Here is a 57671-nt window from a genome sequence, read left to right as displayed (position 1 = left end):
CCGGTTGAGCGGGAGAGCTTGATGGACGCCACAAGTAAGTGATTTCCAGGAACTGGAAACCGCGATACAGTGCTGTCCCAGCCGAGGCCCTTCATCGCGATGATGCCGTGATGCAAAGCCGTCCCACAGCTCACAAGAAGGAGCCTGCTGTCGGGGTCCACCACCCCGGACATTCGCTCGGGATCAGCGAAAAGGTGCAGTCGATCACCGTCGTAGCGCCACTGCCATGGCTGCCGGTTCCAGACTGACGGGGCGCGCCGCGCTCGGTTCAGCGCCTCACGCACCACCGCAAAATCAGGTGTTTCTGACTTGCCTGCGGCAGCATTCAGCACCTTCTCCACTGGGCTGTAGCTCGGGGTGCTCGGTGGGGTGCTCATCGCCACTCCATTCGGTACGACTGGTCGCGGATATCTCCGCCCCACCAGAATCGCTCGCGAAGAAGTGCTCACGTCACGGCCAGAAGCCACGATTTCTGGACCCTTGGTCCCTGAACCTGAGGGACTTTGGTCAGTTGGTCTGCGCAATCGCGGGCGCGATCAACTGCTCGAGCTCGGCGATCACGCTATCGAGCGGTGTGAGTCCCCGCTCTGCGCGACACACGATCACCGCCCCCTCGATTGACGAAATAATCATGGTGGCCAGGCTCTGTGCGCGTACCCGGGCCACACCCTCCGCCACGAGCGCTTCGAGTAACGCTTCCTGCCAAACCTGGAAGGTGTCGGCGACAATCTGGGCGTGCTGTTGTTCGTCCTCACCGCCGCCGGCAATAACCGCGACGACTGGGCACCCGGCCTGATAATCGCTGGCTTGCAGAATCTGCGCCCAGAACGCGCGAATCCTGCGCAAACCCTCGATTGGTCCATCCGCGATCGCCGACTCGATCAGTGCGCTGATGGCCTTGCTCGACCCCTCGAGCGCTTCCGCAATGATCTGGTTCCGGCCTGCGGGAAAGTGGTAGTACACCGAGCCACGCGGCGCCTCACTTCGCGTGAGAATCGCATCAATCGTGACACCTGCAGACCCGCGTTCACGCATCAGTTCGATCGCGCTGAAGACCATTCTGTCGCGGGTCTTCACGCGTGATGCCTGCGCCGCAGCCATTCTCACCTCCGCACTCGTGGCACACCGGACTAGCCACCGAAATTCAAGTCTATGTCATCCTGCATGATCCGGCAGCACGGAAGAAGCCCACGAGCGGGTGACCTCACACCCCGTCGCGCTCCGCGTTTACACATCGGATAGGTTCGTCAGGGAGTTGAGAAAGGGGAATCGTTGCGTCAGCGGCTGATGTTAGACGTCGATACTGGAATCGACGACTCACTCGCGCTCCTGTACCTCCTGGCTAGTCCTGAGGCAGATATTCGTGCCATCGCATGCACGGGGGGCAACGTAGCAGCCCGACAAGTCGCTACGAACAATCTCGCCTGGCTTGAACTTTGCGGCGCACCGGAGATCGAGGTTGCGCTCGGCGCGGAGGCGCCCTTGGCGGCCCCGCTGCAGACTAGCGAGGAGACGCATGGGCCACACGGGGTCGGCTATGCCGAACTACCTAAGCCCACCCGCAGCCTCTCCAGCCGCAGCGCGGCCGATGTGTGGGTGGACCTGGCACGTCAGCACGCCGGCCAGCTCGTCGGCGTCGTGACCGGGCCGTTGACAAACCTGGCGCTTGCCCTCGAGCAGGAGCCCGACCTTCCGTCGATGCTCAAGCGTCTTGTTGTCATGGGGGGTGCGTTCAATCATCCGGGAAACACCACCCCCGTCGCAGAATGGAACATCTCTGTTGATCCCGAGGCGGCAAAACTAGTGTTCGATGCGTTCGAAGACGGAACTTCGGCCGAGCCGCCGATCATCTGCGGGCTCAACCTCACCGAACGTGTGATTATGCGCCCCGGCCACGTTGCTGAACTCGCGAAGGCGGCAGGACTGCCGCCTGAACGGATTGCCGCGGACGACCCCCTCGGGGAACGCTCCCGATGTCCCAACCCCGTGATACGTCACCTATCCGACGCTTTACGCTTCTACATGGAGTTTCACCGGGCCTATGAGCAAGGATTCATCGCACACATTCACGACCCTTTCGCCGCTGCGGTGGCGCTCAACCCCCAGTGGGTGCGCACGCGCGCAGCGACCGTCGACGTCGAACTAACCGGCACGCTGACCCGAGGGGCGACAGTGGCCGACTGGGTCGGGATGTGGGGCCGCGGGCCGAACGCGGACATTGCCGTCGCCACCGACCCTGAAGCGTTTATTCAGCACCTCATTGAGCGCGTAGGCGGGTACGCCGCCGCTTTCAATGAGCACGATGAGGCCTGAGTCGCGCGGCGGCAAACGTCACCGGAGCTTTGCCCGCGCGGAGGAGCTCGAACGCCGCTTCGCGCTGCCCGTCCTGATCGCAGCAATCGTGTCCGTTCCTGCGGTTTTTCTCACCCTATTCGAGGGCGCGGTAGCGACCACCGGCACTGTCCTGAACTGGCTATCAGCAGTAATAATTCTCGGCGAGTCGCTCATCCTGCTTTTCGTCAGCGGCGACGCGATCCGCTGGGCGAGACGACACTGGTGGACGCTCGCCATCGCACTAGTCACGGTTCCGGCAGTGTTACTCGCATTCGGTCCAGTCCAGGTGCTCCGCGCGCTGATGTGGGTCGGTGCCATCCGATTGTTCCGGGTGGGCAGGATCATCAAAGCCGGACGAATCCTCAGCGAGAGAACCGAACTCGGCCAGCGGCGTACGAGGGCTCTCATTGGCGTGCTGACGGTGCTCGCCGCCGTATTTGTCTTCGTCGCACTCGCTGACCCAGGAAGTGAGACACGGCAGATCGCAACATGGACCGTCAACCGGGTCGGAGTCGTCCCCACGATAATCGCCGGTGCGATCCTGTTTGCCGCCACGGTCATCACGCTGCGATACCGCTCATCTCGCCAGGACAGCGAGGAAACCAGTGATGAGCACGAGGATGGTGCGAGACCGGGCGACCACGACACCTGATAATCTCGACATCGCCGTCGGGGCAGCGGCGGCTGGCATATCCACTTTGAATCAGCACGATCAACGCAGGAGTGTGGAATGGCGGCCCCGGAGGCCTCTACGGGTGGGAACCTTCTAGTACGACATCGAATCTTCATCGGCCTTGGTGCTGCCCTCATTGTCGCGACGTATCTGTCACTCGTGTACTGGCGGCCCGAGGGCCTCGCAGACGCCACGGGTGTACCCGCGCTCGCAGCTCTCGCCGGGAATACGCTCGGCGCAGCGCTCCTCCTCGCCGGTGTCGTGCACCGGCTGCCACTCACGACGGTGGTGCTTATTCCGAGCGCAATCGCAGTGAACATCGTGGTTGGCCAGATCACGTCGCTGCTGGGTATTCCCCTCTATCTCGACTCGATAGGCACCGTTCTGGTTGCAGCGCTCGCCGGTCCTGCCGCTGGGGTTGCAACTGGCGTCCTGGGAAGTGTGGTTTGGGGGCTGACTCTTGCTCCCGTCGCCGCCGCCTTTGCGGTAGTAGCCGCGCTGATTGGGGCTCTCGCCGGATTGCTCGCGCGAGCGGGATTGTTCCGCCGTTTTTATCTCGTCCCATTCGGCGGAGGGCTGACCGGAATTTGCGCGGCACTCATCGCCGCTCCAATCGCGGCTTTCGTCTTCGGCGGCGTCACCGGCGGAGGGGCTACTGCCGTAGTCGCTGCCTTGCGCGCGGTCGAGCTTTCGCTACTCGAGTCGACCACCATTCAGGGATTGCTGTTCGATCCCCTCGACAAAGCGATCACGTTTACGATGGTTGCGCTGATACTCGCGGCCTTGCCGCTGCGAATCACGCAACAGTTCACGTTTGCCGCGCGCCACACGCTCAGTACGGCAAAATAGGCAGCGGTGCGACTGTATTCCCCCGGGCGATCATGGCTCCATCGCAGAAACCCCTTGGCCAAACTAGTGGCGATCATCTGCCTCGCCCTGCTTGTCTTCGCTGTTCCCGCATGGTGGTGGCTCGTTGTGCCACTCGGTGCCCTGCTTACGCTGTCGGTCACGGTGCACAACACGCGGCAGATCCTCAAATGGTGGGCTGGCCTGGTATTACCGTTCGCGGTACTTTCCTTCCTGCTGCAGGGTTTGTTTTTCCCCGAGGGTGAAACCCTGCTCGCAGGGTTCGGTCCGGCACGGCTGACCGTGGAAGGGCTCGAGTTCGCTGCGCTCTATGCGCTGCGCATCGCAACGATCCTTGCGGCTTTCGTGCTGTTCACCGCGACTACTGCGCCGTCGAGGCTGATGACGTCTTTGACGACCGCGGGACTGAACCCCAAGATCAGCTACATGGTCACGTCAGGGATCGCGCTGATTCCCGCGCTGAATGATCGGGCACAGTCCGTGCTCGCCGCGCAGCGTGCCCGCGGGCTCCGAACGACTGGCAACCTCGCTCACCGCACTCGTGTGCTCCTCACAGTGGTGAAACCGGTTGTGTTCGGCGTGCTCGCCGACCTCGAACAACGGGCGTTCACGCTCGAACAGCGCGGTTTCGGTTCGCAGGTGCGGCCGACCGCGTATTCGCCAGCACCGTTCTCGAATGCCGAACGTGCATTCTGTGTTCTCGCGCCAGTTGTCACGCTGACGTTCGTCCTCGTCGTGCTCACGGTGGGACACTCATGATCACGATCTCCGAGGCCAGCTACACGTATTTCGGCACGAATGATTCCGCATTGCGGCACGTGTCCCTTAATGTTCCGCGCAACAGCATTTGCGGCATCGTTGGCCCGAACGGAGCTGGCAAAACCACTCTCGCGAAGCTGATCGCTGGCTGGCGCGGCCCCGGCCAGTTCACCGGCTCCATTCAAGTCGGTGGACGGAACATCCGCGAAGCGGGCGCTCTGCAGCGTTCGCGGCTTGTCGCCTTCGTCGGCGACAACCCTCCTCTGCAGCTCACAGGGTTCACAGAAACAGTCGCCGAAGAAATAGCCTTCGGACTCGCGAACCGTGGTGTGCCACGCGAACGCATGATCGCGCGTGTTCGCGATATCGCCGACCGGCTCGGCTTGCGCGGACTGCTCGACCGCGCGCCGCAGTCACTGTCCAGTGGAGAACAACAGTGTGTCGCGATCGCGGCAACCCTGATTCAGCGCCCGCGCGTTCTTGTTCTCGATGAGCCCACCACCATGCTCGACCCGCAAGGCACTGAACGAGTATTCGAAACTCTCCGGGACATTGCGGCGTCCGGCGTGACCGTAGTGATGGTGGAGCACCGAACCGAGGTTCTGCGCGAGTATGCCGATACGATCCACTTGCTCTCAGAAGGCCAGCGGATGACGTCGGGACCTCCGCGTGAAGTCCTTGGTTCCCGACTCGCCGCCGCGAGCGGGGCGGGGATAACTCGGTTCACCGCAGCCGCGTGGGAAGCCGCGATCGCCCCCGATATGCCGCCGGTATCACTGGACGATGCAGTGGCTGCCTTCGAAGGCTTCCTGGCGCACGAACCTCACCCTCCAGTGATAGCACCAGCGGATCCGGCGGAGCCAGCGCCACCGCCAAGGAATGTCCCAGCCGTGGTCCTGCGCAACGTTCACGCCAGCTATCCGCGCGGCGTGCACGCACTTCGTGGCGTCACCTTGGAGATCCCGCCAGGAAACCAGGTCGCAATTGTTGGGCGCAATGGTGCCGGCAAATCATCGTTGGCTCGTGTCCTCAGCGGTGCGCTGCTTCCGGACATCGGCTCAGTCTCAATTGGCGGTCGCCTCACGCGGGAAACACAACCTGAGCTCCTCGCACGCTCTATCGGCTTTGTGTTCCAGAACCCGGACGATCAGCTGTTCGCCCGAACCGTGAAAGACGAGGTTGCTTTCGGTCCGCGGCAGCTTAAACGAACCGCTATCGACACACTGGTAAACGACGCGCTTGAGGCAACGGGACTCAGCGACAAACGCGACATTCACCCTCACGATCTGTCGCACGCGGACCGGAAGCTCCTCACCATCGCCAGTGTGCTGGCCATGAATACGCCGATCGTCGTGCTCGACGAACCGACAGTCGGCCTTGATGCGCGCGCCATCGGTCTCGTTGCCCGGATCATCGCGGAACTGCGCGACGCCGACCGGACCGTGATCACTATCACCCACGATCTCGATTTCGTGGCAGAGAATTGCGACCGGATCGTGTTGCTTGGCGGTGGGCGTGTGTCAGCAGACCGCACGACCCGCAACATGTGCGCCAGTGAAATACTCAGCGACCTCTACGGGCGGCTGCCCCAACTCGCACAGCTTGCCCGTGCCCTCCAGTGGGGCTGGTGCCCGCTCACCCCCGCGGAGGTCGGCAGCGCATTCGGCGCCCAGCCAGCCTGACGCCGCGGCCTCAGCTATCGAATGCGTCAAGTATCTGTTGCGCCCCAAGCGCGGCGGTCAGCGTGCCCTCGCGGACCTGCTTCTCGACATCACCGCGGACGGCTTTAACCCCGGGGCTGTCCACTAGGCGCTGGAGAATCTGGTCGTGGACCATGTTCCACGTCCAGTCGACCTGCTGCCGGCGACGATTCTCGTCGAACACTCCGGCGTCCGAAAGCGTGCCCCGGTGCTTGAGCACCGTTTCCCAGAAACCCTCTATCCCGATGCCCTCAAGCGCGCTCATTGTCAGCACGGGCGGCATCCACAGTGAATCGCGGGGATGAATGAGGCGCATAGCACCCGCGAGTTCGCGAGCCGCGCGTTGTGCGTCCTTTTCGAACGGGCCGTCGGCCTTGTTCACCGCGACGACATCGGCGAGTTCGAGTACGCCCTTTTTGATGCCTTGCAACTGGTCGCCCGTCCTGGCGAGTGTGAGAAAACAGAAGCAGTCGACCATGTTCGCGACCGCAACCTCGGACTGTCCAACGCCGACGGTCTCCACAAGGATCACGTCGTAACCCGCTGCCTCGACCAGGATCATCGTCTCTCGTGTTGCCTTCGCGACGCCACCGAGTGTGCCCGCAGTCGGGGACGGACGGATGTAGGCATCACGTTCGAGCGACAGTCGGGCCATCCGCGTCTTATCGCCGAGAATCGACCCACCGGTACGCGTCGATGAAGGGTCGACTGCCAGCACCGCGACCTTGTGCCCCTTCTCGAGCAAATACATGCCGAGCGCGTCGATGAACGTGGATTTGCCCACCCCGGGAACACCGGTTATGCCGACGCGGTAGGCACTGCCCGCGCCGGGCAGCAGTTTCAGCAGTATCTGCTGGGCGACGTCACGATGGTCTTTGCGTGTCGATTCGACGAGCGTGATGGCCCGTGCGAGATCCGCGCGGCGGTTCTCCTGGACCGCCGTCGCGATCGCTTCTGCATCCATCGTCAGGCGGTCTCACCTAGGTCGTGGCCGAGGCGGTCAGCAAGGGTACGCAGCAAGCCGGACGCGGCGTCAGCGATCACGGTTCCCGGCGGGAAGATCGCCGATGCGCCGGCTGCGTAAAGCTCATCGAAATCACCGGGCGGGATCACACCGCCAACGACGATCATGATGTCGGGGCGACCGGCCTCAGCGAGCGCGTCGCGCAGGGCAGGCACAAGGGTGAGGTGGCCGGCTGCCAGCGAGGAGACACCCACGACATGCACGTCGTTGTCGGCAGCTTGCTGTGCCACCTCATCGGGCGTCTGGAACAGGGGTCCCACGTCGACATCGAAACCGATATCGGCGAACGCCGTCGCGATGACTTTCTGGCCGCGATCGTGCCCGTCCTGGCCCATTTTCGCCACGAGTACGCGTGGGCGGCGACCTTCCTCCTCGGCGAAACGCTGCACGAGTTCGGTGGCTTTAGCGACGTTGCTCACGGATCCCGCCTCGTCCTTGTAAACACCGCTGAGAGTTCGGATCTCGGCTTGATGACGGCCGTACACCTTCTCGAGTGCATCGGAGATTTCCCCCACTGTCGCTTTCGCACGCGCGGCGTCGATCGCGAGCGCAAGGAGATTATGCTCCAGACCCGGCGCCGGATTGGCGGCGGCTTGAGTCAGCTTCTCAAGGGCTTCGCGGACTGCCGTCGCGTCGCGGTCTGCGCGCAAACGCTCGAGCTTCTCGAGTTGTTCACGCCGGACACGAGAGTTCTCCACCTTGAGAACTTCAATCGGGTGGTCGTCGTCCACCTGATATTTGTTGACGCCGATAACCGGCTGCCGACCCGAATCAATGCGCGCCTGGGTACGTGCCGCGGCTTCTTCAATTCGCAGCTTCGGTATGCCGTCGCTGATAGCTTGCGCCATGCCCCCGTGCTCACGTACCTCGTCGATGTGGGCCCGTGCCCGTTTCACCAGTTCGTGAGTCAGGGTCTCGACGTAGTACGAGCCGCCCCACGGATCGATCGGCCGAGTCGTTCCGGATTCCTGCTGCAACAGCAGCTGCGTGTTGCGCGCGATGCGGGCGGAGAAGTCGGTGGGCAGCGCCAGCGCCTCGTCGAGCGCGTTCGTGTGCAGAGACTGCGTATGTCCCTGGGTGGCTGCCATCGCCTCGACACACGTGCGAGCGACGTTGTTGAACACGTCCTGAGCGGTCAAAGACCAGCCTGACGTCTGCGAATGCGTTCGCAGCGAACACGACTTCGGGTTCTTCGGATCGAACGAACTGACTAGTTCGCTCCACAACAAACGTCCCGCGCGAAGCTTGGCGACCTCCATAAAGAAGTTCATGCCAATGCCCCAGAAGAACGACAGGCGGGGCGCGAACGCATCAATGTCGAGACCAGCTTCAAGGCCAGCCTTGATGTATTCGACTCCGTCGGCGAGAGTGTATGCGAGCTCGAGATCTGCTGTCGCACCAGCTTCCTGGATGTGATAGCCCGAAATGGATATGGAGTTGAACTTCGGCATCTTCGTGCTTGTAAAGGAGAAGATGTCCGAAATGACACGCATCGACGATTTCGGCGGATAAATGTAGGTGTTACGGACCATGAATTCTTTGAGGATGTCGTTCTGGATGGTCCCGGACAGTTTCTCTGCTGGCACCCCCTGTTCCTCAGCTGCCACGACATAAAGCGCGAGGATCGGCAGAACCGCACCATTCATGGTCATCGACACAGATACGGCGCCCAGGTCGATACCGTCGAACAACTGCCGCATGTCGAGAATCGAGTCGATCGCGACGCCTGCCATTCCGACGTCGCCCTGAACGCGCGGATGGTCGGAGTCATAACCCCGGTGCGTCGCGAGATCGAACGCTACAGAAAGGCCCTTCTGGCCTGCCGCAAGGTTGCGTCGGTAGAACGCGTTCGATTCCGCGGCGGTCGAAAAGCCCGCGTACTGGCGGATCGTCCACGGCTGATTGACGTACATCGTGGGGTATGGCCCCCGGATGAATGGCGCCGCGCCCGGAACGCTTTCAAGCGGGTACCCCTCAGCAACGGCCCTGTCGCGGTCCGATGACGTGAACAAGGGCCGAACGTCGATGCCCTCTGGGGTGTGCCACACGACGTCTTCAACCGCGTAATTGTTCGCTTGCGCGGCTGCGGCCTCATGGGCACGCGCTTCCTCCTCGGTGGGAGGAGCCTGGTGGTCAGCTCCTGCGGCCACGAAGGGGATATCAGCGAACCTCGGAATCTTGCGGTCCCGCTGCTGACCCGCTGTCTGCGTCCTGTCGGCTGATTCAGTGGTCACCGGACCCCCAGAGTGTCAAGCAGTTCCGCAAGTGCGGCGACCGCATCAATTCCCGCCCCCAGATATGCATCAGGGCTCACGTCCGTATTTTCGTCCGGATACGCGGACTGAGGTCCCGCGAGCATCACGCTCGTCATGCCCGCTTCCCGCAGCGCACGCACCGCGTCGGGCGCCTCCTGGGCATAGCGTTTGTCAGTGCCACAGATGACTGCCACCCGGGTTCCCGACTGCCGTGCGGCATCGGCAAGACCGGACGACTCGACAGCGCCAGGGTTGACTGCCTCGATACCGCCCGATCCGAGCAGGTTCGCGATAAATGTCGTCCGGATGTTGTGCTCTGCCAGCGGACCGAGCGGCGCCAGAAACACTGTGGGACGCGATCCGTTATCGGCAAGATGAAGATCAGAACGATTCCTCAGCTTCTCAAACGGCTCGGCGTACCGAAAGACACGACCGGCGGCGAGACGATCAGGCACTGTGCCGTCCGGGCCAACGGGCAACGGCTTCTCCGCCGAGTCAGGAAACTCGTTCACACCGGTGAGCTTGATCTTCCGGCGGGAAATCTCCGTCTCGCGGTGTGCGCGGACCTCCTCGATCTTTCCGCACAGCCAGCCCGACTCCACTGTGGCGGAGAAGCCGCCCGCCCCATCAATGCTCTGGAGCACAGCCCAGGCCGCGTGAGCAAGGTCGGAGGTGAGCTTCTCGACGTACCACGAGCCGCCCGCCGGGTCCAGCACCCTGCCGAGGTTCGATTCCTCGATGAGAAGCAACTGCGTATTACGCGCGATGCGCTGGGAAAAGCTGTCCGCCACACCGAGGGCACCAGCGGGCAGCGCCGCGTCGAACGGCAGCACCGTTACCGTGTCCGCACCACCAACACCTGCGCCGAAGGCCGCCACAGTGGTGCGCAGCATATTCACCCATGGGTCGCGTTGGGTCATCATCGCCGATGACGTCACCGCGTGCTGCGGAGCGGCGCCCGCGTCGCGAGCCCCAAGCACATCAGCGACCCGCGCCCACACCTGCCGGGCAGCGCGGAACTTAGCGGTGCTCTGGAATTGGTCATCAGTGGCGGCGAAACGGAACTCGATCTGCCCCAATGCGTGGTCAATGCTGAGGCCAGCTTCGAGCATCGCCTCCACATACTCAACGCCCGCGGCACACGCCGCACCGATTTCTTGCGCGTCGCTGCTGCCCGCGTCATGGAAGACAGTCGCATCGACCATCAGCGCACGGATCGTCTCCTCGCGATTCACCGCCGTCGCTGCCAGCCTGACCGCTCCCGGCAGGTCGACACTCCGCAACTTCGCGGTGTCACCGAGCGGGCTGTAATTGTTCGCGAAGAGCGTCGTAAGTGGCGCGGCGCCGAGTCCAATGGAAACGCGAGAACGGTCAGTGACGCCGTCACCCTCGCGTGCTCGTGCATCGAGCAGGGCAAGCACCGCGTTAGCTGCCGCCCCGGCCTGATCGCCCGCGTCCAATGTGAGTGGAGCGAGATCGAGCAGCACGCCCTTGAGTGCACGATCGATCGCTTCGACGGGCAGATTGTCGCCGCCCACTGCCAGCCACAACGCAGACGTGCCGCTCTCAAGCGCGGCAAGGATGCTCTCGTTGACGGCCTCCGGATCCCGTTCGTTTACCCCGAACCGCGCCATGACAGACCACCCACGGTTCACGTCGCGTAGGGGATCACCACCGCGGGTGAAGGGGAACTGGCCTGGCAGCGGCTGCTCGGGTACGTCATCCGCGCTCGTATAGAGGGGGCGGATCGTGACGCCGTCCTCGGTTCTGATAGCCAGGAGATCTTCCGGACGTTCACCCAGTTCGTCAGGACTCACTCGGCGCGATTTGGCCAGCACGCCCGCGACTGACCGGCGCCATGCCTCGATATCGGGGCCCACACCCGGCTCAGCTTCCACTGTTCGGTCGACCGTCATTCGAATGAGTTTAGTGTGCGACATGAACCGTCAGTGCCCCGCCTCCCAACAAAGCGGCGGCAGAGATGCACGTCACAATGCAAAATCCGCTCGTTGTATGTGACATTTGCCCGCTTTGTTTCTACGTCAGAAGAATGCACCGTAGTCTTTTCATTCGTGACTACCGACCCGCCCATCGCACCCCCCAACGCGTCTCGGGGAATCCGGCGCGCTGCGTCCGTAGTCGCGGAGTCACTCACCGCCGTCGCGTCGAAAACGGCCCGATCGGCACGTTCGCTCTCCCGCACACGCCTACTCGGCGCGCTCATGCTGATTGTTACCTGCGCAGCCGTCCTCGTCTGGGTACCGATACCGACAGTGACTGAGTTGCGTGAGTGGGCAGCCGAGTTCGGGCCAATCTTCCCGATCCTCTTCTTTGTGGCAAACGTGCTAGTCACCTTGTTCCCCATTCCCCGCACCATGTTCACCGTGACTGGTGGCCTGCTGTTCGGCGTCCTTCCGGGCATCATGATCGCGATCGGAGCGGGGACGCTCAGCGCCGTCATCGCGCTCCTGCTCGTGCGCGTACTCGGGCGAGACTTCGTCCACGCCCGAATCACCGCCCCAACCTTCCACGAAGTCAATGCGCGCCTGGCGCGGCGCGGGTGGCTCGCCGTCGCATCGCTACGACTGATCGCGCCAATTCCGTTCTCCGTCGTCAACTACTGCTGCGCCCTCTCGTCCGTCCGCGTCTTCCCCTTCGCGGTCGCGACGTTCTTCGGGATGATGCCCGGCACTGTGGGTGTAATCCTCCTCGCCGACGCAGTTACGGGCGAAACCGATCCGCGACTGGCCCTGCTTTCCGGCGCGCTGCTGGGCATCGGCGTCATCGGCCTCATCGCCGACAGCAAACTCGGCGCGCGTGAGGCACTGCACCTTCAGCCACACGACCCCGTCGCCGACGCGGCACACTAAGATCAAGTCGGGAGTATTGACGCAGTCATCGGGAGGCTATGCCGTGTTCGTCATGACAGTCGACCAGCGGCGCAGCCGCCGTGACATTGATCGAGTCGACGCTGTCCTGACTGAACTCAATCAGAAGGTGCTGGTCCGTCCGTTCGAACGCACAGCGGGAGATGAACTGCAGGGCGTTATCAACGGAGCAGAGGCTGTGGTCGAAGCAGCACTAGATCTCATTCGTGACGGCCATTGGAGCATCGGGATCGGGATCGGCACGGTACGCGAACCCCTGCCGCAAGCAACACGCGCCGGCCACGGGCCCGCTTTTGAAGCCGCGCGCGACGCAGTGACGAGGGCAAAGAACTCCCTCGCGGGCCTCGCGGTGGCGGGGCCTGTCGCCGAAACGGCAGCGCGAGCGGAGACCGCACTCTCCCTGCTCGGAATACTCGTGTCCCGGCGCTCCCAGCAGGGACATGAAGCGGTGGAACTGATGGCGCAAGGTATGACCCAAGCGGAAGCCGCCGCGCGGCTGGGAGTCAGCAAACAAGCAGTCTCTCAGCGCCTAGCTGCCGCCTCGTGGCACGTCGAGCGGCCCGCGCGCGACCTCGCTGTCCATCTCCTGGAGATTGCGGATACAGGAGGCCAGGAAGAGTGATAGCGCTCGCGATCGCGTTCCTCGTACTCGCTCTCATCATCGCGCTCATCCCGCCTGCCGCTCAGTTGCCGCAGCGCGCCGAACTGCCAGCGTGGGTACACGCAGGTTCAGCACTGCTCGCCCTGGGTGCCGCCGCGCTGGCGGGCGCGGCCGCCGCCCAACCCGTGCCAGCTGTGCAAGTCGCCGTACTGGTCATCGCCGTTGCGGTCGCCGCGGTGGGCGGTTCACCAGTGGTCCTCGGCGCATTCAGCCTCGCCCACCGAGAAGCCGCGCGTGAAAGACGGAGCCACCACCGCTCGCAGCAGCGGGAGACTCGCGATTCAGACAGCTCTGTACGGGAAGATCCAAAACCTACTACCGCGACCGAGGACGATTCCGATACCCCGGGGCCACTTCGTGGCGGGTTTACAATCGGCATTCTTGAACGCGTAGCCGTCGCAGTCTCCATACTCACCGCGTGGCCACAAGGAATTGCCATCGTCATGGCTGTCAAGGGCCTCGCTCGTTATCCGGAACTCCGGAATCCCGATGCCTCGGAGCAATTCATCATCGGCACTGCGACGAGTGTTCTGTGGGCTGCGGCTGCCAGCGGTACGGCATTCCTCATCGTCACCTGAGATCTCGTCAAACTCATCGGGCCGTGATCATCTCAGGAGTAACGTCGTAGCTGGACCGGCGAGGGTATCGCGCGGCTGCACAAAGCACTCAGAGAGTCGGCGGAAGCGAGAATCCATGAGCGCACCGAACAGTGTTGGCGGGCAAGAATCGCATCGACCTCTTCCGTCTCATGTGCATATCCTGATCGCTGGTGCTGGATTCTCCGGCCTCGGTGCAGCAATTCGGCTCGGTCAATCGGGCATGAACGACTACGTGGTCGTGGAGAAAGCCGCTGACGTTGGGGGGACGTGGGAGGCTAATTCGTACCCTGGCTGCGCGTGCGATGTGCCTTCCGTGCTGTATTCCTACTCGTTCGCGCGGAACCCCCACTGGAGCAGCACATTCTCCCCGCAGCCCGAGATCTACGCTTACTTGCAGCGCACGGCGCGCGAGTTCGGAGTTATGCCGAAGGTGCACCTCCGCACCGAACTGCTCGACGCCTACTGGGACGATGCAGCGAAACGCTGGCAGATCACCACTGACCGCGGTTCGCTCAGCGCCACAATCTTCATCAACGCCACCGGCCCGCTTTCTGATGTCGCGATCCCCGAGATTCCAGGGCAAGAAGCCTTCGTCGGCAACGCTTTTCATTCGGCACGGTGGGACCACGGGTACGACATCGCCGGTAAACGGGTAGCTATCATCGGCACCGGTGCCTCCGCGATCCAGTTCGTTCCAGAGATCCAGCCACTGGTCGAACACTTCGTGCTGTTCCAGCGCACCGCGCCGTGGATCTTGCCGCGTCGCGACCGAACCTACACCAAACTTGAGAAACGACTGTTTCGCCACGTTCCTTTTTTGCAGCGCCTGGCGCGCTATATCACCTACTGGTACAGGGAAAGCTACGTCATAGGCTTCACCCGGATAAGGTCCGCCCTTCGCATTGCCGAAACTGTCGGGCGTTACAACATTCGGCGCCAGATCAAAGACCGGGAGCTGCGCAAGAAGGTAGCCCCGACCTTCCAGCTCGGCTGCAAACGTGTCCTCATGTCGAACACGTATTACCGGGCGCTGGACCAGGGTAACGCCGACGTCAATACAACGGGAATTGCCCAGATCACCGAAAACTCGGTGATAGCCAAAGATGGCACAGAATATCCGGTTGATTGCATAATTTACGGAACCGGCTTCCATGTCAGCGACGCCGCTATCGCGAAGAACGTTAAAGGACGATCAGGTCGCACACTTGATGAGGTGTGGAAAGGCAGCCCTGAAGCATACCTGGGGATTACCGTTGCGGACTTTCCCAACTATTTCCACATGGTTGGCCCCAACACTGGCCTTGGCCACAGCTCCATCGTTTTCATTATCGAAGCGCAATTACGCTATATCATCGATGCCATCGCGCAACTTGGCAAAAGAAAACTCGCCGCGATTGAACCCATGCCGCAAGCCCAGCGGGAATGGGTCGATTTTGTCCAGGAAAAGTCACAAGGCACAGTGTGGCTGGCGGGCGGGTGCGATAGCTGGTACATCGACGAAATGGGCCGCAACTCGACACTGTGGCCTGGCTTCACTTTCACCTACCGGAAGCTGACGGCCAAAGCTGATCCGGAACACCATATTGCGGTGGCCGAAGTATAGATAAAAATAGTGAAGCTTTTACCTCCCTGACGGGGGCAAAAGCTTCACTACTGGCGTGGCCCGGAGCGGCCTACTGCTCCGGTGCTGAACTCGGTGGGATCATGCCCGGCACGCCACCAGACAGCTCCGACAAACCTATCTCGACTGGCTTCTGTGCTTCCGCTTCGGCGGCCTGTACAGCCGCGGTGATCGCCGGGTCGGTGCTGATGTCGAACCAGTCCTCGATGTCGTCGGGGTCGTCCTCGGGACGTGGGAGGTCGCTGTCCGCTTCACTCGGCTCGAACCGGAACACACCGTCCTGTCCTGGCGTGCCGAGCTGCTTCGCGAAGCCCTGCAGCGCAGCGTTGTAGTCGCTGGGAACGACCCATACCTTGTTCGCGTCACCCTTAGCCATCTCGGGCAGGGTCTGTAGGTACCGGTAGGCAAGCAGCTCTGGAGTTGGTCTGCCCTTCTTGATGGCGGCGAAAGTCTTCTCGATCGCCTTGGCCTCGCCCTGTGCCCGCAGGTACGCAGCCGCCCGGTCACCCCGGGCCCGCAGGATCGCGGATTGCCGTTCACCTTCTGCGTCGAGGATCGTCGCCTGCTTCGCACCTTCTGCCTGCAAAATCCGGCTCTGCTTTTCACCTTCGGCAGAACGGATTGCGGACTCCCTCTGCCCCTCGGCGGTCAGAATCATCGCCCGCTTCTCGCGATCCGCCTTCATCTGCTTCTCCATCGATTCCTGAACCGACGGCGGCGGGTCGATCGAGCGGAGTTCCACGCCACCGATCTTCAGGCCCCAGTTAGATGTTTTCTCGTCCAATGCGCCACTGAGCTGCTGGTTGATCGCATCGCGAGATGTCAGTGTCTGTTCAAGCGTCATGCCGCCCACAACGTTGCGCAGCGTGGTCACGGTCAGCTGCTCAACACCGCCGATGTAATTGTTGATGCCATACACCGCGGCTCGCGGCTCCGTCACACGGAAATAGACAACCGTATCGATCATCAGCCGCAAATTGTCCTTCGTGATCGCGGCCTGCGGCGGAAAAGACACCACTTGCTCACGCGTATCCACGCGGGACCGGACCCGATCAGCGAATGGGATGAGAAAGTTAAGTCCAGATACCGTTCGCGTGTATTTGCCGAAGCGCTCAATGACCGCCGCCTCCGCCTGCGGAATCAGCACGACCGACTTTGCGAGTATCACAACGGCGAGCAGTATGAGTACTGCAACAACAACGAGAACTTCCATCAGGGCTGCCTCCAGACGATGGCTGTCGAGCCATCAATGTGTGCCACGGTCACCGATGTACCCTCAGGGTACTTTTCCGTAATGTCGAGTGGGCGTGCCGTCCAGAGCTCCCCCATGAGCTTGATCTGACCCTGTTCGCCGGTAATCTCTCGTGTCACTACCGCGGTACGGCCTTCCAGTTCCGCGACGGTGCCCTCGATCGCCGGGTTGGTGTGAAGCTTCCTTAACAGGATCGGCCGCACACCGACAAGCAGCGCAACCGACATCACCAAGAAGAAGAGCGCGTCCACCCAGACCGGAAAATCGAAAATCCAGCTGAATCCTGCTGTCGCGAGCGCCGAACCGGCAAGCATCAGCAGAAAGAACTCACCGACTAGAAGCTCAGCGACAGCAAGAAGCACTGCGCCTACAAACCACAGAATCGCTGCCACGCCTCCATCTAAGTCGCGTTTACCGATTCCGGCAACCGCGCCCGTATGACGTCGGCAAATATTCGCGAACAATTACGTGCGCACGCGCCTATTCGGGTTCTGTAACGAAGTCCACAAGCCTCTCCACTGCCCCAATCAGATCGGATTCGAGATCACGAAAGCTCGATACTGAATTTCGCACATGCCGCCACCCGTCTTGCGGTGTTCCCCAGCCGAGAGCGTCACATACCCCGGTTTTCCAGTCCTGCCCCATCGGGACCTTGGGCCACGCCGCGATTCCCACCGCTTGAGGCCGGACCGCCTCCCAAATGTCCACATATGGATGACCTGTGACCATCACGTACGGTCCAAGACTCTGTGTGAGACGCGACTCCTTCGAACCGGCTACCAAGTGATCAACGAGCACACCCACTTTGCTGCCTGGCCCCAGATCGAAATGGGCAAGCTTCTCGCCGAGATTATCGAGACCGTCGAGAGGCTCAACGACGACGCCCTCCACCCGCAGATCGTGCCCCCACACACGCTCGACAAGTTCGGCGTCATGCACGCCCTCTACCCAGATCCGGCTCGCGCGGGCGGTTCGCGCACGCACATCAGCTACACGCACCGAACCGGACGCCGACTTTCGCGGTGCCGCAGCAGCGCGGACTGCGGGTTTCGTCAGCGTTACCCGTCGCCCTTCGAGAAGGAACCCGCCTTCGCGCAGGCGGAAAAGCCGCGTGCATCGTGACGCGTCTTCTAACCGCACGAAGTCGCCATCGTAGGTGCGCTCGAACCCGAGGATCGCCCCGCAGTAGCCCGACACGGCGTCTTCCACCACCATGCCGTGCTCCGCGGCTATTGCCGGATACGACTTTCGCTGCGACCGTGAATGGCCCGAAAGGATGTCCCCTGAATACCTGTCATCCACCACGGCGGAAACCTTATGAGCTAGACCGAGGTACCGATAGCAGCCACGCCGATCTATGCTGGTCTGTCATGTCGACTCCGAGCGCCACTCTCACAGTCTGGGGCAGTTCCTGGCTGGCCGGGCGCGCCGCGCCCGACGACGTGATCGACGCGCTGCGCCAGTGGGCGCCACTCCACGTCGTGGTTTCCGGCGATCGCGTGGCCAGCGGCGGCGTTGACCCGCACTGGTTCTCGGAATCGGATGGCACCGCCGCTCACCTCCTGCGCCTTCTCCGGTCCGGAGCCGCAGCGGCACAATCGTTCCGGCTGGTGCTTCCCGCACCGGGTGACTTTCGTGGTGTCCCGCTCGGATCGCCCTTCGCCACGGCAGCGGCAGGAGCGGGCGAAGGGGTCATCCTCGCAGGTGCTACCGACGTTATCGGTCTCGTTCCAGCACCTGAAGGCGCCGAAGCGCTGCGCTGGTCCGTGTACAGCCTCCCCTGTCCCGGAACCGAACCCGATTATCCTGCGCTTGGTGATGCGGAACTCATGCTCCGGGAGGCCACCAGGGAAGCCGCGACGGCGCTGGCGAAACTCGAATTCATCGACACGTCGGGTGGACAGGATGTGCGTCCGATGATCGTCGAAGCGCTCGCCGATCTCTCGGCTGTCCGCTACCCCGACAGCATCCCGCCGCGCGCCGCACGCGTCTTCGACGCGGCAAACGAGATTGATGCAATCCTGACGGTCGCCGACCAGCATGGGCCGATCGGCGCGATCTCCGCGGCGCAGGCCGAAAACCGGGAGTCGCTCCTACGCCCGTTGCGCACCGCAGTCCGTGAAGCCCGCCTCGCGGCGGTTCACGCTTGCGTCGCCGAAACCCGCCGACGGACCTGACAACAGCCTGGCAGGCAGGGTGAGCCGTTCACCGCCGTGCCCCTCGAAGGCTCCGTGCCGAGGCGGCGCGGTACAGCCAGGCCGATTGCCTCGCTTACGAGTTCCACCACCAGTTTCGCGAATCGCGGATCTGTGCCGGGTGTCGCAGCGCGCGCGAAACCCATGCCGAGTTCGGCGGCCTTCTCCTTCGCCTCAGTGTCGAGGTCCCACACGACCTCGAGGTGATCGGACACGAAACCCACCGGACAGACGATGACCGCCTTCTCCCCCGCTTCAGCAAGGGACTCAAGGTGGTCGCAGATATCGGGCTCAAGCCAAGGAATGTGCGCTGGACCAGAACGCGACTGCCACACCACGTCGTACTCGTCGACCCCCGATGCTTCAGCGCAGAGCCTCGCCGCCTCACGAACTTGACGGCTATACAGGTGGCCGCCCTCGCTCGGTACCCCGGCCGACTCATCCGCGGCGACAGGTATCGAGTGAGCCGTGAACACCAGCCTCGCGCCGTTCCGCAGCGATGGTGGCAACTCGTCCCGCGCCCTGCGTATCGCGTCGGCGAACGCATCAACCAGTAGCGGATGATCAAAATAGTGCCGCATTTTCACCAACTCTGGAGCGTTCCGCGCTTCATTTCCGTTCTCCGCGACGGACGCCCTGGCGCGCGCGATGTCTTCGTGGTACTGACGGCACCCCGAGTATCCACCCCACGCTGATGTAGGGAAGACCAAGGCACGATCGACGCCCGCGTCCGCCATCTCCTCGACAGTGTCCTCAGCCAGCGGATGCCAATTCCGATTGCCGAAATACACTGGCAGATCGAGGCCCGCGGCATCGAGTTCCTTCTTGACCGCTGCGATGATCTGCCTATTCAGCTCATTGATCGGAGAGACGCCACCGAAGTGCAGATAGTGCTGCTCCACCTCATCTAGGCGGGCGGAAGGTACATTTCGGCCACGTGTGACGTTCTCCAGAAAGGGCCGCACATCGCTCGGCTTCTCCGGGCCGCCGAAAGACAGCAGCAACAACGCGTCATATCCACCAGAGCTCATGACGTTCAGAATGCCTGCGTACTGGTACCGCCGTCGACATAGATCACGGTTCCGGTGGTTTTCGGCAGCCAGTCCGACAACACGGCGCATACCGTTTGCGCCACCGGCGTCGGGTCGTCAACATCCCAACCCAGTGGCGCGCGCTCTTCCCACTTCTCGTTCATGCGCTGCAACTCTTCACCCGCGCCTGTCGCGGCGCCCGCGATCGCTTTGGCCGCGAGGGTTCGGATGGGTCCCGCAGCCACGAGGTTGGACCGGATTCCAAGCGCGCCGGCTTCGCGGGCCACATATCGGTTAATTGACTCCAGCGCCGCCTTCGACACGCCCATCCAGTTGTAGAACGGCATGGCGGCGCGTGGATCGAAATCCATCCCCACGATCGATCCGCCCGCGGACATCAGAGGCAGGGCTGCCTTCGCTAACGAGGCGTACGAGTAAGCAGACACTTCCATTGCGACAGCCACATCGCTCCACGGCGCATCAAGAAAGGGACTGCCAAGGCACGAAGGTGGCGCGAAACCGATCGAGTGCACCACCCCGTCGATTCCGTCCACGTGTTCGCGCACGCGCTCAGCGAGCGTGTTGAGGTGCTCTTGGTTCTGCACATCGAGTTCCACGACGGGAGCCTCAGCGGGCAGACGCTTCGCGATCCGCTCGATCAGCCTCATCCGCGCGAAACCGGTGAGGACTACCTGGGCCCCTTGCTCCTGGGCCGTCTTCGCGACGTGAAAAGCGATAGACGCGTCCGTGATGACACCGGTGATGAGGAGTCGTTTCCCCGCGAGCAGACCGCTCACTTATCTACCTCCGTGTTGTGTGACTGCCAGAACCTTGCCAGAACCCCGCCCAGTCGAGGTGCGAATCAGTGCCCCATCCCGAGACCACCGTCAACTGGAATGACAGCACCCGTGACATAGCGGGAATCGTCGGACGCGAGCCAACTGATGACCGCGGCGACCTCTTCCGGCTTGCCAGCACGCCCCGCCGGTACCGCACCCACAATCATCTTCTTGTGGTCATCAGCCAGGTCCGCGGTCATGTCGGTTTCGATGAAGCCGGGCGCGACGACATTCGCAGTAATCGATCGGGATCCGAGTTCCCTCGTGAGGGACCGTGCCATTCCGACCAGCCCCGCTTTGGACGACGAATAGTTGATCTGGCCAGGTCCGCCGGCAAGGCCGACTACCGAGCCGAGAAAAATGAAACGGCCGAACCTGGCTCGAAGCATGGCGCGGGTCGCGCGTTTCGCTACCCGGAACGACCCAGTCAGGTTGGCATCGAGTACACGTTCGAACTGTTCGTCGCTCATTCGCATCAGCAAAGTGTCGTCGGTGATTCCAGCATTCGCGACCAGAACCTCGACCGGTCCCTGATGCGCCTCGACCTCGCTGAACGCCGCATCGACTGATGCGGAGTCCGTGACGTCACACTTGACACCGAAGAGGCCATCCGGAACGCCGGAGCCGCGATGCGTGACTGCCACCTTGTGCCCGTCGGCGACCAGCCTGCGAGCTATCGCAAGACCGATGCCACGGTTGCCACCGGTGACCAGAACAGAGCGAGAGGTAAAACCTGCAGCTTCGTCGGTAGGCATGGCTGTCAACTTATCTGGTGAGGGCAGCAGGTTCGACACCGGATGGCGGTTCAGTACAAATCGTGATCGTCGGCCAGTGGCTTTATGGGATGCGGCGACTGATCAGCAACGCAGCCCCACCTGCTGCCGCAATTACTATCGTCCCGAGAATCAACCAGGGCTGACTCGCGTCACCCCGGACGATTTCGTACCCAATCTGGGACTCAAGCGTCTCGTAGACGGCCTCGAGTTCGTCCTGGCTCGCCGCCGTGTAGAACTCGCCGTCAGAAATGTCCGCTATCTCACGCATTGCTGGCTCATCGATGGGGACGGGGATTGTTTGCCCCTCGATGGTGACCGTGCCCAGCATGGTGCCAAACGATATTGTCGACACCGGAATTCCCCGGTCTGCAGCGAGACGCGCGGCAGTGAATCCACCTCGCGGCGCATCCATTTCGCGTGGGACAGTCTGCTTTCCGTCGGAGAGAAGGACCACATGAGCCGGCGGGGGCTCTTCCCCGGCTGGCACTATGGCGGCTAGTGAATCTATCGCCTGCAGTGCTGTGAAGATAGCTTCGCCTGTCGCTGTGCGCTCAGCGAGTTGCAGGCGGTCTATCGCAGAGGTGACGGGCGACCTATCCGTCGTCGGTGGGACCAGCACGGACGCGGTTCCGGCGTAACTCACAAGCCCCAGGTTCAGCCCTGGGGGCAGACCCTCCGCAAAACTCTTCGCCGCCTCTTGCGCAGCGATCAGCCTGGACGGGAGCACGTCCGTCGCCTCCATCGACAGCGAGACGTCGATGGCGAGAATGACAGTCGCCCGATCTCGTGGTTCACGCTGCTCTTTGGTGGGCGACGCCAGCGCCACGGTGAGCATTGCAAGCCCCACCAGAAGCAAAACTGCAGGAACGTGCCGTTCCGCTCGCGGCCGTCGCGGCGCAACTTTTTCGAGAAGCGCCAGGTTGGTGAACCGCATCACGTTTCGCTGCCGCAGCCGCTGCGCGATAACGTACCCGCCAGTGAGGGCCACGATCACGAGCAGGAACAGCAACCACCAGGGGCTCGCGAAATCCGACACACTCATCGTCCAGCTCCAGCACGAATACCGGCCGACACGCTGAGCCTGGAACGTCGCGACACGACGAAACGCACGATGTCGGCAATCCAGTCATGGTCAGTGCGAAGGGAAAGCAGAGGCGAACCGCACCGCCGCAACACCGCTGCAACGTCGTCGCGGTGCTGCTCAGCGGCAGCCGCGAAATCGTTCCTCAGTTTCCTCGTTGTTTTTACTTCCTTCGTGGCGCCCGACTCAGGGTCCTGCAGGGTTACCAGTCCCACATCGGGCAGTTCCAGGTCACGCGGGTCCAGCACTTCCACGGCGAGCAGGTCATGACGACCTGAAACAGCGCGCAGCGAACGCTCCCAGTCGATGGGGCCGAGGAAGTCACTGATAATCACCGCGAGTCCACGGCGCCGCTGCGGTCGGCGCAGCGCATCGATGGCAGCATCGAGGCTGCCGCGAGTGCCGGAGGCGGCGCGCGGCGTCGTCGCGATCTTCCGGAGCAGTGTCTGCCTGTGATGCATGCCTGAACCTGCAGGCACACGGATCGTATCGGCACCAGTCGCGACGATAGCGCCGATGCGATTCCCGCCGCCTCCAGTGAGGTAGGTGATTGCCGCACACGCCGCCACCGCCAAGTCCCGCTTGTCGCTGTCCGCAGTGCCGAAGTCGAGGCTCGCCGACAGGTCGAGCACAATCCACGTTTCGAGTTCACGATCGGCAATCGTCTGGCGAACATGCGGGTGTGTCGTCCGGGCGGTCACCGACCAGTCCATCTGGCGGACGTCGTCGCCAGGCTGGTACATTCGCGCGTCACCGGGCTCGGAACCTGGACCGGGAATCAAACCCAGATGGTCGCCGTGGAGGACACCATCCAGCTTGCGGCGGACGGTGAGTTCCAGAGTGCGCAACGCCGCAGCGAGCTGTGGATCGCGCAGTTCACCGCTGGCAAATGAGGGCGGTGCGGGGTGCCGCCGCTTCTCAGGAGGACCGCCCGCCCGGGCGTCGCCTTGCTGCATCATCATTCCGCGTCACCGAGGTGACTGCGGTGCTGCACCCACGGGCTGTGCGGTCACTTGTGGCAAGCCCACCGTCCGCAGCACACGGTCGATAATGGAATCGGGGGTGATCTCGTCCGCCATCGCGTCATAGCTGAGCACGAGACGATGCCTGAGCACATCCGGGATGATTTCGACGACATCCTGGGGCACGACGTAATCCCGCCCCCGCATGAGCGCTAGGGCACGGCCCGCGGCGATGATACCGAGCGTCGCACGCGGTGAAGCGCCGTACGCGAGCCAGCCCGCCACATCATCCATACCGAACTTTGCAGGGTCACGCGTGGCTGTGATGACTCGCACAACATAATCAATGAGCGCATGGTGCACGAAGACGTTGCTCGCGGTGCGCTGCAAGCGAATAACCTCGGAAGAGTCCAGAATCCGGCGCGCCTCCGGCGGCGTCACACCCATCCGGTAGACGATCTCGCGTTCTTCAGCCATCGAGGGGTAATCGACCAGCACTTTGAAGAGAAAGCGATCTCGCTGTGCTTCTGGGAGCGGATAGACGCCTTCACTTTCGATTGGGTTCTGCGTCGCAAGGACGAGGAATGGATCCGGTACTGGATAGCTCTTGCCGCCAATAGACACGTGGCGTTCAGCCATCACCTCGAGTAGAGCGGACTGAACCTTCGCGGGGGCGCGGTTGATCTCGTCCGCAAGGACGAAGTTCGCAACAACCGGGCCGAGTTCGGTATCGAACTGCTCTCGGCCCTGCCGGTAGATACGAGTACCAATCAAGTCGGTCGGCACTAGGTCTGGCGTGAACTGGACGCGCGAGAAGCTACCACCTATCACCTGCGCCAGCGTCGACACGGCAAGCGTCTTAGCCACACCGGGAACACCCTCGAGCAGGACGTGACCTCTAGCCAGCATCCCTGCCAGCAGCCGCTCTACCAGAGCATCCTGACCCACGATGACGCGTTTCACTTCGTGCGCGGTGCGTTCGAGCAGCTTTGCATCGTCTTCCAGCGTCGCTGACGGCGGGAGCTGCCCGGGCCGCGACGACCCGGGACCGACATAGCCGGTTCCGTCGCCGGCTGGATTGCCCTGTTCTCCTGTGCGCTCGAACGTCACTCTGTAGACCACCGTTACATGCCAGGGCCGGAATTCTGCCGGCCAATGTCAGTACCTGGTCCACTATTCCAGGTTCCGCCGGACTCTGCCGGAACCTCCCGTCACAGAGGTCAGATCATGCGGACAGCGAACGGCTGAATACCACTCCAGCGGACTGCTACGACCCGGACTGTTGCACCGGAGAACGGCGCCTCAACCATCTGACCGTTGCCGATGTACAGCGACACATGCTGGCTGCCTCCCGCACCCCAGAACAACATGTCGCCACGCTCCATCTGGGCGACCGGAACCTTGGTGCCGGCGTTGTAGATGTACCCACTGAATCGCGGGAGGCTGATTCCCACGCCCGCGAAGGTATACACCATCAGTCCCGAACAGTCGAAACCGATCTTCAGGTAGTCACCGTGCCGGTCGGCCACGCCACCATCCCGGATTCCCAGGGTGGGCCCATTCGCGTTGCCACCGCCCCACGCGTAGGGGACGCCTACCTGGGAGAGCGCGCGGTTGACCACAGCGTCGATCTTCTGCGCCCGAGTGGACGGGATGGGGTCTCCCCCGCCTGGGTCGCCAGTTGACGGCGGTGGATTCTGGCTGCCGGGCGGTGGAGTCGATGGTGGAACCGCGCGCGGCGGCGTGAAGCTTTCGAGGGAACCCATCGAACCGGACGCAAGGATCGTGTCAACAAGTCGGCCAAGGTCGAGATCGGCGAGGAGGTTCGCCTCCTGGCGCGCCGCATCCATCGAGCCGGTACTGGGAACTCCCGCCGGAGCCGCCGCGATCCGCTCAGTCGTATCGACTGGCCCGATTGGGTCCGTATTCTCCTGCGGTGTGAATTCCTCAAGCGGCGCGGTGATTTCGGGGTTCTCGGCAACTCCTGCTGCGTCGGCATTCCCCTCAGCGGCGGCCGGCTCCTGCGCAGCCGCGGCCGCCCAGCTGTCGTGTGCGCGCCGCTGCCCCTGAAGTCCTTCGACCGCGTCCCGTGCCGCCTGCAGCAGTGCCTGCGCGGCTGTCCGCTCGCGAGCGAGCCGTTCACGCTCTCCCACAGCCTGCTGCTGGCGCTCGAGCGCGGTACCGAAAGCCGCCATCGCCGCCTCTCTGGCCGTCTGAGCCTGGCTGGCAGCGGTGCGCGCCTGATCCCTCGCGAGGCGCGCAGAAGAGTCCTGGTTTGCCATCTGCGCTCGAGCCCGCTCGAGCGCTTCGATCGCGCTTTTCTGGCTCAGCCCAACCACATTCCGGAGGTGAGCGCGATCAAGCACTTCGCCTGGGCCTAGCGCGCCCGCAAACAGCTCTAGAGAGTCAGCCGGTCCACCTTGAACGTAGTTGTGATGCACGAAAGCGTCGTAGCGCTCCTGAGCCTCACGGATGCTTTGACTCGCCTCCTCTAGAAGTGCACGGGCAGCGGAGGCTTCGTCTTCGGCCCGCGTCGCTTCGTTCTGCGCGTGCTCGAGATCAACCAGCGCCTTGTTCGCCTGCTGGCGCACAGTAGCGATTTCGGCATCGAGGTTCGCGAGTTCCGCCTCCTTCGTGGCGAGCTCATCAATGAGGTGCGACACGGTTCTTACGCTGTTTGCCGCTGCGCCTTGCGCGTCGGCAATCTCGCCATCACTGGGACGTGGCGGAATCGCAAGTGACACAGTTGATTGCGTCGCCATCAGCAGGCCTGCCAACCCAAGCCCGACCACAATCCGGACCGCCCCGACTGGCGGCCTGACTCTTCGTCGGTTCACAGTCCACTCCCTCAAGGCCGGCGATTTCTGCCTACGTGCGTGGCAGGTGCCGTCCGGTCCGGACGTGCGACCGAGACTGAGTTAGGCGCTGAGATAACTCAGACTGCCTCCCTCCGGCATGGGCATATTGCGCGTACCCGCCCGCCTCACAAAACACAGTGGGCCACTTCACCCACCTACGTGTCATGTGAACCGTACGACAACACACATCACGATTACATCAATTTCCACAAAACTACATAGTAGTAATTTGCAAATGTCCGTTTGTATGAGTACGGTTTCCGCGCCGATTCGAGCTTTCCCACTCGCTTTCGCTAAACGTGCGCACGGGAGTAATGCGGAATGCACCGGAGTTCCCCCGCACACCAGACCAGCCGTCATTCAGCAGGGACTCCCCGGGAAGGAATAAGCGCCGTCAGCTAATCGCCCCGGGGCTCAGCGGACCCTTCGGAGTAGTCATAACCTCGACGGGACCACCAGCGCGTCGCGACGACCACAGCCACGACAAGGAACAGCACGGCCACCGTCAGGCCGGTCCAGGGGAATCCAGACGCGGTGATTTCGTCGAGAAACATCGCAGCTGCATCCGGATGCTCACGGCGAGCGATTTCCATCTGCGCGCCCTCAAGGGTGAAACGACTGATGGAATCGCTATAAGACGCAATAACGTTGGGCCCAAGAACGAGGATCGTTCCACCGTCCGCGGCACCGATGTCATTCGCGAGGTCGCGCGGGCCACCCCCATACCAGGGGTTGTAAGGGAAGGCGACGATCTTCAGATCGATGCCTTGCTCGGCGGCTTCGGCGACGATATCCCGGAAAGTGTCCACTTCCCCGTCCGGGGCGTAGACATTGTCTTCCGCCAGCCCAGCGAGCACGTCGTCGAGATTTACTGCCGGTGGTGTATTCGCCTGAAATGGCCCTCCCCGGGTGAGCGCATCGGTTACCGGTCCAGCGTTCACAAATCTCACCTTGTCTCCATCCGGATGCCGAAGACGGGTCCCAGCGGCGCCGCGCGACCAGAACTGCAGGTCCGTGTCGCGCAGATCGAGGCAGCCCCAACTCGAGGCACCTCAGGCACCCTTAAGCGCGCCTGCCGGGTTCGGCGAATCAGCCATCGATGATACGCGACCATGTGCTCGCAACCTCGACGCACTGCCGCGAGTGTCATAGCGCGACACCCGCAACACCGATGCCACCCCCGGCGATTTCACAGTACGTGCGTACTGTTAGAATTCTTTTTGCCACTCCAGGTATCTGTCGTAGCGCTCTGGCATGCTCGTGACCATGCGCCAGCGGCACTTGCCGAAAGTGGCGTGCGACCCCCGTCGGCACAGCCCAGCTGGCGGAAGACTTATCGACGAGTGGAGCTGACGTGAGCACCAGCATTGATTCCTTTGGAGCGCGCGGAACACTGGAGGTCGGGGACAATTCCTACGAGATCTTCCGCCTCTCCGCGGTTCCCGGTACCGAAAAATTGCCGTACGCGCTCAAGGTTCTCGCCGAGAACCTCTTGCGTACCGAAGACGGCCTAAACATCACTGAAGAGCACATCAACGCGATTTCGAAGTGGGATCCCAGCGCGCAGCCTAGCGTCGAGATCCAGTTCACGCCGGCCCGCGTGATCATGCAGGACTTCACTGGCGTGCCCTGTGTGGTCGACCTCGCGACGATGCGTGAGGCAGTCACCACCCTCGGGGGTGACCCGGACAAGGTCAATCCGCTCTCCCCCGCCGAAATGGTCATCGACCACTCCGTCATCCTCGACATATTCGGACGGCCCGACGCTTTTGAGCGCAACGTCGAACTCGAGTACCAGCGCAACGGCGAGCGGTACCAGTTCCTTCGCTGGGGACAGGGCGCCTTCGACGACTTCAAGGTCGTCCCGCCGGGCACCGGCATCGTCCACCAGGTCAACATCGAATACCTCGCACGTACCGTCATGGTGCGAAACGGCCAGGCATACCCGGATACCTGTGTCGGTACCGACTCACACACCACCATGGTCAACGGCCTCGGTGTGCTCGGCTGGGGCGTGGGCGGCATCGAAGCCGAAGCCGCGATGCTCGGCCAGCCGGTCTCGATGCTTATACCGCGCGTCGTCGGTTTCAAGCTGACTGGCGAGATCCACCCCGGCGTCACCGCGACCGATGTCGTTCTCACCGTCACCGACATGCTGCGCAAGCACGGTGTCGTCGGCAAGTTCGTCGAGTTCTACGGCCAGGGGGTGGCGGAAGTTCCGCTGGCCAACCGCGCGACTCTGGGCAACATGAGCCCGGAATTCGGCTCGACCGCCGCGATCTTCCCGATCGACGAAGAGACCATCAACTACCTGCGTCTGACGGGCCGTGACGAGGATCAGCTAGCGCTCGTCGAGGCGTACGCCAAAGAGCAGGGCATGTGGCACGACGCGGACAGGGAACCTGAGTACTCCGAGTATCTCGAGCTCGACCTCAGCACAGTTGTCCCCTCGATCGCCGGCCCGAAGCGCCCTCAGGACCGCATCCCGCTGTCTGAGTCGAAGACCGCGTTCCGTAAGGACATCCATAACTACGTCGAAGAGAATCACGCGACTCCGCACAGCCACCTCGACGAGGCTGTCGAAGAGTCCTTCCCCGCTTCAGATCCGGCGGCGCTGTCTTTCGCCGACGACGACGCAGGTGACCTCAACTCTGCCGCAAACGGTTCTGAAGGCCGCCCCTCGAAACCTATCAAGGTGGTTTCCGAAGAGCACGGCGAATTTGTTCTCGACCACGGCGCGGTCGCGGTTGCGGGTATCACGTCGTGCACAAACACCTCAAACCCGTCGGTCATGATCGGCGCCGCCCTCCTCGCGCGCAACGCTGTCGAGAAGGGCCTCACGAGCAAGCCCTGGGTCAAGACCAACATGGCGCCCGGGTCGCAGGTGGTTTCCGACTACTACGAAAAGGCTGGCCTCTGGCCGTACCTCGAAAAGCTCGGCTTCCATCTGGGTGGCTACGGGTGCACTACCTGCATCGGCAATACCGGCCCCCTTCCCGAAGAAATCTCTAAGGCCATCAACGAGCATGACCTCACCGTCACCGCGGTGCTCTCGGGTAACCGGAACTTCGAAGGTCGCATCTCCCCCGACGTGAAGATGAACTACCTGGCGTCGCCGCCGCTCGTCATTGCCTACGCGCTCGCCGGCACCATGGACTTCGACTTCGAAACCGACTCACTCGGCAATGACAAAGAGGGCAACGACGTCTACCTGAAGGACATCTGGCCCTCGCCGCAGGAGATCGACGACACCATCAAGTCGGCGATCAGCCAGGAGATGTTCAAGAAGTCCTACGCTGACGTTTTCAAGGGTGATGAACGGTGGCGCAACCTGCCCACCCCGGAGGGCAACACCTTCGAATGGGGCGAGGACTCGACCTACGTGCGCAAGGCCCCGTACTTCGATGGCATGACGCTTGAGACGACTCCGGTCTCAGACGTCAAGGGCGCCCGCGTGCTCGCACTCCTGGGGGACTCGGTAACCACCGACCACATCTCACCTGCTGGCCCCATCAAGCCCGGTACCCCTGCGGCGCAGTACCTCGACGCTCATGGCGTGGAGCGCAAGGACTACAACTCGCTTGGTTCCCGGCGTGGCAACCACGAGGTGATGATTCGCGGCACTTTCGCGAACATTCGCCTCCGCAACCAGCTCCTCGATGATGTCTCGGGTGGCTACACCCGCGACTTCACGCAGGACGGCGGTCCGCAGGCTTTCATTTACGACGCCTCGATGAACTACCAGAAGGCGGGTATCCCACTCGTCGTCATCGGCGGTAAGGAGTACGGTTCCGGCTCGTCGCGCGACTGGGCCGCAAAGGGCACACGCCTGCTCGGCGTGAAAGCAGTGATCACCGAGTCCTTCGAGCGCATTCACCGCTCGAACCTCATCGGTATGGGCGTTGTTCCTCTTCAGTTCCCGGAAGGCGAGAGCGCCAAAACGCTCGGCATCGACGGCACCGAGGTCTTCGACATCGAAGGTATCGAGAAGTTGAACGAGGGTGTCACCCCGTCCACCATGAAGGTGACCGCAACCAAGGACAACGGCGAGAAAATTGAGTTCGACGCCGTAGTCCGCATCGATACGCCTGGTGAGCGGGATTACTACCGCAACGGCGGCATCTTGCAGTACGTGCTCCGCAACATGGTCAAGAGCTGACCTGCACCGGTCTGCTGCAGGCAATATTTGCCCAGTGCGCGGCTGCGGGCCCGGGAACGCACCACTCGGTGGTCCCCGGGCCTGCAGCCCTCTGGGTTTCCACGTGAAGGGCTAGTCAACGTGCCCAGAGTCAGTGAAGATCATCTCGTCGCCCGGCGCGCACAAATTCTCGACGGCGCCCGCCAATGCTTCGCGGAGTTCGGCTACGAAGGAGCGACGGTTCGCCGACTGGAAGAGGCGACCGGACTCTCCCGTGGCGCGATCTTTCATCATTTTCGTGACAAGGACGCCCTGTTCCTTGCGCTGGCACATGAAGACGCCCGCCGCATGGCGGATACCGCCGCAGAGCAGGGACTCGTTCAGGTAATGCGGAACCTCCTCGAGGATCCAGCGCAGTTCGATTGGCTCGGCACGCGGCTCGAAATCACACGAAGACTCCGAACGGATCCTGATTTTCGGCGGGAATGGTCCGACAGGTCTGGTGAGCTGACCGCCGCTGCTACCGCCCGTCTCGAACGGCAGCGGTCAGCAGGACGGCTCCGCGAAGACATCCCTACCGAAGTGCTTCTGCGCTATCTCGACCTGGTACTGGATGGTCTGGTCTCACATCTGGCTTCAGGGCAGTCAACAGATCATCTCGACGCGGTGCTTGACCTGGTCGAGGCCTCGGTGCGCCGCGGACACAGCAAATCCTGAAGTATTTACGCTGTTTAAGGCGTAAGCACTTCAGGATTTTCCGTTGTCGTCGCTATCAGGCTGATACACGGCGGCGGCGGTTCGCGCCACCTCGACCGCGCAGTTTGACGTCTGACTCGACAAGGATCTTGTGGACGAAGCCATAGCTTCGGCCCATTGCTTCGGCGAGCGAACGGATACTCGCTCCCGATTCGTACTTCTGACGGATCTCAGATCTGATGCGCTCTCTGGATTCGCCGGTAATTCTTGCTCCCTTATTGAGCCCCGCTGACCCTGCTGAACCGGCCATCTCAACCTCCACTGAGCTCGGCGCCGGGTGATTGCACCTAACGTGTGCTCGGGGCGTGCGCGCGGCGCGCGTGCTCTGGGCCATTCCGCTGGCACAATGCTGTATCTCTCCAGCGTAGACAATCGCCAAACTGGTGATCAACAAGTTGGCAAGAACCATTGCAGACGAATTCCGGCAGCACTGGCCGAAACGCCGTTATGCGAGCTGAATGAGCTCCAGATACTCTTCGGACCAGTGGTCTTCGGCACCGTCGGGAAGCATGATGATCCGCTCCGGGTTCAGCGCTTCAGCAGCCCCCGGGTCGTGTGTCACGAGAACGACAGCTCCCTCGTAGGTCCGCAGCGCGTCGAGCACTTGCTCTCGTGACACCGGATCGAGGTTGTTGGTCGGCTCATCGAGCAAGAGAACGTTCGCCGCAGACGACACGAGTCCTGCGAGAGCAAGCCGTGTCTTCTCGCCACCGGACAGCGTGCCTGCCGGCTGCTCAAGTTGCGCTACGGTGAACATGAACGCGCCTAGCAGGCTTCGTAGCTCCTGTTCTCCCGCGTCGGGTGAGGCCTGCCGGATGTTATCCCACACCGAGGCGGCGTCATTCAGCGTGTCGTGCTCCTGCGCGAAGTAGCCTCGCTTCAGTCCGTAGCCCGCGTCGATCTGACCAGTGTCGGGGGTTTCATGGCCGGCAAGTATCCGAAGCATTGTTGTCTTCCCCGCACCGTTCAGGCCCAGGATGACAACGCGGCTGCCACGGTCGATAGCCAGATCTACACCAGTGAAGACTTCGAGGGAACCGTACGACTTCGACAGGCTCTGCGCTGTGAGGGGTGTCTTGCCGCAGGTGGCTGGCTGCGGGAACTTGATGCGGGCAACCTTGTCGGATACGCGCTCGGCGTCGAGTTCAGACATCATACGGTCAGCGCGGCGCAGCATGTTTTTGGCAGCCGCTGCCTTCGTAGCTTTGGCTCCGAGTTTGTCAGCCTGCGCCCGCAACGCTGACGCCTTCTTCTCCGCGTTGGTTCGCTCCCGCCGCCGCCGTGCTTCGTCGGTCGCGCGGGCGTCAAGATATTTCTTCCAGCCCATGTTGTAGACATCTGCCTCACCACGGACCGCATCGAGGAACCACACCTTGTTCACCACGGCTTCGAGGAGTTCGACATCGTGCGAGATCAAAATCAGGCCGCCTTCATGGCTTTGAAGAAAACCGCGCAGCCAGGTGATTGAATCGGCGTCCAAGTGATTTGTCGGCTCGTCGAGCAACAATGTCGTGCCCGATTTTCCGCCGGAGCCATCGGAGGCTGAGAACAGGATCCGCGCAAGCTCAACGCGGCGGCGCTGCCCGCCGGACAGGGTTCTGAGCGGCTGCTCCAGAACGCGGTCTGGGAGACCGAGCGAACTGCAGATCCGCGCGGCTTCGCTTTCGGCGGCATATCCACCGAGCGAGGAGAAACGGTCTTCGAGATTTCCGTATTTGCGTACGGCTGCGTCACGTTCTCTGTCATCAGTGAACTCGGCCATTTGAACTTGAAGCTTTTCCATCTTCCGCAGAATGGTGTCGAGCCCCCTTGCTGACAGGACACGGTCCTTAGCGAGGAGGTCCAGATTGCCCTCACGAGGGTCCTGAGGGAGGTAACCCACCTCCCCCGAGCGCGTCAGAGTTCCTGCATAGGGTTCCCCTTCGCCGGCCAGAATCCGCATCGTGGTCGTTTTACCGGCACCGTTGCGCCCCACCAGCCCGATCCGGTCGCCTGACTGGACGCGCAGAGCCGACCCGGGCGCGGCAAGCAGGGTACGCATCCCAGCACGCACTTCAAGATCGGTAGCGGTAATCACAACAACTCCTGGCAATTCGCGGATCAAGCGCCGACTCAAGCGCGGTGGCCCGCGTTCTCGGCGACGCGGGAGAGGACAGCAACGTGGCGACTAGCCCGCGTCATTCAGGTCCAGCCCCTTAGGCTACCGGCTCACCCACCAAATCGCGATGTCATAAATCACATGTACCCACGCGACACGCCACAAAACGCCCAGCCAGATTGACGCTCACACTGGTGCCGCTACTACGGTGGTGCAATGACCTCTCAGGACCTCGCAGGCCGTACCGCACTCGTCACCGGCGCAAGCCGCGGCATTGGGAAAGCGATCGCAGCCGAATTGCTGCGGCGCGGCGCTAACGTCGCGATCACTGCGAGGAAAGCCGAGGCGCTGGAGGAAACTGCCCACGAACTCGCTGAGCATGCGGGCCAGGCAGGTGTAGTGGCGCTCCCCAGCAACACCGGTGATCCGGAATCACGACATGGCGTGGTCGCAGCGACGCTTGACCGCTTCGGCTCGCTCGACATCCTGATCAACAACACAGGTATCAACCCCGTGTACGGTCCGCTGGTCGAAGCCGACCTCGGCGGAGTGTCGAAGATCTTCGACGTCAACGTCGTCGCGGCGCTTGGTTATGTTCAGGAGGCCTACAAGTCGTGGATGAACGAGCACGGTGGGGCCATCATCAACGTCGCCAGTGTGGCGGGCCTGCGTTCTTCTGGGGTGATATCTGCATACGGCGCCTCCAAGGCGGCGCTGATCCGTCTCACTGAAGAGCTCGCGTGGCAGCTCGGGCCGAGCATCCGCGTCAATGCAGTCGCACCTGGCGTCGTCAAAACGAAGTTCGCCGAAGCCCTCTACACAGCGGGCGAAGATCAGGCCGCAAGCATCTACCCAATGAAACGTCTAGGCACCCCCGAGGACGTCGCGAAGCTGGTTGGCTTCCTTGTCTCGGACGACGCCGCGTGGATTACCGGTGAGACCGTCCGCGTCGACGGTGGGCTCCTTGCCACCGGCGCTCTCTGAGAGCCGCGTGCTGTGACTGCGGCTAGCGGCGACGTCGTTGTCGCTGGGCTCGGTCCGGCCGGACGTTCTCTGGCGCATCGGTGCATAGAGCGCGGGCTGCGTGTCATCGCTGTCGATACGCATCCGAACAGAACGTGGACACCGACCTACGGCGCCTGGGCGGACGAGTTGCCCCCATGGCTATCGCCAGGGGCGATCGCGGCGATTGCACATCAGCCGCATGCGTTCGGTACGCAGGAATGGCGAATTGACCGTGACTATGTGGTGTTCGACACCGCTGCGCTGCAGCAGTCACTCACGCTCACCGGAAGCACCGTCATCCAAGAGATCGTCACGCACGTCCGGCCGGGAGTCGTTCAACTCGCAGACGGCACACATCTCTACGGCCGGATCATCGTAGACGCGCGCGGTCTTCGGGCAGCGCGCCATCCGCAGCAAACCGCATTTGGTGTTACCGTCCCAGCCAGCGAGGCCGAGCCCGTTCTCGCTGGACGTTCCGCGTGGTTCATGGACTGGCGTGCCTCCCCCGCCAGCTCCGGTCCGCCGTCGTTTCTCTACGCGATACCTCTCGGGAAGGGACGCGTACTGCTGGAGGAGACGTGCCTCGCCGGGCAGCCACCGATCCCATTCGCTGAACTCGAGGCGAGGCTTGATGCGCGTCTACTGGCCCATGGGGTGCGGCGCGGCGGACATGAACCCGTAGAACGCGTCCGGTTCGCTGTCCATGCCCCACGGCACACACAGCGCGGCGTCACCAGCATCGGTGCGCGAGGAGGGATCCTGCACCCGGCGAGCGGCTATAGCGTCGCCGCCTCTCTCTCGCTGGCGGATCCGCTTGCAGACGCGATCGCATTCAGATCGGATCTTTCAGCGGTGCTTTGGCCGATACGGGCCCGCGTCGTGTCAGAACTTCGCGGGCGTGGACTCGCTAGCTTTCTGCGACTGCCAGCCGACGACGTTCCCGAGTTCTTCGATCAGTTCTTCGCACTGCCCGTGCAATTGCAGCGGGCGTACCTTTCGGGCCGAACTGACGTCAGCGGGCTCGTCATGGCGATGACGCGGATCTTCCGCGGACTCGCTCATCGCAAGCGGACACATCTGATCCGCGGAGTTGTCCGCCCCCGTCTGTAGTCGCAGACCCTGTGGGTGCGTTCACGCAGGCCTGTTCAATTTGTACAGATCTGGCCCAAGACTGTACGTAACGTACCGCATGAGAAAACTGGTAGCCCTCGCGACAGCTATGCGTGTGGCGAGAGGTAATCCAGTGTCGCTATACGGTGAAGCCGAGAGCGCGGAGCTGCTCCCGCCCGTCATCCGTGATCTTCTCCGGCCCCCACGGCGGCATCCACACCCAATTGATCTTGAGGTCGGAGCACAAGCCGCTCCTCACCAGCGCGGATCGGGTCTGCTCCTCGATCACATCGGTGAGAGGGCACGCCGCGGAGGTCAGCGTCATGTTGACGGTTGCCACGGCTTCGTCGTCGATTTCGATGCCATAGACGAGTCCGAGGTCCACGACGTTGATGCCCAACTCGGGATCCACGACATCGCGCATGGCCTCCTCAACATCGTCGAGCGGAGGAATTGTCACATTAGCGTCAGTCATTACTGCTGTCCTTCTCTGGATGTGCCTTCAGTTATCTGAACAACGGCATCCTTGAATGCCATCCATCCCAACAGCGCGCACTTGACCCGAGCCGGGTATTTCGCCACCCCGGCAAATGCAATGCCGTCCCCTAGGAGGTCTTCATCGCCCTCTATTGTCCCTCTGCTCCCGATCATTTCCTGGAACGCACCGACGATTTTCAGCGCGTCGCCCAATGGGAGACCAATCAGCTGATCTGTCAGCACCGACGTCGAGGCTTGGCTGATCGAGCACCCTTGACCGTCGTAGGAGATGTCGGCGACAGCATCCCGTTCGACGTGCACGCGAAGCGTGATCTCGTCACCACAAGTGGGATTGACGTGGTGCACCTCCGCACCGAAAGGCTCGCGGAGACCCCGATGGTGCGGATGCTTGTAATGGTCCAGGATCACTTCCTGGTACATCTGGTCGAGTCGCATCAGACCGTCCCGAAGAATTCCTGAGCCCGCCTGATCGACTTGGCGAGAACTTCAACTTCGTCAAGCGTGTTGTACAAGTAGAAGGAGGCGCGCGCACTCGCCGCGATCCCGAATCGTCGATGCAATGGCCACGCGCAGTGGTGACCCACGCGGATCGCGACACCATCATCGTCGAGCACTTGACCCAGATCGTGCGCGTGAATCCCGTCCACTACGAAGCTCACGGCGGCACCACGTGCCTCGGCCGTCTGGGGACCAACGATGCGGACACCTTCGATGCTGGTCAGCGCTTCAAGCGTCGCAGCAGTCAGCTCTCGCTCATGTGCAGCGACCGCATCCATGCCTAAGTCGTTCAAGTATTTGACGGCTGCTCCGAGCCCGACCACCTGGGAGGTCATTGGGACACCCGCCTCGAAACGCTGCGGCGGTGGCGCGTAGGTGCTCTTGTCCATGTACACCATCTCGATCATCGAACCACCCGTGATGAACGGTGGCATCGCATCGAGTAATTCCTGCCGTCCGTACAGCACACCGACGCCGGACGGCGCGAGCATTTTGTGTCCTGAAAATGCCGCGAAGTCGACGTCGAGCGCTGGGAAGTCGACTGGAGCGTGCGGAACGGACTGGCAGGCGTCGAGAACAACTAATGCGCCCACTTCGCGGGCCCGTCGCACGAGTTCGGGTACATCAGCGACCGCACCGGTGACGTTCGACTGGTGGGTGAATGCGACGACCTTTGTCTGCTCAGTCAAGGTCAGCGAATCGAGGTCGATCCGGCCTTCGTCTGTGACGCCGTACCATTTGAGCGTCGCGCCCGTGCGTCGGCAGAGTTCCTGCCATGGAACGAGATTTGCGTGGTGCTCGAGCTCAGTGATGACGACCTCGTCGCCTTCCCGGATCGTCCGGCCCGCGAAGCGGTCGTCACTCAGGGTGTGCGTCACCAGGTTCAGCGCCTCAGTGGCGTTCTTGGTGAAAACGAGTTCGCTGTATTTCGCACCGACGAAGTCGGCGACCAGTGCCCGAGCGTCCTCATACGCATCTGTCGCTTCCTCCGCGAGCTGATGCGCTCCACGGTGCACCGCGGCATTCGAGGTGGTCAGGAAGTGGCGCTCCGCATCGAGTACCTGGACCGGGCGCTGCGATGTAGCACCCGAATCCAGGTAGACAAGTGGCTTCCCGTCACGAACGGTGCGGTGCAGGATCGGGAAGTCTTGACGGATACGGGCGACGTCCAGCGACACAGCAGGGTCCGCGTGGGATACCGGCTGCGCAAGTGGAGTGTTCGCCGTTGCCGTCATGTCAGACCGCCGCCTGGGTGAATCGAACGTAACCGCTCCGCTCCAGTTCGTCGGCGAGTTCCTTGCCACCAGACTCGACGATTTTTCCGGCAGAGAAGACATGCACGAAGTCGGGCTCAACGTAGCGGAGGATGCGGGAGTAGTGAGTAATCAGCAGGACTCCCCCGTTCTCGCGTTCCTTGTATCGGTTCACGCCTTCGCTGACGACCCGCAGTGCGTCGACGTCGAGCCCTGAGTCAGTTTCGTCGAGAACAGCGATCTTCGGCTTGAGGACACCAAGTTGCAGAATCTCGTGGCGCTTCTTCTCGCCACCCGAGAAACCTTCGTTCACCGACCGGTCTGCGAACGCCGATTCAATGTCAAGTTCACGCATCGATTCCTTGACCTCTTTGACCCAGTGGCGGAGCTTCGGTGCCTCGCCACGGACCGCAGTAGCTGCCGTGCGGAGGAAGTTGGACATTGAGACACCAGGTACCTCAGTGGGGTACTGCATCGCGAGAAAGAGCCCGGCACGAGCGCGCTCGTCGACACTCATCTCGAGAACGTCTTCACCGTCCAGCGTGATTGAGCCACCGGTGACGTGGTACTTGGGGTGGCCCGCGATCGCGTAGGACAGCGTGGACTTCCCCGAGCCGTTAGGCCCCATCAGTGCATGCGTCTCACCCGACTTGATGGTGAGATCGACACCTTTGAGGATCTTGATCGGCGCATCATCACCGGGGGTGATTTCGACCTGGAGGTCGCGAATTTCAAGCGTGGACATTCGATTCCTTAGCGAGTCTCTAAAAGTGAGCAGTCTGGTCAGGCGCCGATCGCGCCGAGTTCGGCCTCGATCGCAGCATCGATGCGTTCCCGAACATCGGGCACCACGATCTTGTCGATGAGTTCGCGGAAGAAACCGCGCACTACGAGGCGCCGCGCCTGGTCTTCTGGGATGCCGCGTGAGCGCAGGTAGAACAGCTGCTCGTCGTCAAAGCGACCGGTGGCGCTGGCGTGGCCAGCCCCGCGGATTTCACCGGTCTCGATTTCCAGGTTCGGAACCGAGTCAGCGCGTGCGCCGTCCGTCAGTACGAGATTGCGGTTCAGCTCGAAAGTTTCCGTGCCCTCCGCTGCAGCACGGATCAATACGTCACCGATCCAGACCGTGTGCGCGTCGCCTTTGCTGCCGGGAGCAGCGTGAGCTGCTGCCGATTCGCCCTGCAGTGCGCCCTTGTAGACGACATTCGACTTGCAGTGCGGGACCGCGTGGTCCACAAGCAGCCGGTGCTCGATGTGCTGCCCCGCATCAGCGAAATACAGGCCAAAGAGTTCAGCATCGCCACCGGGTGCGCTGAAACGCACGGTCGTTGAAGTCCGCGCGAGATCACCGCCAAGGCTCACCGCGAAGTGCCGGAAAACAGCGTCACGGCCGACCTTAGTGTGCTCGGATCGGGCGTGAACAGCCGTTTCCGCCCAGTCCTGCACTGACACCACGCTCAGGCGCGCGCTGTCACCGATAATGAACTCGACGTTGTCCGCGATCGTGCCGTCACCCTTGTGGTCCAGAACGACGGTTGCACGACCGAAAGCTTCGACGCGGATCTGCAGGTGTGCGTACGCGACATTGCCCGCACCGGGGCCAGTCACTGTCACCGTGATCGGGTCCGCGACTTCTTCTTCCCGGCCGACTGTGATGACCGTGGCCTGCTCGAAGCCGGAGTACGCGGCGGCGGCGACACGATCAGTCGGGGCACCGGCTTCGCCGAGGCGCTGATCTTCGCGGCCGACGGATTCCACCGTCACGCCCTCCGTCTCAGTTACCTCAATAGCAACCGTCGAGTTCGGCGTGGCCGTGCCGTCATGAAGACCGCGCAGCCGGCGCATGGGCGTAAACCGCCACAGTTCGTCACGGCCAGACGGTATCTCAAAGGCGTTCACGTCGAACGAGGAGAACAACTCTCCCTTGTTGACGGCCGGAGTTGCCCCTGCAGTGCTTGCGGCCGCTTCCCGGTTTTCACCAGCAATCGCGCCCTGCACCCCAGCGGCGCCGACACCAGCAGGTGTACTGGCAGTCACTAGCCCACGGCCCCTTCCATTTGCAGTTCAATCAGGCGGTTGAGTTCAAGTGCGTACTCCATGGGGAGTTCCTTCGCGATCGGCTCGACGAAACCGCGCACGATAAGCGCCATCGCCTCGTCTTCATTCAGCCCACGGCTCATGAGGTAGAACAACTGGTCCTCACTCACCTTCGAAACCGTGGCTTCGTGGCCCATCGTCACGTCGTCCTCGCGGATATCGACGTAAGGGTAGGTGTCGCTGCGGCTAATGGTGTCAACGAGCAGTGCATCGCACTTGACCGTTGACTTCGAGCCATAAGCGCCCTTGTTGACCTGGACAAGTCCGCGGTACGAGGCACGGCCGCCGCCCCGTGCGACAGACTTGCTGATGATCGTCGAGGAGGTGTGTGGTGCGAGGTGCAGCATCTTCGCGCCGGTGTCCTGGTGCTGACCTTCACCGGCGAACGCTACTGACAGGACTTCGCCCTTCGCGTGCTCGCCCGTCATCCAGACGGCCGGATACTTCATCGTCACCTTCGAACCGATGTTGCCGTCGATCCATTCCATTGTGGCGCCAGCCTCGGCCTTGGCGCGCTTGGTAACGAGGTTGTAGACGTTGTTCGACCAGTTCTGAATCGTCGTGTAACGGCAGCGACCGCCCTTTTTAACGACAATTTCCACGACCGCCGAGTGCAGCGAGTCTGTCTTGTAGATCGGTGCGGTGCAGCCTTCGACGTAGTGCACGTACGCGCCTTCATCAACGATGATGAGCGTCCGCTCGAACTGACCCATGTTCTCGGTGTTGATGCGGAAATACGCCTGCAGGGGGATGTCGACGTGAACCCCAGGCGGTACGTAGATAAACGAACCGCCGGACCAGACCGAGGTGTTCAGGGCTGAGAACTTGTTGTCACCAGCGGGGATGACTGAGCCGAAGTATTCCTTGAACAGCTCCGGGTGCTCGCGCAGCCCTGAGTCGGTGTCGAGGAAAATGACACCCTGCTGTTCAAGATCCTCACGAATCTGGTGGTAGACCACCTCGGACTCGTACTGAGCCGCGACGCCGGAAACGAGGCGCTGCTTCTCCGCCTCAGGAATGCCGAGTCTGTCGTAGGTGTTCTTGATGTCTTCGGGCAAGTCTTCCCAGGACGCCGCCTGCTTCTCCGTGGAACGCACGAAGTACTTGATGTTGTCGAAATCAACACCTGTGACGTCAGCGCCCCATTGTGGGAGAGGCTTGCGGTCGAAGATGCGCAACGCCTTCAGACGTGCGTCGAGCATCCATTCAGGCTCGTCCTTCTTCGATGAGATATCGCGTACGACCTCCTCCGAGAGTCCGCGGCGCGCGATCGAGCCTGCGTCATCCTTGTCAGACCAGCCATAGGCATAGTGGCCAAGCGACGCGATCGTCTCTTCCTGGGTTAGCGGCGCCGTTCCCGTGGCAACCGCACCGGGCTCTGACGTGACTGTCATGTGCGCTCCTCCCGGAGTCGATGGGTATCCGCTGCGGGCTGTGCAACGGAGGGATTTCGTGTGGCTTGTGGCGCATCGGCGACATCTCTGCTCGAAGCGTCACCGAAGACCGTAAGAGGGACGTGGGTGGTGCAGGCGCAGTCGCCGTTGGCGATCGTCGCCAGGCGCTGCACGTGCGTCCCGAGCACTTCGGCGAAAACCTGCTCCTCTGCCTCACACAGTTGCGGGAACTGCGCTGCAACATGTGACACAGGGCAATGGTGCTGACAGATCTCAACACCAAGCCCCACTCTGCGCGTGGAGGCGGCGTAACCAGCAGCGGTGAGGGCATCTGCGACACGCTCAGCGGTACGTTCAACAGAATCCGGATCCCGCTGCACGGAACCGACAATCGAACGCACCCGGCGGTCCGCGAAGCGCTCAAGTGCCTGTTCTCCGCCGATTTCCCGGAGTTCACGCATCGCTGCGGTAGCAAGATCATCGTAGGCGTGCTGCAAATGATCCCGTCCGGCAGCCGAGAGCATGTACTGCTTGGCTGGCCGTCCACGTCCCCGGTCTCTCAGGACGCGGGGCGGAGCGATCTCTGCGTAGCCATTGTCGATAAGAACATCAAGGTGCCTGCGAACACCCGCCGCGCTCAATCCAAGGCGGGAACTGACCGCCGAAGCCGTAATCGGTCCGCGCTCCAGCAATAACCGCACAACCTCTGCGCGTGTGTGCCCTTCGTGCGCAAAACCTGACGGGGCCAGACCTTGGGAGCGCAGCGGCGCACCGGCAGAGCGGCTAGCTCCACCTCTCGCACCGTCGGACACTCCTGCTGTTTTCACAACACTAGTGTGACGCAATTCCCGAGATGATTCTACCCAGGTCACCCTCACTCAGGTGTGGAGTGGCTCACCACGCCACCTGCACCGCTGTCTAATGCCACCGCTACGCTCGTACTGTGCCGGAGACTGATCACGCGGATTCACAGGGCGAAAGCGCCCGTAAGCAGTGGTCCGCGCCCGCCCGCCGCACGCGTTTCCGGGAGCTCGACGAAAAGGTCGCCCACCTTCATGGGCAGGAATTCGGCAAGCCCGGCCTCAATCCGGTGGAAACCGCACAACTGAAGGGTGTGCGCAGATTCGGGGCCGCTGGTGCGATTCTCATGGCCTTCGCCGCCTTAGGGGCGGGCGCCCAACCCGTTCTCCAGAACCCTGTGACCGGAATGCGCATCTTCGGCCTGCCGGCGCGCATGACCACAGTTTCTCTGACCCTCGGTATCACCGGAACCGTCATGGTGACGCTCGCCTGGCTCATGGTCGGCCGATTCGTCGTCGGCGGGTTCGTCACACAGTCAGCACCGCGGCGCATGACGCGAGGGCAGCTCGACTACACGCTTCTGCTGTGGATCACACCGCTGCTAGTGGCACCTCCGATGTTCAGCCGCGACGTGTACTCGTATCTTGCACAAAGTGAAATCGGCGCGCGTGGGCTTGATCCATACGCGCTAGGACCGGCGCAGGCTCTAGGCGTAGATCACGTGCTGACGCGAACGGTCCCGAACATCTGGCGCGAAACGCCAGCACCGTACGGCCCGCTCTTCCTGTGGATGGGCGAGGGGATCGCGTCGCTGACCGGGTACAACATTGTTCCGGGAATTCTCCTGCACCGTGGCCTCGCGGTTGTCGGCGTGCTGATGATCATCTGGGCCTTGCCGCGGCTGGCCCGCAGATGCGGAGTCGACCCTGTGATCGCTCTCTGGCTGGGCGCCGCCAACCCCCTGGTCATCTTCCATCTCGTCGCGGGCATCCATAACGAGGCACTCATGATCGGCATGATGGTGGTCGGAGCAGAACTCGCGCTACGCGCCATCGAATCGTCAAAACCACTCACCCGGCTGAATCTTGCCCTGCTCCTTATAGGAGTCTTCGTCATAGTCCTTTCGGCGACGATCAAGATTCCTTCGCTGCTCGCGCTCGGGTTCGTTGGAATGGCGCTCGCGCGCCGATGGGGTCGTGGGCTGATCTCGATGGTTGCCGCCGCAGCCCTGCTCGGCATCGTCGCGATTGTCGGAATCGCGAGCATGAGTCTGATCAGCGGGCTCGGATTTGGTTGGGTGAATACCCTTGGGACCGCTAATGCGGTACGTAGCTGGATGTCGATACCCACACTGCTCGGCCTCGCTACCGGGCAGGCTGGCGTATTCCTCGGGCTGGGCGATCACACGACTGCGATCCTCAACGTGACGCGCCCGATCGCCGCAGCGATTGCTGCCATGATCATCACCCGCATGCTCTTCGCGACACATTCTGGGCGGTTGCACGCAATCGGAGCGCTCGGAGTCTCCATGGCCGCGCTTGTGTTCCTCTTCCCCGTGGTGCAGCCGTGGTACCTGCTGTGGGCGCTGATTCCGCTCGCCGCGTGGGCAACGCGACCAGTCTTCCGCATACCTGCGATTGGAGTCTCTGCCGTCATCAGCGTGATTCTCATGCCCAACGGCGCTGAATACCCTGCGTGGACAATTTTTCAAGCCGTCATCGCCACGATCGCGACCTTTGCGGTCCTCTTCGCGGTCCTCTACACCCGGCCACTGTGGCGTTCGTTCCTGGACGGCGTTTTTCGCCGGAGCGCTCCGAGCGCCTAATCTGGTTCGTCGTGACTACTCAACTGCCGCCACCCCGCACCCCAGCGGTAGAACTGCTCGGGGTTACGAAGCGTTTTGGCGCCACCGAGGCAGTCAAAGGACTGGACCTATCGGTCGAAGCGGGTCAAGTCCTCGCGCTGCTAGGGCCCAACGGCGCTGGCAAGACCACCACTGTCGAGATCTGCGAGGGGTTCCTGACTGCGGATGGCGGCAAGGTGCGGGTGCTCGGGCTCGACCCCGCGGCGCATGCCGCACGACTGAAGCCACGGATCGGGGTGATGCTGCAAGGTGGCGGGGCCTACCCGGGCGCTCGTGCCGGCGAAATGCTTCGCCTCATAGCCCACTATTCGCGCAACCCGCTTGATCCTGACTGGCTGCTCAGCACTCTCGGGCTGACGGAAGCAGCACACACCCCGTACCGTCGCCTTTCCGGGGGACAGCAACAGCGGCTTTCGCTGGCGAGCGCCCTCATCGGGCGGCCCGAACTGGTGTTTCTGGACGAGCCCACAGCAGGACTCGATGCCCAGGCGCGGCACCTCGTATGGGAACTGATTGATGCGCTCCGCCGTGACGGCGTGAGCGTCCTCCTCACAACGCACATGATGAATGAGGCGGAACAACTCGCCGACCACATCGTGATCATCGATCACGGCCGCGTGGTCGATCAGGGCACGCCCGCTGATCTCACTCGGCGCGACGCACAAGACCAACTGCGTTTCAGCGCTCCGCCACGCCTGGAAACCGACCTACTGCTCCTTGCTCTGCCAGAAGGGTATCGCTGCCACGAATGCTCCCCCGGCGAGTACCTGATCGAAGGCGAGATCACGCCACAAGTGCTCTCCACGGTTACCGCGTGGTTTGCGCGGATCAACGTGCTCGCCACGAATCTGCGGGTCGAACAGCGCACGCTCGAGGACGTCTTCCTCGACCTCACCGGCCGTGAATTGAGAGGCTGACTGTGTCTGACCCGTCCGGCTTCACACGCGTCACCGCGAATCGCTTCCCTGCTGGAACGTTCACGCCGTCGCCGCAACCCAGCCGCCCGCTCCCCATGCTTGCCGCGCAGACGCGTCTCGAGCTGGTCTTGCTGCTCCGCAATGGAGAGCAGCTACTGCTCACGATGCTGATCCCGATCTCGCTGCTTATCGGTTTTGCGGTGCTTCCCATCGGGGACCTCGGTGAATCACGAACCAACGCGATCGTTCCCGGGATCCTCGCCCTGGCGATCATGTCGACAGCATTCACCGGCCAAGCGATAGCCGTGGGTTTCGATCGCCGCTACGGAGCATTGAAACGGCTCGGCGCCACAGCGTTGCCGAAGTGGGCGATCATCGGTGGAAAGAGCTGCGCTGTGGTGCTGGTGGTGTGCCTGCAGATGGTGCTGCTCGTGGCGATTGGAGTGGCGCTTGGCTGGCGCCCGAGTCTCGCCGGACTCGCATTAGCGGTACCCGCTGTCGCGCTCGGCACTGTCGCGTTCGCGGCGATGGGCCTCTTTATCGGCGGCTGGCTGCGTGCAGAGATCGTCCTGGCACTCGCAAATATCCTGTGGTTCGCGCTCGCCGGCGTCGGGAGCCTCGTCATCGCGGCGCGACTCTACGGCGAGGAGTTCCCCGGCCTTGCGCATGCTTTCGCGCGAATCACACCGTCGGGAGCACTGGTCGAGTCGCTAGCGATGGCATTCGACGGGGCGGCAGACGTCACTGGGTATGCGGTACTCGCGGCATGGGCTGCCGCGTGCGCCTTTGGCGCGTTTCGCACCTTCCGCTGGGTGTGAGGAAACGCCGCAAATGGCTTTTTCGCCCGAATCGAACTGTTCTTAGGAAGCCTATCCGGTAGTTGATGACCCCTCGGGTGTGTCGTGCTTCACGAGATATGCTCAAGCGTCTGAGATATGCCGAGCCAGCGGACACAGCGATAGTAATCAAGGCCCCAGCCCTGACGTGCCCGACGCGAGGCGCTATTCGGGACGGTTGAGCATATCTCGCGGCGGCCTCAGCGCACGGGCCCGTTTCTTCGTTTACCCAGCGTTCCCTTTACCATCAGACTGTGCTTTCCCGTACCTATCTCAGTCTGGTCGACCGTCTCCCGATGCCTTCGCTGAGGACTCAGCGCGTCGTCGCGATTCTTGTGATCCTCACCCAAGCCGGTATCGCCGTGACGGGATCAGTCGTGCGGGTTACCGCTTCAGGTCTCGGCTGCCCGACGTGGCCACAGTGTTTTCCAGGATCATTCACGCCGGTCCCGGTCGAAGAGGTCGCCACACTGCACCAGCTCGTGGAGTTCGGGAACCGCTTGCTTACTTTCGTGGTGGTGGCCGCGGCGATCGCGGTCGTCCTCGTCGTCACACGCGCCCGACGGCGGCGTGAGGTAATCGCGTACGCGTGGGTGATGCCGCTCTCGACGCTCATGCAAGCGGTCATCGGCGGCATCACCGTACTCACGGGCCTGCTGTGGTGGACGGTCGCCGTCCACCTGCTCGTGTCCATGGCGATGGTCTGGGTCGCTGTAGTGCTCTACAACAAGATTTCCGAGCCCGATGAGGGAGTCGACCATCCTGTTGCGCCCCGGCCGCTACGCAGCCTCACAGCCCTCACCGCAGTGGCTCTGGTGGGCGTGCTGGTCGCGGGCACCATGGTCACTGGTGCTGGACCCCACGCGGGTGACCCAGATGTGGACCGGCTGGAAGTCGAGATAGTCACGCTCGTGCATTTGCATTCGCAGCTCACGGTCGCTTACGTCGCACTGCTCATCGGATTGATCTTCGCACTCTACGCGGTGGCAGCGCCACGCAATGTTCTGCGCAACCTGAAGTTTGTCATCGCGATAGCCGCTGCACAAGCGGCACTCGGCATTGTGCAGTACTTTATGCAGGTCCCCGCCTACCTCATTCCCTTCCACATCGCAGGCGCCGCGGCATGCACTGCCGCGACGGCCGCGCTGTGGTCGAGCATGTCGGCACGGACTACGAGTTCGCTACCCACGCCGCCATCCGGCGAGCGTGTTCCGGAGCGGGTGTAGCGGTCGAGGTCAGCTCCCGGTCCCAGTCAGCGAGCTCGAGCTGCGGAACCGCGTCAACGACAGCCCTCGCGATGGGGAGGCTCGGCACCACCTGATCCCCCATGATGCCGTCAGCCCCAACGAGGGTGACGCGGACACCAATGCGCCCAAGTGGCTGCAGAACCGCCTTCGCGGAGCCGCCGTGGTCCTTGATGAACGCTTTGATCGCGGGAAGGACGCCACTCGGTATGACTGGACCCGCTGTCCCTGTTTTCTCTGTGGCCGATTTCTCCTGGTCACTCATGCCGTCAAGATTACCGTTGCGCTCGGCGGGATCTGCTGTCGGGCGCGTCCCACTCGCACTGACGTGCCGAGGAGAGTAGAAATCGATCATGCGCGCAATACAGGTGACACGACTCGGCGGGCCGGAAGTACTGGAAACTACAGAAGTTCCCGATCCTGAGCCTGCACCGGGCGAATTGCTCGTTCGCACCGATGCCATCGGAGTGAACTTCATTGACGTGTATTTCCGGACTGGCGCCTATGCCACCGACCTGCCGTACACACCGGGGTCCGAAGCCACCGGCACAGTCGTCGCCATGGCAGACGGTGTGACCGGGTTCTCCGTCGGAGACCGAGTCGCGTGGGCGTCAGCGCCGGGCAGCTACGCCGAGCTGGTGAGAGTTCCTGTCTCTGGTGCCGTGCCTGTGCCCGCCGAGGTGACAGCACCCGTGGCGGCCTCCGCACTGCTTCAGGGCATGACGGCGCACTACCTCATCACATCCGTGTACCCGGTTAAACGGGGTGACACCGTCCTCGTGCATGCAGGTGCGGGTGGGGTCGGCCTGAAGCTAACTCAGCTGGCAGTGCAGCGTGGCGCGCGAGTGATCTCCACCGTGTCGACTGCGGACAAGGAAGCCTTATCACGGGAGGCTGGCGCCTCGGAGGTCCTCCGTTATTCTGCTGACCTGGCGGGCAGGGTGCGAGATCTCACCTCCGGCGAAGGCGTCGCCGCCGTGTATGACGGTGTGGGGAAAGACACTTTTGACGCGAGCCTCGAATGCGTTCGCGTGCGCGGCACCGTCGCCCTTTTTGGCGCCGCAAGCGGTCCGGTACCACCGTTTGACCCGCAGCGCCTCAACAGAGCGGGTTCGGTCTTCCTCGCGCGGCCCTCGCTTGCGCACTTCGTTCGAACTCGCGACGAGCTCTTGTGGCGCGCAGGCGACGTATTCGATGCGATCAGCAGCAGAGCGCTCGTTGTTCGGGTGGGCGCTGAGTACCCCCTCGAGCGGGCCGCTGACGCCCATCGTGACCTTGAAGGCCGCCGGACTACCGGGTCTGTCGTGCTACTCCCGAAATAATCGCGCTCAATCTTCACCAGAAACAGGACATCCTCAAGAGGAATTTCCCTTGAGGATGTCCTGTTTCTGACGAATCTGCGCGATCACAGCCCGAGCAGCTGCGGCACCGTGGCGAATCCGAGGATGGAATCTACCGCAAGGCCACAGAACACCGCCGCGAGGTAGTTGTTCGACATCAGGAACAAGCGGAGCGGCTTCACAGGCACCCCCGCCTTCACGCCGGAGTACAGGCGTTGTGCCATGACGACGAACCAGATGCCGACGAGCAGTGCGATCAGGGCGTAAATCACCCCTGTCCACCAGGCGAGTGCAAGGGTGGTCAGAACGGTCACCCACGTGTAGATCACGATCCGCTTCGTGACTTCCTGTTCGCTCATCACCACTGGGAGCATCGGCACCCCGGCAGCGCGGTAATCCTCCTTGTACCGCATCGCCAGCGCCCATGTGTGCGGCGGCGTCCAGAAGAAGACAATGAGGAACATCACCAGCGCGGGCCATTCGAGGGTCCCGGTCGTGGCGGCCCAGCCGATCATGACGGGCATACACCCAGCGGCGCCGCCCCAAACAATGTTTTGCGACGTCCTCCGCTTGAGGACCAGGGTGTAGACGAAGATATAGAACAAGATCGTCACCACGGCCAGCGACGCCGCTAAAAGATTGGTCGCCCACCAGAACCAGGTAAACGACAGCACACCCAGCACAAGCCCGAACACAAGCGCATGAGAGGTTGGCACCGCTTCGCGGGCGAGCGGCCGACGGGCCGTGCGTTTCATCACCTTGTCGATATCTGCGTCCACGACACAGTTGAGGCTGTTCGCACTCGCCGCCGCCATCGCGCCGCCGAAAAGCGTCGCAAGGATGAGGAGCGGGTCGACAGTCCCCCGTGAAGCAAGGAGCATCGCGGGAATTGTGGTGACTAGCAGGAGTTCAATAACCCGTGGCTTAGTCAGCGCGATGTACGCCATGATCTTACGGTTGACCCAGCTCAAAGGGCCTTCAGGCACACTGGCGGACGCACTCCCGGAACTGCCGCCATCACCATTCTCATCGGCCGTCCCGGCACTATGAGAGTGGCCGTGTGCGCCGGGGGCGAAACCGTGCCCGCCTGCCTGCGCCCTAATCCGCACTGCTTCTCCTCGCGATACCAATCGGCGTTACCCGGGCACTCTAGTTTGCCCAACAGCCCTTTGCCCAAATGACCTTGCCAAATCACCTTGCCAAATGACTTGATGGTAGACCGAGTGGACGACCCTGCCGAATCACGGTAACGCATCGCGGTGCAGTGACGGCGCGCTGCCGCCGGATTCGGAGACTTGGCTGCTGTAATGGCACCATTACAGTTGGACCTACCGGTTCGCAAACGATCCAGCATCCAGTGACGATTCAGCCAGCATCCAGGAGAGCCTCGCCAGTGTCGGTTACAGACGAGATCCGCACCCTGACCACCCCCCACCTTCCAGACGACTGGACGGAACTCGACACCAAGGCAGTCGACACCATCCGTGTGCTCGCAGCGGACGCGGTTCAGAACACCGGAAACGGCCATCCGGGTACCGCGATGAGCCTCGCACCCCTCGCCTACGTCCTGTACCAGAAGGTGATGCGGCACGACCCGTCCGATCCGGACTGGACTGGCCGCGACCGGTTTGTGCTTTCCTGTGGCCACTCCAGCCTCACCCAGTACATTCAGCTGTACCTTTCGGGCTACGGCCTTGAACTCGACGACCTCAAGGCGCTACGCAAGTGGGGAAGCCTGACGCCCGGCCATCCGGAGTTCGGCCACACCCCTGGTGTGGAGATCACGACCGGTCCTCTGGGCCAGGGCCTGGCATCAGCGGTCGGCATGGCAATGGCGGCACGTCGTGAACGCGGACTTTTCGATCCGGACACTCCACAGGGATCGAGTCCCTTCGACCATTTCATCTACGTCGTCGCTTCCGACGGAGACATCCAGGAGGGTGTGACTTCCGAGGCGTCGTCCATCGCAGGGGTCCAGGAACTCGGCAATCTCATTGCGATCTACGACGACAACGAGATTTCCATCGAGGATGACACTGCAATCGCGCTCGGTGAAGATGTGGCGAAGCGGTACGAGGCGTACGGCTGGCACGTACAGAGCGTCGCCGGCGGTGAGAATGTGACTGGGATCCTCGACGCGATTGAGAACGCGAAGTCCGTGACGGACAAGCCATCGATGATCATTTTGCGCACCATCATCGGCTACCCTGCGCCGAACAAGATGAACACGGGCGCGTCCCACGGCGCCGCACTCGGGACCGATGAGGTTTCCGCGGTCAAGGAAGCGCTGGGGTTCGACGCGGACAAGAGCTTCGACGTGGCCCCAGACGTGATCGCCCACACCCGGGACGTCGTCGCACGTGGCGCCGCAGAGCGGGCACGGTGGCAGGCGGACTTCGATGCCTGGGCGGCGCGCGACACTGAGCGCAAAACATTGTTCGATCGCCTCACGTCACGTTCACTGCCTGAGGGCTGGGAATCGGCATTGCCCACCTGGGATCCAAGCGAATCGGGCATGGCTACCCGCAAGGCCTCTGGAAGCATTCTCGGCGCAATCGGGCCGCTCCTGCCCGAACTCTGGGGTGGCTCCGCCGACCTCGCAGAATCCAACAACACGACGATCAGCGGTTCTGATTCGTTCGGCCCGGTGTCGATCTCGACCAAGCACTGGAACGCACACCCCTACGGTAGAACCTTGCACTTCGGCGTGCGTGAGCACGCGATGGGTTCCATCCTCAATGGTATTGCCCTCCACGGCCCGACCCGCCCGTACGGTGGGACATTTCTTGTCTTCAGCGACTACATGCGCCCGGCCGTGCGGCTCGCCGCCTTGATGAAGGTGCCCGCACTGTACGTGTGGACGCACGACTCAGTTGGACTCGGTGAGGACGGCCCGACGCACCAGCCCATCGAGCATCTCGCGGCGCTGCGCGCGATTCCGAACATGACGGTCATCCGGCCCGGTGACGCGAATGAAACTACTTTCGCATGGAAGGCAGCTCTCGAGCATCTCGACGGGCCTACCGCGCTCGCTCTCACGCGCCAGAACATCCCGGTGCTCGAGGGCACGCGCGAGAATGCTGAGGAGGGCGTGAAGCGCGGTGCCTACGTCCTTTACGACGCCGAGGCGACCGAAGTGCAGGTCATCCTGATCGGTACCGGATCCGAACTGCAGTATGCGGTTGAAGCCCGCAAGGCGCTCGAAGCGGAAGGGATTGGTACACGCGTCGTTTCCGCACCGTGTCTCGACTGGTTCGAACAGCAGGATCAGGCTTACCAGGATCGGGTGCTCCTCCCTGAGGTTCGCGCTAGGGTGACTGTAGAGGCTGGGATTGCGATGCCGTGGTACCGGCACCTTGGCTCCTACGGCGAAGCGGTGTCGATCGAGCACTTCGGAGCGTCCGCTGATTACAAGACGCTTTTCCGGGAGTTCGGTTTCACGGCGGAGGCAGTAGAGGCTGCGGCACGTCGTTCCCTCGCTCGCACCAGCGGCTAGGATGCTTCGCGCAGTCCGTGGTCGCCGGTGACAACTTGTAGCGGATTTCTCTAGTAGAGGTGACCACTAATGACTCAGAATGAAAACCTTGCCGCACTAAGCGCGGCTGGTGTATCGGTGTGGCTTGACGACCTCTCGCGTGAGCGCCTGAGTTCGGGCAATCTCGCGGAGCTCGTCGAGACCCGCAGCGTTGTGGGTGTCACGACGAACCCAACGATTTTCCAGGGCGCTCTTGCAAGCGGCCACGCGTACGAGGCACAGCTCACTGAGCTAGTCAGTCGGGGCGCGGGTGTGGACGACGTGGTCCGGGAACTCACCACGGACGACGTCCGCAACGCATGTGACCTCCTGACGCCTGTCTATGATGCCACCGGAGGCCAGGACGGTCGGGTCTCCATCGAGGTCGATCCGCGGCTCGCGCACGATACAGACCGGACGATCGCGCAGGCGCACGAGCTGTGGAAGATAGTGGACCGCCCCAATCTGCTGGTCAAGATCCCTGCGACACTGGCTGGTCTGCCCGCGATCACGTCGGTCATCGCGGACGGAATCAGCGTCAACGTCACGCTCATCTTCTCTGTCGAACGGTACGAGGCTGTCATCAGCGCCTACCTGGCGGGTCTCGAACAGGCCCGGCAGATCGGCCGGGATCTCTCGCGGATCCGTTCCGTCGCCTCGTTTTTCGTTTCTCGGGTGGATAGCGAGATCGACGGTCGGCTTGAGAAGCTCGGCACCGAGGAGGCACGCGGTCTCCTCGGTCAGGCAGGAGTGGCGAACGCACGCCTCGCTTACGCGTCGTTTGAACGTGTCTTCGGAGGCTCGAACGACCTCTGGAACGGACTGAAGACTGCGGGCGCGCACGTGCAGCGACCACTCTGGGCATCCACCGGAGTCAAAAACCCTGACTATTCCGACACGATGTATGTCAGCGAACTCGTGGCTCCGAACACAGTCAACACGATGCCGGAAAAGACAATGCAGGCATTCGCTGACCACGGCGAGGTGCGCGGCGACACCGTCTCCGGCACCGCTGACGAGGCACAGCGCGTATTCAGCGCTCTCGCGGATGCTGGAGTCGATCTTGCTGACGTTTTCGTTAAACTTGAGGAAGAAGGCGTCGACAAGTTCGAAAAGTCCTGGAACGAACTGCTCGAGGCAACGTCGCAGCAGATCGACGCCGCACGTCAGCGCTCGTGAGATGGATTCGGGTATGAATTCTCAGCACGCTCAGCATTCCCCCGAAATTCTTGTCTTCGACAGCAGCGATGCTCTCGCCTCGGCGGCGGCACAACGGCTCGCGGCGGCAATCGTCTCAGCGCAGTCGGACCGCGGCGTTGCGCGAATCGCACTGACGGGGGGCAGCACAGGAATCGCTGCGCTTCGAGCTTTGCGCACGGTCGGCGACCCCATCGACTGGGGCAGGGTGGAGATCTTCTGGGGCGATGACCGTTTCCTCCCAGCAGGTCACGAGGACCGCAACGATGCGCAAGCGGACGAGGCGCTGCTGTCGCATGTTCCTGTGGATGCCGCCCGCGTCTTCCGCATGCCGTGCGACGAAGGTGAGTTCGCCGGGGACGCGACTGCCGGTGCGCGCGCATACGAGGAGACACTGCGCTCCCTCACCCCTGACGGCAAGATTCCGGAGCTGGACGTCCACCTGCTTGGCATGGGTCCGGACGGCCACATCAACTCACTATTTCCAGGCAAAGCGACACTCAGCGAGCGCGAACGCGCTGTCGTCGCGGAGTTCGACTCCCCGAAACCCCCGCCCCAGCGAATCACATTGACATTCCCAGTCGTGAACGCTGCCAGGCACGTGTGGTTCCTCGTAGCGGGAGCGGACAAGGCGCCCGCAGTTGCCAAAGCCGTCGGTCGCGCGTCACCGGCTGACTACCCAGCCGCGGGAGCGCAAGGCCGTGACGGCACCACCTGGTTCCTCGACAAGAACGCGGCAGAGCTCCTCCGGTGAAACGACACGAACTAGTCAACCTCGCGATCTTCATCACCCTAGCTGGTGGGTTGCTCTTTCGTGTTGGCAGTTTGTGGCCCGAGGTGCCGGACGACGGAGCGTTGTGGCGGCGCATTGTGCTCGGACTGTGTGCCGCCGTCATCGTCCCCGGCAGCGGCTGGGCTTCCCAGCACTTTCAGCGGCCCTCAGCAGGGTTCCTCGGTAGGGTTTATCTGGTTTTCGCGGTGGTTTCCGTCATCATCGATGGTGTCACCGCTCGCTATTTCGAAATGCTGGTCGGCATCGTATGGATTCCACTGTTCTTTGGAGTCATTTTCCTGCTTGGGGTTCACCGATGGATCGACACCCTCACGCGTTCGCCCACTCATGATAGGAAAAGCTCACAGGCGCCGGCCCGGATTACCGAGCTAGAAGGTCGGCGTGAGCCAACACGCCTCCCTGCACGTCTCAGCCGCCACGAGATGGCCAATGTGGTGGTGGGTGCGGTTCTGAGTATTACAGCAGCGTTCATGACAGTTACACGCTGGCTGGAGGTCGACTACTCGCGCGAGGAGTCCCTCGCCGCCCAGTGGCAGTCGTGGGTATTGGCCGCGTGCATTGTTGTCATCACTGTCGTGGCGGCGTGGGGTGCAGGGAACTACTGGCGACCGACGGTTGATTACATCACCTTCGTCTACGGCACACTGGGCGCGGTAGCCGTTGTCGGCTACCTGGTTTCTGAGCGCTACCTCAACGCCCTCAGCATCGCGGTCGCGACTCCCCTGCTGCTCATCGTGCTCCGGGTGCCCACGGTCCGCAAACGGCTGGAGAGCTTCACAGGGAACGGGACAGGGCGGTCAGGTCCTGGCCATCCGGCCGGACCAGCATCATCTGCCTGGCCGCAGCCGCATTCACAATCTTAGGGTCACGCGTAGCGGATATTAAGGCCCATTCCGACGATGGACACCGCCCATACGATCGCAATGTAGATCGTCAGCCGGGTGAGGTTCTTCTCCGCGACACTCGACCCTGACAGGCTGGTCTGCATGCCGCCTCCGAACAGTGAGGACAGACCGCCGCCCTTAGCACGGTGCAAGAGGACTAGCAGGATCATCATCACACTGGTAGCGACCAGCACGATGTCCAGAAACAGTGACATGAAGGTCCTTATGTTTGCGTCGCTTCGGCGCCGAATCGGCGCAGTTGCCGGGTCGATCTTACCTGTCGTACGGCATCAGTTCGAACACGCGGAGACGCCGCGGCCCATCATGTCAGCCCTGGGGCTTGATGGACCGCGGCGCTCAGCAATCAGTGCATGCCGCTACCGCGAATCAGAAGGGGCCGCCAGCGGCGATGGCGCACAACTGCGCGAAATCGTCCGCCTTGAGTGAGGCTCCACCTACAAGGGCACCGTCGACATCAGATTCCGTCACGATCGAACCGACGTTTTTCGCGCTGACGGAACCTCCGTACAGCACACGGATGGTTCCGGCCGTTTCGGGCGTCGCTATGCGCGACAGCTCTGAACGGATTGCGGAACACACCTCTTGCGCGTCAGCCGCGGACGCAACCTTGCCGGTTCCTATCGCCCACACAGGCTCGTAGGCGATTACGATCTTCGCGAGTTCTTTCTGCGACAACCCAGCGAGCGAGTTTCGCAGCTGGTTGATGTTGTATTCAACATGCGAGCCAGCCTCACGGATGTCGAGCCCCTCGCCGATGCAAATGATTGGGGTCAGCCCGTGCTTCAGCGCCGCTTTTGCCTTGTTCGAAACGAGTTCATCGTCCTCACGGTGGTAAATGCGACGCTCCGAGTGGCCCACGACCACGAATTTGCAGCCGAGTTTCGCCAGCATCGGCCCGCTCACCTCACCGGTGTAGGCACCCGATTCGTGAACACTGACGTCTTGCGCCCCGTAGGCGACCTTCAGCTTGTCACCTTCGACCAGCGTCTGAACGCTGCGCAGGTCGGTGAACGGTGGCACGACGACTACGTCCACCTTCTCGTAGTACTTATCGGGCAGCGCGAAGGCGATCTTCTGGACCAGCGCGATCGCCTCAAGATGATTCATGTTCATCTTCCAGTTGCCCGCGATGAGCGGCTTACGCGGCATGCCTCATCCTTCCGATGCTGTGTCGTCAGCGAGTACCGAGATACCCGGCAGTTCTTTGCCTTCGAGATACTCTAGCGATGCTCCGCCACCCGTCGAAATGTGGGAGAAGCCATCCTCTGGTAAACCGAGAAGACGCACAGCAGCCGCGGAATCACCGCCGCCGACGACGCTGAATGCACCCTTCGAGGTAGCCTCGACGATCGACTCGGCGACCCCGCGGGTCCCAGCAGCGAAAGCCGGGAACTCGAAGACACCCATGGGGCCGTTCCAGAAGATTGTTTTGGCGTTTCTGAGCACCGCCGAGAAACGACTAACTGAATCTGGGCCCACGTCGAGCCCCATCCAGCCTTCCGGAATGCCCGTGGCGGGCACCGTCTGGGTTTGCGCGTCCGCGCTGAAACTGTCCGCGGCAACAACGTCCACGGGCAGATGAATCACGTCGGCATAGCGATCCAGCAGATCCTTACAGGTGTCGATCATCTCTTCCTGAAGCAGGGATGATCCTACCTGCAGCCCCTCAGCGGCGAGGAACGTGAAGCACATCCCGCCACCAATCACCAGGGTGTCGACCTTCGGTGCGAGTGCTTCGATTACCGCGAGCTTGTCGGACACCTTCGAACCGCCGAGAACCACGGCATAGGGTCGGGCAGCCTCGGTGGTCAGTTGCGTGAGCACGTCAACTTCAGTCGCGACTAATCCGCCCGCGTAGTTCGGCAGGAGCTGAGCCACGTCGAATACCGAGGCCTGCTTGCGGTGCACAACACCGAACCCGTCGGACACGAACGCGCCGCCAGTTCCAGTCAACGCTGCCAGTTCACGCGCTAACGCTTGACGCTCCGCATCGTCCTTGCTCGTCTCACGTGACTCGAAGCGCACATTCTCCAGCAGGAGAACGTCGCCCTCGGTGAGCCCGGCAGCGCGTTCCTGCGCATCCTGACCCACAACGTCACCTGCCAGCTGCACGTAACGCTCGAGTTCGTCGCCGAGCCGCTGCGCGACCGGAGCTAGTGACAGCGCGGAATCCGCCGCACCCTTCGGCCGGCCCAAGTGTGCCGCCACAATCACGCGGGCACCCGCATCCGCGAGAGCCCCGATCGTCGGCGCGGATGCGATGATCCGGCCGGCATCCGTGATGCGTCCATTCTCAAGTGGCACATTCAAGTCAGAACGAACGAGCACCGTGCGCCCTGAAACACCTTCTGTCAGGAGTTCCTGGAGAGTTTTGACCGTCATTTGTGTGGTGACCTCTTAAAGGGACTTGCCGACAAGGCCAACGAGATCCGCGAGGCGGTTCGAGTAGCCCCACTCGTTGTCGTACCAGCTGACGACCTTGATCTGATCATCGATGACCTTGGTTAGCGGTGCATCGAAAATGGATGAGTGCGGATCAGTGACGATGTCACTCGACACAATCGGCGCCGTGGAGTACTTAAGGATCCCCTTGAGAGGCCCTTCAGCCGCCGCCTTCAAGGCTCCGTTCACCTCATCGATCGAACCGGACTTCCGCACGTTGACCGTCAGGTCGGTGACAGAACCCGTCGGGATAGGAACGCGCAGCGCGTATCCGTCGAGCTTGCCCCGGAGATGCGGAAGGACGAGACTGATCGCCTTCGCTGCGCCGGTGCCGGTTGGGACGATGTTCAGCGCGGCAGCACGCGCGCGCCGCAAATCACTGTGCGGACCGTCCTGCAGGTTCTGATCCTGCGTGTAGGCGTGAATTGTGGTCATGAGACCGCGCTCGATGCCGAACTCGTCATCAACAACCTTCGCCAGCGGAGCAAGGCAGTTTGTGGTGCAGGAGGCGTTCGAGATGATGTTCTGGCTGCCGTCGTATTCGCCATCGTTGACACCCATCACGATCGTGATGTCTTCGCCCTTCGCCGGGGCCG

54 protein-coding genes (2 of these 54 cut by a window edge) are annotated in these 57671 nt (G+C 62.3%); 23 read left to right on the top strand and 31 right to left on the bottom strand.

Annotation, left to right across the window (positions count from 1 at the left end; genetic code table 11):
• On the bottom strand, positions 1-377 hold the 5' portion of the coding sequence (locus AS9A_RS09395; RefSeq protein WP_013806739.1) for a nitroreductase family protein. 547 nt of this gene lie to the left of the window's left edge; the window shows 377 of its 924 coding nt (coding positions 1-377); its start codon is at positions 375-377; its stop codon lies off the left edge, out of view.
• A gap of 130 nt (positions 378-507) precedes the next feature.
• A complete protein-coding gene (locus AS9A_RS09390) occupies positions 508-1101 on the bottom strand; it encodes a TetR/AcrR family transcriptional regulator (RefSeq protein ID WP_013806738.1) in 594 nt (197 codons plus the stop codon).
• 186 nt (positions 1102-1287) lie between these two features.
• Between AS9A_RS09390 and AS9A_RS09385 the strand changes: the two genes are divergently transcribed.
• From AS9A_RS09385 to AS9A_RS09365, 5 genes are all read left to right on the top strand, one after another.
• Entirely contained in the window at positions 1288-2313 is a 1026-nt protein-coding gene (locus AS9A_RS09385) for a nucleoside hydrolase (RefSeq protein ID WP_041450986.1), read from the top strand.
• Entirely contained in the window at positions 2303-2986 is a 684-nt protein-coding gene (locus tag AS9A_RS09380; RefSeq protein ID WP_013806736.1) for a hypothetical protein, read from the top strand. The genes AS9A_RS09385 and AS9A_RS09380 overlap by 11 nt, the downstream gene beginning before the upstream one ends.
• Before the next feature lie 78 nt (positions 2987-3064).
• Entirely contained in the window at positions 3065-3856 is a 792-nt protein-coding gene (locus tag AS9A_RS09375) for a hypothetical protein (RefSeq protein WP_013806735.1), read from the top strand.
• Between the two features lie 6 nt (positions 3857-3862).
• Positions 3863-4633, top strand: coding sequence for an energy-coupling factor transporter transmembrane component T family protein (locus AS9A_RS09370; RefSeq protein ID WP_083826505.1), 771 nt, complete (start codon positions 3863-3865; stop codon positions 4631-4633).
• A complete protein-coding gene (locus AS9A_RS09365; protein ID WP_013806733.1) occupies positions 4630-6315 on the top strand; it encodes an ABC transporter ATP-binding protein in 1686 nt (561 codons plus the stop codon). The genes AS9A_RS09370 and AS9A_RS09365 overlap by 4 nt, the downstream gene beginning before the upstream one ends.
• Positions 6316-6325: 10 nt before the next feature.
• On the opposite strand, the gene meaB is transcribed toward AS9A_RS09365, so the two are convergent.
• From meaB to AS9A_RS09350, 3 genes are read right to left on the bottom strand one after another with little or no spacing between them, the layout of a single operon-like run.
• Positions 6326-7297 carry a methylmalonyl Co-A mutase-associated GTPase MeaB gene (gene meaB, locus AS9A_RS09360; protein ID WP_013806732.1) on the bottom strand — a complete coding sequence of 324 codons (972 nt, stop codon included), beginning with the start codon at positions 7295-7297 and terminating at the stop codon, positions 6326-6328.
• Between the two features lie 2 nt (positions 7298-7299).
• On the bottom strand, positions 7300-9534 hold the full coding sequence (gene scpA, locus AS9A_RS09355; protein ID WP_041451745.1) for a methylmalonyl-CoA mutase: 2235 nt from the start codon (positions 9532-9534) through the stop codon (positions 7300-7302).
• A 53-nt stretch (positions 9535-9587) separates the two neighbouring features.
• Positions 9588-11528, bottom strand: a complete 1941-nt coding sequence (locus tag AS9A_RS09350; protein ID WP_049793875.1) for a methylmalonyl-CoA mutase family protein — start codon at positions 11526-11528, stop codon at positions 9588-9590.
• A 156-nt stretch (positions 11529-11684) separates the two neighbouring features.
• Here AS9A_RS09350 and AS9A_RS09345 point away from each other — a divergent pair, with 156 nt between their 5' ends.
• The 4 genes from AS9A_RS09345 to AS9A_RS09330 all read left to right on the top strand — a co-directional run bounded on the left by AS9A_RS09345 (position 11685) and on the right by AS9A_RS09330 (position 15363).
• Positions 11685-12482, top strand: a complete 798-nt coding sequence (locus AS9A_RS09345; protein WP_237707895.1) for a TVP38/TMEM64 family protein — start codon at positions 11685-11687, stop codon at positions 12480-12482.
• A 43-nt stretch (positions 12483-12525) separates the two neighbouring features.
• Positions 12526-13122, top strand: a complete 597-nt coding sequence (locus tag AS9A_RS09340) for a helix-turn-helix domain-containing protein (RefSeq protein ID WP_013806728.1) — start codon at positions 12526-12528, stop codon at positions 13120-13122.
• The gene (locus tag AS9A_RS09335; protein ID WP_013806727.1) at positions 13119-13739 is read left to right on the top strand and encodes a hypothetical protein; all 621 of its coding nucleotides are present in this window, start codon (positions 13119-13121) and stop codon (positions 13737-13739) included. The genes AS9A_RS09340 and AS9A_RS09335 overlap by 4 nt, the downstream gene beginning before the upstream one ends.
• Before the next feature lie 115 nt (positions 13740-13854).
• The gene (locus AS9A_RS09330; RefSeq protein ID WP_013806726.1) at positions 13855-15363 is read left to right on the top strand and encodes a flavin-containing monooxygenase; all 1509 of its coding nucleotides are present in this window, start codon (positions 13855-13857) and stop codon (positions 15361-15363) included.
• 70 nt (positions 15364-15433) lie between these two features.
• Here the strand turns inward: AS9A_RS09330 and AS9A_RS09325 are convergent, their stop codons facing one another.
• The 3 genes from AS9A_RS09325 to AS9A_RS09315 form a co-directional block, all read right to left on the bottom strand.
• Entirely contained in the window at positions 15434-16594 is a 1161-nt protein-coding gene (locus AS9A_RS09325; RefSeq protein ID WP_013806725.1) for an SPFH domain-containing protein, read from the bottom strand.
• On the bottom strand, positions 16594-17025 hold the full coding sequence (locus tag AS9A_RS09320; protein WP_013806724.1) for an NfeD family protein: 432 nt from the start codon (positions 17023-17025) through the stop codon (positions 16594-16596). The genes AS9A_RS09325 and AS9A_RS09320 overlap by 1 nt, the downstream gene beginning before the upstream one ends.
• An 88-nt stretch (positions 17026-17113) precedes the next feature.
• Positions 17114-17938 (bottom strand): DUF3097 domain-containing protein, encoded by an 825-nt coding sequence (locus tag AS9A_RS09315; RefSeq protein ID WP_013806723.1) that lies wholly within the window; start codon positions 17936-17938, stop codon positions 17114-17116.
• Positions 17939-18003: 65 nt separating this feature from the next.
• On the opposite strand from AS9A_RS09315, the gene AS9A_RS09310 reads away from it, so the two are divergent.
• Positions 18004-18810: a type I toxin-antitoxin system ptaRNA1 family toxin gene (locus AS9A_RS09310; protein WP_013806722.1), complete on the top strand. Its 807-nt coding sequence runs from the start codon at positions 18004-18006 to the stop codon at positions 18808-18810.
• Here AS9A_RS09310 and AS9A_RS09305 read toward each other — a convergent pair.
• From AS9A_RS09305 to AS9A_RS09270, 8 genes are all read right to left on the bottom strand, one after another.
• Positions 18774-19859 (bottom strand): ferrochelatase, encoded by a 1086-nt coding sequence (locus AS9A_RS09305; protein ID WP_013806721.1) that lies wholly within the window; start codon positions 19857-19859, stop codon positions 18774-18776. The genes AS9A_RS09310 and AS9A_RS09305 overlap by 37 nt on opposite strands.
• Before the next feature lie 5 nt (positions 19860-19864).
• Positions 19865-20656, bottom strand: coding sequence for an NADH-dependent enoyl-ACP reductase InhA (inhA, locus tag AS9A_RS09300; protein WP_013806720.1), 792 nt, complete (start codon positions 20654-20656; stop codon positions 19865-19867).
• Positions 20657-20721: 65 nt separating this feature from the next.
• The gene (fabG1, locus tag AS9A_RS09295) at positions 20722-21453 is read right to left on the bottom strand and encodes a 3-oxoacyl-ACP reductase FabG1 (RefSeq protein ID WP_041451741.1); all 732 of its coding nucleotides are present in this window, start codon (positions 21451-21453) and stop codon (positions 20722-20724) included.
• 82 nt (positions 21454-21535) lie between these two features.
• A complete protein-coding gene (locus AS9A_RS09290) occupies positions 21536-22516 on the bottom strand; it encodes a VWA domain-containing protein (RefSeq protein WP_013806718.1) in 981 nt (326 codons plus the stop codon).
• Positions 22513-23514 (bottom strand): DUF58 domain-containing protein, encoded by a 1002-nt coding sequence (locus tag AS9A_RS09285; protein ID WP_407636572.1) that lies wholly within the window; start codon positions 23512-23514, stop codon positions 22513-22515. The genes AS9A_RS09290 and AS9A_RS09285 overlap by 4 nt, the downstream gene beginning before the upstream one ends.
• Positions 23515-23523: 9 nt before the next feature.
• The gene (locus AS9A_RS09280) at positions 23524-24627 is read right to left on the bottom strand and encodes an AAA family ATPase (protein ID WP_013806716.1); all 1104 of its coding nucleotides are present in this window, start codon (positions 24625-24627) and stop codon (positions 23524-23526) included.
• 110 nt (positions 24628-24737) lie between these two features.
• A complete protein-coding gene (locus tag AS9A_RS09275; protein ID WP_148262434.1) occupies positions 24738-26354 on the bottom strand; it encodes an NlpC/P60 family protein in 1617 nt (538 codons plus the stop codon).
• A gap of 419 nt (positions 26355-26773) precedes the next feature.
• Entirely contained in the window at positions 26774-27325 is a 552-nt protein-coding gene (locus tag AS9A_RS09270; RefSeq protein ID WP_013806714.1) for an Rv1476 family membrane protein, read from the bottom strand.
• A gap of 404 nt (positions 27326-27729) precedes the next feature.
• Between AS9A_RS09270 and acnA the strand changes: the two genes are divergently transcribed.
• Positions 27730-30534 carry an aconitate hydratase AcnA gene (acnA, locus tag AS9A_RS09265; RefSeq protein ID WP_013806712.1) on the top strand — a complete coding sequence of 935 codons (2805 nt, stop codon included), beginning with the start codon at positions 27730-27732 and terminating at the stop codon, positions 30532-30534.
• Positions 30535-30654: 120 nt separating this feature from the next.
• Entirely contained in the window at positions 30655-31230 is a 576-nt protein-coding gene (locus AS9A_RS09260) for a TetR/AcrR family transcriptional regulator (RefSeq protein ID WP_013806711.1), read from the top strand.
• 55 nt (positions 31231-31285) lie between these two features.
• Here AS9A_RS09260 and AS9A_RS09255 read toward each other — a convergent pair whose 3' ends face one another.
• Together AS9A_RS09255 and AS9A_RS09250 are read right to left on the bottom strand one after the other, a co-directional pair.
• The gene (locus AS9A_RS09255; protein WP_013806710.1) at positions 31286-31519 is read right to left on the bottom strand and encodes a helix-turn-helix domain-containing protein; all 234 of its coding nucleotides are present in this window, start codon (positions 31517-31519) and stop codon (positions 31286-31288) included.
• 195 nt (positions 31520-31714) lie between these two features.
• Entirely contained in the window at positions 31715-33346 is a 1632-nt protein-coding gene (locus AS9A_RS09250) for an ABC-F family ATP-binding cassette domain-containing protein (protein WP_013806709.1), read from the bottom strand.
• Positions 33347-33583: 237 nt separating this feature from the next.
• On the opposite strand from AS9A_RS09250, the gene AS9A_RS09245 reads away from it, so the two are divergent.
• Both AS9A_RS09245 and AS9A_RS09240 read left to right on the top strand, forming a co-directional pair.
• The gene (locus AS9A_RS09245; RefSeq protein WP_013806708.1) at positions 33584-34351 is read left to right on the top strand and encodes an SDR family oxidoreductase; all 768 of its coding nucleotides are present in this window, start codon (positions 33584-33586) and stop codon (positions 34349-34351) included.
• A gap of 12 nt (positions 34352-34363) precedes the next feature.
• Positions 34364-35482 carry a lycopene cyclase family protein gene (locus AS9A_RS09240; protein WP_013806707.1) on the top strand — a complete coding sequence of 373 codons (1119 nt, stop codon included), beginning with the start codon at positions 34364-34366 and terminating at the stop codon, positions 35480-35482.
• Positions 35483-35621: 139 nt separating this feature from the next.
• Here the strand turns inward: AS9A_RS09240 and AS9A_RS09235 are convergent, their stop codons facing one another.
• The 7 genes from AS9A_RS09235 to AS9A_RS09205 are packed head-to-tail and all read right to left on the bottom strand — an operon-like array spanning position 35622 to position 42049.
• Complete coding sequence (locus tag AS9A_RS09235) at positions 35622-35957, bottom strand: metal-sulfur cluster assembly factor (protein ID WP_013806706.1); 336 nt, start codon at positions 35955-35957, stop codon at positions 35622-35624.
• Complete coding sequence (gene sufU, locus AS9A_RS09230) at positions 35957-36415, bottom strand: Fe-S cluster assembly sulfur transfer protein SufU (RefSeq protein WP_013806705.1); 459 nt, start codon at positions 36413-36415, stop codon at positions 35957-35959. The genes AS9A_RS09235 and sufU overlap by 1 nt, the downstream gene beginning before the upstream one ends.
• Positions 36415-37713, bottom strand: a complete 1299-nt coding sequence (locus tag AS9A_RS09225; protein ID WP_013806704.1) for a cysteine desulfurase — start codon at positions 37711-37713, stop codon at positions 36415-36417. The genes sufU and AS9A_RS09225 overlap by 1 nt, the downstream gene beginning before the upstream one ends.
• Before the next feature lies 1 nt (position 37714).
• Positions 37715-38476, bottom strand: a complete 762-nt coding sequence (gene sufC, locus AS9A_RS09220) for a Fe-S cluster assembly ATPase SufC (RefSeq protein WP_013806703.1) — start codon at positions 38474-38476, stop codon at positions 37715-37717.
• A 38-nt stretch (positions 38477-38514) separates the two neighbouring features.
• Positions 38515-39768: a Fe-S cluster assembly protein SufD gene (sufD, locus tag AS9A_RS09215; RefSeq protein ID WP_013806702.1), complete on the bottom strand. Its 1254-nt coding sequence runs from the start codon at positions 39766-39768 to the stop codon at positions 38515-38517.
• Positions 39768-41222, bottom strand: a complete 1455-nt coding sequence (gene sufB, locus AS9A_RS09210) for a Fe-S cluster assembly protein SufB (protein ID WP_013806701.1) — start codon at positions 41220-41222, stop codon at positions 39768-39770. The genes sufD and sufB overlap by 1 nt, the downstream gene beginning before the upstream one ends.
• Positions 41219-42049 (bottom strand): helix-turn-helix transcriptional regulator, encoded by an 831-nt coding sequence (locus tag AS9A_RS09205; RefSeq protein WP_083826504.1) that lies wholly within the window; start codon positions 42047-42049, stop codon positions 41219-41221. The genes sufB and AS9A_RS09205 overlap by 4 nt, the downstream gene beginning before the upstream one ends.
• A 116-nt stretch (positions 42050-42165) precedes the next feature.
• Here AS9A_RS09205 and mptB point away from each other — a divergent pair, with 116 nt between their 5' ends.
• The 4 genes from mptB to AS9A_RS09185 all read left to right on the top strand — a co-directional run bounded on the left by mptB (position 42166) and on the right by AS9A_RS09185 (position 46866).
• Entirely contained in the window at positions 42166-43848 is a 1683-nt protein-coding gene (mptB, locus tag AS9A_RS09200; protein WP_013806699.1) for a polyprenol phosphomannose-dependent alpha 1,6 mannosyltransferase MptB, read from the top strand.
• A gap of 11 nt (positions 43849-43859) precedes the next feature.
• Positions 43860-44804, top strand: a complete 945-nt coding sequence (locus AS9A_RS09195; RefSeq protein WP_013806698.1) for an ABC transporter ATP-binding protein — start codon at positions 43860-43862, stop codon at positions 44802-44804.
• 2 nt (positions 44805-44806) lie between these two features.
• Positions 44807-45622 (top strand): ABC transporter permease, encoded by an 816-nt coding sequence (locus tag AS9A_RS09190; RefSeq protein ID WP_013806697.1) that lies wholly within the window; start codon positions 44807-44809, stop codon positions 45620-45622.
• Positions 45623-45894: 272 nt separating this feature from the next.
• Positions 45895-46866, top strand: a complete 972-nt coding sequence (locus tag AS9A_RS09185; RefSeq protein WP_013806696.1) for a COX15/CtaA family protein — start codon at positions 45895-45897, stop codon at positions 46864-46866.
• On the opposite strand, the gene AS9A_RS09180 is transcribed toward AS9A_RS09185, so the two are convergent.
• Positions 46811-47149 (bottom strand): hypothetical protein, encoded by a 339-nt coding sequence (locus AS9A_RS09180; RefSeq protein ID WP_041451736.1) that lies wholly within the window; start codon positions 47147-47149, stop codon positions 46811-46813. The two genes, AS9A_RS09185 and AS9A_RS09180, sit on opposite strands and share 56 nt — an antisense overlap.
• An 88-nt stretch (positions 47150-47237) precedes the next feature.
• Between AS9A_RS09180 and AS9A_RS09175 the strand changes: the two genes are divergently transcribed.
• Entirely contained in the window at positions 47238-48206 is a 969-nt protein-coding gene (locus AS9A_RS09175; RefSeq protein ID WP_013806695.1) for a quinone oxidoreductase family protein, read from the top strand.
• 83 nt (positions 48207-48289) lie between these two features.
• Here the strand turns inward: AS9A_RS09175 and AS9A_RS09170 are convergent, their stop codons facing one another.
• Positions 48290-49171: a heme o synthase gene (locus AS9A_RS09170; protein ID WP_083826675.1), complete on the bottom strand. Its 882-nt coding sequence runs from the start codon at positions 49169-49171 to the stop codon at positions 48290-48292.
• A 446-nt stretch (positions 49172-49617) separates the two neighbouring features.
• On the opposite strand from AS9A_RS09170, the gene tkt reads away from it, so the two are divergent.
• From tkt to AS9A_RS09150, 4 genes are all read left to right on the top strand, one after another.
• Positions 49618-51720 (top strand): transketolase, encoded by a 2103-nt coding sequence (gene tkt / locus AS9A_RS09165; protein ID WP_013806693.1) that lies wholly within the window; start codon positions 49618-49620, stop codon positions 51718-51720.
• Between the two features lie 69 nt (positions 51721-51789).
• A complete protein-coding gene (gene tal / locus AS9A_RS09160; protein ID WP_013806692.1) occupies positions 51790-52917 on the top strand; it encodes a transaldolase in 1128 nt (375 codons plus the stop codon).
• 13 nt (positions 52918-52930) lie between these two features.
• On the top strand, positions 52931-53689 hold the full coding sequence (pgl, locus tag AS9A_RS09155) for a 6-phosphogluconolactonase (RefSeq protein WP_013806691.1): 759 nt from the start codon (positions 52931-52933) through the stop codon (positions 53687-53689).
• Complete coding sequence (locus AS9A_RS09150) at positions 53686-54591, top strand: hypothetical protein (protein WP_013806690.1); 906 nt, start codon at positions 53686-53688, stop codon at positions 54589-54591. The genes pgl and AS9A_RS09150 overlap by 4 nt, the downstream gene beginning before the upstream one ends.
• Before the next feature lie 2 nt (positions 54592-54593).
• Here AS9A_RS09150 and secG read toward each other — a convergent pair whose 3' ends face one another.
• From secG to gap, 4 genes are all read right to left on the bottom strand, one after another.
• Positions 54594-54827 carry a preprotein translocase subunit SecG gene (secG, locus tag AS9A_RS09145; RefSeq protein WP_013806689.1) on the bottom strand — a complete coding sequence of 78 codons (234 nt, stop codon included), beginning with the start codon at positions 54825-54827 and terminating at the stop codon, positions 54594-54596.
• Positions 54828-54999: 172 nt separating this feature from the next.
• Positions 55000-55782, bottom strand: coding sequence for a triose-phosphate isomerase (gene tpiA, locus AS9A_RS09140; RefSeq protein WP_013806688.1), 783 nt, complete (start codon positions 55780-55782; stop codon positions 55000-55002).
• Between the two features lie 3 nt (positions 55783-55785).
• Complete coding sequence (locus AS9A_RS09135; RefSeq protein WP_013806687.1) at positions 55786-57015, bottom strand: phosphoglycerate kinase; 1230 nt, start codon at positions 57013-57015, stop codon at positions 55786-55788.
• Positions 57016-57030: 15 nt separating this feature from the next.
• On the bottom strand, positions 57031-57671 hold the 3' portion of the coding sequence (gap, locus tag AS9A_RS09130; RefSeq protein WP_013806686.1) for a type I glyceraldehyde-3-phosphate dehydrogenase. 376 nt of this gene lie beyond the right edge of the window; 641 of the gene's 1017 nt are visible here — the last part of the coding sequence; its start codon lies beyond the right edge, outside the window; its stop codon occupies positions 57031-57033.

Source organism: Hoyosella subflava DQS3-9A1 (genome assembly GCF_000214175.1).
In the GTDB taxonomy this organism is placed as follows: Bacteria; Actinomycetota; Actinomycetes; order Mycobacteriales; family Mycobacteriaceae; genus Hoyosella; species Hoyosella subflava.
Note: the sequence above shows the minus strand (reverse complement) of the source record. Positions and strands in the feature narration are given on the sequence as shown.

Bases quoted from the DNA above. Each gene is read 5' to 3' on its own strand.
- AS9A_RS09310 (WP_013806722.1), top strand. From the start codon at position 18,004: ATGTCGACTCCGAGCGCCACTCTCACAGTCTGGGGCAGTTCCTGGCTG.
- secG (WP_013806689.1), bottom strand. From the start codon at position 54,827: ATGTCACTGTTTCTGGACATCGTGCTGGTCGCTACCAGTGTGATGATG.
- AS9A_RS09385 (WP_041450986.1), top strand. From the start codon at position 1,288: ATGTTAGACGTCGATACTGGAATCGACGACTCACTCGCGCTCCTGTAC.
- sufU (WP_013806705.1), bottom strand. From the start codon at position 36,415: ATGCGACTCGACCAGATGTACCAGGAAGTGATCCTGGACCATTACAAG.
- AS9A_RS09285 (WP_407636572.1), bottom strand. From the start codon at position 23,514: ATGATGCAGCAAGGCGACGCCCGGGCGGGCGGTCCTCCTGAGAAGCGG.
- AS9A_RS09245 (WP_013806708.1), top strand. From the start codon at position 33,584: ATGACCTCTCAGGACCTCGCAGGCCGTACCGCACTCGTCACCGGCGCA.
- meaB (WP_013806732.1), bottom strand. From the start codon at position 7,297: ATGGATGCAGAAGCGATCGCGACGGCGGTCCAGGAGAACCGCCGCGCG.
- tpiA (WP_013806688.1), bottom strand. From the start codon at position 55,782: ATGCCGCGTAAGCCGCTCATCGCGGGCAACTGGAAGATGAACATGAAT.
- AS9A_RS09170 (WP_083826675.1), bottom strand. From the start codon at position 49,171: ATGGCGTACATCGCGCTGACTAAGCCACGGGTTATTGAACTCCTGCTA.
- tal (WP_013806692.1), top strand. From the start codon at position 51,790: ATGACTCAGAATGAAAACCTTGCCGCACTAAGCGCGGCTGGTGTATCG.
- sufB (WP_013806701.1), bottom strand. From the start codon at position 41,222: ATGACAGTCACGTCAGAGCCCGGTGCGGTTGCCACGGGAACGGCGCCG.
- fabG1 (WP_041451741.1), bottom strand. From the start codon at position 21,453: ATGCCTACCGACGAAGCTGCAGGTTTTACCTCTCGCTCTGTTCTGGTC.
- AS9A_RS09235 (WP_013806706.1), bottom strand. From the start codon at position 35,957: ATGACTGACGCTAATGTGACAATTCCTCCGCTCGACGATGTTGAGGAG.
- AS9A_RS09305 (WP_013806721.1), bottom strand. From the start codon at position 19,859: ATGAGCTCTGGTGGATATGACGCGTTGTTGCTGCTGTCTTTCGGCGGC.
- AS9A_RS09330 (WP_013806726.1), top strand. From the start codon at position 13,855: ATGAGCGCACCGAACAGTGTTGGCGGGCAAGAATCGCATCGACCTCTT.
- pgl (WP_013806691.1), top strand. From the start codon at position 52,931: ATGAATTCTCAGCACGCTCAGCATTCCCCCGAAATTCTTGTCTTCGAC.
- AS9A_RS09365 (WP_013806733.1), top strand. From the start codon at position 4,630: ATGATCACGATCTCCGAGGCCAGCTACACGTATTTCGGCACGAATGAT.
- AS9A_RS09135 (WP_013806687.1), bottom strand. From the start codon at position 57,015: ATGACGGTCAAAACTCTCCAGGAACTCCTGACAGAAGGTGTTTCAGGG.
- sufC (WP_013806703.1), bottom strand. From the start codon at position 38,476: ATGTCCACGCTTGAAATTCGCGACCTCCAGGTCGAAATCACCCCCGGT.
- AS9A_RS09380 (WP_013806736.1), top strand. From the start codon at position 2,303: ATGAGGCCTGAGTCGCGCGGCGGCAAACGTCACCGGAGCTTTGCCCGC.
- AS9A_RS09290 (WP_013806718.1), bottom strand. From the start codon at position 22,516: ATGAGTGTGTCGGATTTCGCGAGCCCCTGGTGGTTGCTGTTCCTGCTC.
- AS9A_RS09390 (WP_013806738.1), bottom strand. From the start codon at position 1,101: ATGGCTGCGGCGCAGGCATCACGCGTGAAGACCCGCGACAGAATGGTC.
- AS9A_RS09175 (WP_013806695.1), top strand. From the start codon at position 47,238: ATGCGCGCAATACAGGTGACACGACTCGGCGGGCCGGAAGTACTGGAA.
- AS9A_RS09225 (WP_013806704.1), bottom strand. From the start codon at position 37,713: ATGACGGCAACGGCGAACACTCCACTTGCGCAGCCGGTATCCCACGCG.
- AS9A_RS09325 (WP_013806725.1), bottom strand. From the start codon at position 16,594: ATGGAAGTTCTCGTTGTTGTTGCAGTACTCATACTGCTCGCCGTTGTG.
- AS9A_RS09350 (WP_049793875.1), bottom strand. From the start codon at position 11,528: ATGACGGTCGACCGAACAGTGGAAGCTGAGCCGGGTGTGGGCCCCGAT.
- AS9A_RS09255 (WP_013806710.1), bottom strand. From the start codon at position 31,519: ATGGCCGGTTCAGCAGGGTCAGCGGGGCTCAATAAGGGAGCAAGAATT.
- AS9A_RS09180 (WP_041451736.1), bottom strand. From the start codon at position 47,149: ATGAGTGACCAGGAGAAATCGGCCACAGAGAAAACAGGGACAGCGGGT.
- AS9A_RS09375 (WP_013806735.1), top strand. From the start codon at position 3,065: ATGGCGGCCCCGGAGGCCTCTACGGGTGGGAACCTTCTAGTACGACAT.